Raw genomic sequence first — 57,671 nt, forward strand, 5'->3', positions numbered from 1 at the left:
GCCGGGTCGTGCTGACCGACTTCGGCATCGCCAGCGTGGAGGGCGACGCCTCGGTCACCTCCACCGGCATGCTGGTCGGCGCGCCCTCGTACATATCCCCGGAGCGGGCCCGCGGGCAGAAGCCGGGGCCGCCGGCCGACCTGTGGTCGCTGGGCGGCACGCTGTACGCGATGGTCGAGGGCCGCCCGCCGTACGACCGGGGCTCGGCGCTGGCCACCCTGACCGCGGTGATGACCGAGGACCTCGTCATGCCGGCGAACGCCGGGGCGCTGAAGCCGGTGATCGAGGGGCTGCTGGAGAAGGACCCGGCCGAGCGGCTGGACGCCTCGCAGACCCGGTCGATGCTCAAGCGGGTGGTCGCGGAGGTCACCGTGAAGGCCGAGTCGACCACCGAGCACGCGATGCCGGTGGAGACGGGGGCCGCCACGCCCGAGCCGTCGTCGAAGCCGCGGCCGACGTCCGAGCCCAAGCCGGTGGCCGAGCCCGAGCCCGAGGCCGTGGCCGAACCGACGCCTACGCCGACGCCGGAGCCCGGGCCGGAGAAGCCCGAGGCCGTCCGGAAGCGGACCGTGGGCGGGCTGCTGGGGACGGTCCGGGTGGGCAGCCGGGCCCGGGACGAGGAGCCGCCCGCGGCGGCCGTGGCGGAGCCCACCGCCGCGGCGACGGAGCCGGTGCCCGACCCGATCCGTCCGGTGACCAGCGAGTGGACGATGGGCGCGACGCAGGCCGCCGGGGCCGACCCGCGCACCGGCCGGCGGCGGCTGGCCATCGCCACCGTGGTCGTGGTGCTGCTGCTGATCGCGGGAGTGGTCGCGGTGCTCCAGGCCGTCGGCGGCGACGCGAAGGGCGCGTCCACCCACGGCGCGGGCGCCACCTCGCCGGTGGCGACGACCGCGGACACCCCGCCGAGCCAGGGCGCGGCGCCGTCCGCGACGGAGCCCGCGCCCGCACCGGCGGAGACCGGGACGCCGGGCGCCGACGCCACCACCCCCGCCGCTCCCGCTCCCGCGCAGCCCGCCGCCACCACGCCGACGGCCCCCGTGCAGACCCCGGCTCCCGTGCAGACCCCCGCCCCCGTGCAGACCCCGGCGCCGTCCGCGCCGGGTGGTGCGGTGCCGGCCGGGTACCACGAGTACAAGGACCCGAGCGGCTTCTCGGTCGTCCTGCCGGACTGGCTGCAGCCGGCCGGGTCCGACTCCAACCGGCGGATCTTCAAGAACCCGGCCGACGGCAGTCAGCTGCGGATCGAGTGGACCACCTCGCCGGGCGACAGCGCCGTCGCCGACTGGCAGCAGTCCGAGCCCAACGTGCGCGGCCAGGTCACCAACTACCAGCGGCTGAACCTGTCGGCGATCACCTACCGGCAGTGGACCAACGCGGCGGACTGGGAGTGGACCAACGGCACGCCCAAGACCCACTCGCTCAACCGCGGCTTCGTGACCGGGACCCCGGCCAAGTACGGCTACTCGATCTACTGGATCGTCCCGGACGCGCAGTGGGCCGCGCAGGCCCCGGTCCGGGACGTCGTCTTCGGCACCTTCCAGCCCGCGCCGTGACCGCGGGGACGGCTTCCGGGCGGCCAACCGCGCGGCCCGGCCGATGAGTTGCGAGCCGTCGCCGGGCGCCGTGGGATGACGGCGCCCGGAACCGGTACCGGCGGCTGCCCGTCCTAGGAGGGACAGCCGGCGGGTGACGCCCCCGCGGACGCGGCCGGGCGGCACCGGGCGACCGGCTCCTCGCCGTCGATGACGGCCCCTCGACGGTGCGGACGGCCTCCGCCCGGGCGGTCCGGTCGTCGTTCCCCGCCACCCGGAAGGCGGTGTCGACCGGTCAGGTCCGGTCCACCGGGCCGGGTGCGAAGGAGACGCTCAGTAGGCTGCTCGGTGAGCGAGAGGAACTGACATGCGAGGTGGCCCCGGGCAACTGCTGGCGGGACGGTACCGGCTGACGGACCGTCCCGAACCCTTCCGCGCCCACGCGGTGGACGAGCGGACCGGTGAATCGGTACTGCTGCGCGCCCTGGAACTGCCCGCGCTGCTGACCGCCGGTCAGGACCCGGAGGACGCGGTGCCCGCGCAGGCGGACCGGCTGGTGCGGCGGGTGGCGGCGGTCGGCTCGGCCGCGCCGGCCAAGCACCCGCGGCTGCTGCGCGGGGTCGGGGCCTTCGTCGAGGGCGAGCTGCTGTGGACGGCGGAGGAGCGCCCGGCCGGGCTGACGGCGGCCGAACTGCTGGTCGACGGGCCGGTGCAGCCCTACCGGGCGGCCGAGTTGGCGGCGGACCTGGCCGGCGCGCTGCGGGCGCTGCACGAGGCCGGCCTCACCCACGGCAATCTGACCGCCGATTCGGTACTGGTCTGCGAGGACGGCGCGGCGATGCTCGGCGGGCTGCTCGCCGGGGTGGCGCAGGAGGGGCTGGCCGAGGAGCTCGGCGGGCCGGGCGGGCGGCGCCGGTACGACGTACGGGCCACCCTGGTCGGCCCGGTGGCGGAGCGCTGGCCGCTCGACGGCGGCCCGGCGGGCGACTGCTGGGCGCTCGGGGTGCTGCTGCACCGGCTGGTCACCGGCCGCTCGCCGTACCCCGAGGGCGGTGTGCCGGAGCTGGTGACGGCCGTGCGGGACGGGCGGCGCGAGCACTCGGCGGCCTGCGGGCCGCTCGGGCCGCTGGTGGAGCGGTTGCTGCAGCCCGACCCGGTGCTGCGGCCGACCGCGGAGGCGGTGTGGCGGGAGCTGGCGGAGCTGCTGGCGGGCGCGCCGGAGCCGGTGGACGAGGAGCGGGTGGCGCGGGCGGTGACGCTGAAGCCGCAGGCGCCGTTGGTGGTGCGGCCGCGCCGGGGCGCCCGACGGGGCGCAGGATCCGGGAATTCCGGGAGTGCCGCGGCGGGCAACGGCCCCGATCAGGGGGCCGGCGGTGGCGGGAAACCGCCACGGATAGCCCCCGCCCTCCTGGGACCGCTGCTGGTGGGGGGAGTCCTTGTCCTGCTGGCGCTGGGAATTGCCGCCGTGGTGCTGTTCGCAGGCTGACGGCCCGGACGGACCGGGTGTCGCCGCTCCGGGAGGCGGGCGTGATTACCCGGGGCGGCACGGTGCGCCTAATGTGTGCGTGGGATTTGTTCGAACAGTGGTCTGCACCAGGCCCTCCGTCGCGGTGACGGCAGGCGGAATGTGTGGGGGAGCGGTCGCAGATGGGTGTGCAGGACGGGCCGGAAGCGGCCGAGGCGGAGCGGTTGCTGGCCGGGCGTTACGAGCTCGGCGAGCGGCTCGGCCGTGGCGGCATGGGCACCGTCTGGCGGGCCTGGGACCGGATGCTCGACCGCGAGGTCGCGGTCAAGGAGCTGACCGTCAACCACCTCCCCGAGGAGGACCTGCAGATCCTGCACGCCCGGATGAAGCGCGAGGCCAGCGCGGCCGCGCGGATCAAGCACCCCGGCGTGATCACCGTGCACGACGTGCTGGAGCAGGACGGCCGGCCGTGGATCGTGATGGAACTGGTCGACGGCCGCTCGCTGGCCGACGTGATCAGCCAGGACGGCACCCTGCAGCCGCGCGCCGCGGCCGAGGTCGGCAGTCAGGTGCTCGCCGCGCTGCACCGCGGCCACCAGCTGGGCGTGCTGCACCGGGACGTGAAACCCGCCAACGTGCTGCTGGAGCGCGGCACCGGGCGGGTGGTGCTGCTGGACTTCGGCATCGCGAAGTACGAGGGCTCCACCGAGCTGACCCGGCCGGGTGACCTGGTGGGCTCGCCGGACTACCTGGCACCGGAGCGCGCCCAGGGCGAGCGCCCCGGACCGGCCTCCGACCTGTGGGGCCTCGGGGCGACGCTGTACGCGGCGGTCGAGGGCCAGTCGCCGTTCCGCCGGGACTCGCCGATCAGCACGCTGGCCGCGGTCGTCGACGAGCCGCTGCCGGAGTCGCGCCGGGCCGGGCCGCTCGGTCCGGTGCTGGCCGCGCTGATGGCCAAGGACCCGGACGAGCGCCCGACCGCGGACGAGGTGGCCAGGATGCTGGCCGAGGTCCAGGCCGGGCACACCATGGGCTTCAAGGGCGTCGCGCCGCTGCGGGCGCCCACCCAGTCGGTACCGGTGGTGGACCGCAGTGAGCACCCGGCGGAGACCGCGGAGGCCCCGGACGGAGGTGCCGAGGGCGCCGAAGGGCCGACCGAGCAGCACGCGCCCGCCGGCACGCCCACGGCCACGCCCGCCGTTCACGAGACCTCGGGCGGCGGGGCGGACACCGCGCGGGCGCACACCGGGCCGGTCACGCCGGTGGCGCACGCCGTCACGCCCGCGCGTGGCCCGGCCAAGCGCCGCAACACCGCCAGGATCGTCGCCGTCGCGGTGGCGGTCGGCCTGCTGGCGGCCGCCGGCACCTTCCTCGTCACCCGGCACGTGGTGGGCGGCGGCTCCGAGGAACCGACGCCGACCGCGCCGGTCGAGTCCACCGGGCCGGAGCCCACCACCGGCGCCAGCCCCTCGGCGGCGGCGCCCAACGGCTACCGCTGGGTCGACGACCCGGCCGGCTTCCGCTTCCCACTGCCCTCGGGCACCCCGGCCTGGCAGCGCAGCACCACCTCCGACAACCAGATCTACTACAGCCCCGACAACAAGACGCACTACCTGCAGTTCGCCGTCACCGCCGGACAGTCGGTGAAGCCGCTGGAGCACATGCGGCAGATGGAGGGCTCCGTCTCCAAGTCGCTGAAGGACTACAAGCAGCACAAGATGACCAGCGTCGCGGTCAACGGCCACGAGGCGGCCGTCTGGGAGTTCAGCTACGCCGCCCAGGGCGGCGGCCGGCGCCGGGCGGTCGAGGCCGAGTTCATCGACGACGACGGCACCAGCTACGCGATCTACTCCTCCAGCCCGGAGCGGGGCAACGAGTGGACCGAGGCCGAACAGCGCTTCAACGCGGTGCTCCGCGACTTCACGCCGACCCGCTGAGCCGGGGCCGGCCGCGGGGAGGCTCCGGCGGCCGGGACGCCCGCTTTCGCCCGACTGTGGCAGATTCTTGTTACCCACGGGTACCGGACCGGCCGCCGAAGGCCTAGGCTGCGCCGTATGTCGGACCTCACAGCAGATGCAGTGGCCACCGAACACCCCGGCGCCGGCAACCCGGCGGCCCCCGGCGGGGCCCGGACCGTCGCGGCGGCCGTCCCGCCGTCCCTGGTCGACCGGCTGGCCGTCGGCGTCACCGCCACCGGCGAGCCCGACCTGGTGGAGACCGTCGCCCCGTTGACCGGCGAGCGGCTGGCCTGCCTGCCGCAGTCCACCCCGGCCGACGTCGAGGTCGCCTTCCAGCTGGCCCGCCGCGCCCAGACGGCCTGGGCCGCGCTGCCGGTGCGCCGACGCGCCGCCGTCCTGCTGCGCTTCCACGACCTGCTGCTCAAGCGGCAGGACGAGGTGCTCGACCTCATCCAGGCGGAGACCGGCAAGGCCCGGCTGCACGCCTTCGAGGAGGTGCTGGCCGTCGCCATGGCCGCCCGGCACTACGGGCGGACCGCCCACACGTACCTCAAGGACAAGCGGCGCGGCGGCGCGCTGCCGGTGCTCACCCACGCGGTCGAGGCCCGCCGCCCCAAGGGCGTGATCGGCCACATCTCGCCCTGGAACTACCCGCTGGAGCTGTCCGTCGGCGACGCCCTGCCCGCCTTCGCGGCCGGCAACGCGGTGGTCAACAAGCCCGACACCCAGACCGCGCTGACCGCCCTGTGGGCCCGCGAGCTGCTCGTCGAGGCCGGGCTGCCGGCCGACCTGTGGCAGGTCGTGATCGGTGACGGGCCGGTGATCGGCCCCGCCGTGGTGGAGCACGCCGACTACGTCTCGTTCACCGGCTCCACCCGTACCGGCCGCGACGTCGCCCAGCGCGCCGCCGCCCGGCTCGTCGGCGCCTCGCTCGAACTCGGCGGCAAGAACGCCATGCTGGTGCTCTCCGACGCCGACCTCGACGCCGCCGCCGCGGGTGCCGTCCGGGCCTGCTTCTCCTCCGCCGGGCAGCTGTGCATCTCGATCGAGCGGCTGCTGGTGCACCGCTCGGTGGCCGACGGGTTCCTGGAGCGCTTCGCCGCCCGCACCCGGGCGCTGCGCCTCGGCGGCGGCCTCGCGTACGGCGCGGACATGGGCTCGCTGGTCTCCGTCCGCCAGCTGGAGACCACCACCCGGCACGTGGAGGAAGCGGTCAAGGCGGGCGCCACCGTGGTGGCGGGCGGGCACGCCCGGCCGGACCTCGGCCCGTTCTTCTTCGAGCCGACCATCCTCGACGACGTCACCCCGGAGATGGCGGTCTGCTCCGAGGAGACCTTCGGCCCGGTCGTCTCCGTCTACCGCTTCGACACCGAGGAGGAGGCGGTGGCCGCCGCCAACTCCACGCCGTACGGCCTGAACTCCAGCGTCTGGACCAAGGACCTGCGGCGCGGCCGGACGGTCGCGGCCCGGCTGCGCACCGGAACGGTCAACGTCAACGAGGCCTACGCGGCCGCGTACGGCTCGGTCGCCTCCCCGATGGGCGGCATGGGCGACTCCGGGCTGGGCCGCCGGCACGGCGCCGAGGGCATCCTGCGCTTCACCGAGGCGCAGACCATCGCGACCCAGCGGCTGATGCCGATCGCGCCCTCGTTCGGCCTGGACGACAAGCAGTTCGCCGCCGTGATGACCGGCGGGCTGCGCGCGCTCAAGGCGCTGCGCTTCAGGTAGGCCCGAGCGGCACGCGGGCCCCGCCGTCGTGCGGGGCCCGACCCGCGTTTCCCACAGGCATGTTCATCCCGGCGAAGGAGCGGTGGCAGATGGTGGAGTCCGGCGGTGCGGCGGAGTTCGACTACGACGTGGTCGTGGTCGGGTCCGGCTTCGGCGGATCGGTCGCGGCACTGCGGCTGACCGAGAAGGGCTACCGCGTCGCGGTCCTGGAGGCCGGGCGGCGCTTCGACCGGGACGAACTGCCCAAGAACTCCTGGGACCTGCAGAACTACCTGTGGGCACCGCAGCTCGGTCTGTACGGCATCCAGCGGATCCACCTGCTGGCCAACGTGCTGATCCTGGCCGGCGCCGGGGTCGGCGGCGGGTCGCTGAACTACGCCAACACCCTGTACGTGCCGCCGAAGGCCTTCTTCGAGGACCGCCAGTGGCGCCACATCACCGACTGGCAGGAGGAGCTGGCGCCGTTCTACGACCAGGCGCAGCGGATGCTCGGGGTCCGGCTGAACCCGACCGTCACCCCCTCCGACGTCCACCTCAAGGCGGCCGCCGAGCAGATGGGAGTCGCCGACACCTTCCACATGGCGCCGGTCGGGGTGTTCTTCGGCGACGGCGAGGACGCCGGGGGCACCTCCGGGGCGGGGTCCGGCGGAGGGGCGGTGAAGGCGGCGCCCGGTGAGGAGGTCGCCGACCCGTACTTCGGCGGCGCCGGCCCGGCCCGCAAGGCCTGCGTGGAGTGCGGCGAGTGCATGACCGGCTGCCGGCACGGCGCCAAGAACATGCTCACCGAGAACTACCTGTACCTGGCGGAGCGGGGCGGTGCGGAGATCCACCCGCTCACCACGGTGGCCCGGATCCGGGAGATCGGCGGGGCCGACGGGAGCCGCGGCTACGCCGTGGACGTGCGCCGCACCGACTCGCGCTCGAAGACGGACCGGGTGAAGGCGGGCGCGCGGACCGTCACCGCCGCCCGGGTGGTCGTCGCGGCCGGCACCTACGGCACCCAGTCGCTGCTGCACCGGATGCGCGCCGCCGGGCACCTGCCCCGGATCTCCACCCGGCTCGGCGAGCTGACCCGCACCAACTCCGAGGCCCTGGTGGGCGCGCAGACCACCGACCGGCGCTACGGCGCCAAGGCGGACTTCACCAAGGGCGTCGCGATCACCTCCTCGATCCACCCGGACGCCAACACCCACATCGAGCCGGTCCGCTACGGCAAGGGCTCCAACGCGATGGGCGCGCTGTCGATCGCCCAGGTCAAGGGCGGCGGACGGGGCCCGCGCTGGCTGCGCTACCTGGGCAACTCGGTCCTTCACCCGGTGACCTTCGCCCGCTCGATGGACCAGCGCGGCTGGTCCGAGAAGACGATCATCGGTCTGGTGATGCAGTCGCTGGACAACTCGATCACCGTCTCGCTGAAGAAGGGCCCGCTCGGCAAGGACCGGCTCACCTCCAGCCAGGGCCACGGCGCCCCCAACCCGACCTGGATCCCGGCCGCCGAACGCGGCGCCCAAGCGCTGGCCGCCGAGATCAACGGCTTCGCGGGCAGCACCGTCGGCGAGATCTTCGACATCCCGATGACCGCGCACTTCCTCGGCGGCTGCCCGATCGGCGACGCTCCCGAGACCGGCGTGGTCGACCCGTACCACCGGCTGTACGGCTACCCCGGGATCAGCGTGGTGGACGGCGCGGCCGTCTCCGCCAACCTCGGCGTCAACCCCTCGCTCACCATCACCGCGCAGGCCGAGCGCGCCATGTCGATGTGGCCGAACAAGGGCGAGGCCGACCGGCGCCCGGCGCAGGACGAGGCGTACCGGCGGGTCACCCCGGTGGCGCCGCTGCGGCCGGCCGTGCCGGAGCGCGCGTTCGGCGCGCTGCGGCTGCCGCTGCTGCCCGTCCCGGAGGTCCCGAAGAAGCAGGGCTGAAGCCCCTGCGAAGGGCCAATTCGGGTGCCGGCGTTCCCGGTTGACATCCGTTCGGGTCCGATGGGATAAACGGGCTCCTTGGGGCAGCCCAGGGACTCGTCGAGCGGGGGGAACCGGTCCATGGCCAACTGCGCATCGTGCGGCGCGACTTCGGTGGAGGGGGCGTCGGCCTGCGGCTCGTGCGGGCGGCCGGTCGCGCCCCCGCCGCCGCCCGCAGCCCCGCCCGCAGCCCTGCCGGCCGCACCTCCGCCGGTGCCGCCCGCCGTGCCCCCGGCCGTACCCCCGCCGCGTGGTGCGCCCGGTTCGTCCGGTGCGCCCGGGAGCCCGCCGGGGTTCGCGGCGACGCCGCCGTACGGCCCCGGCGGGGGCCCGGCCGTGCCGCCCGCGGTGGGCAGTTGGGGCACCGGGACGCCGTACGCCCCTCAGTCACCCGTCCACCGCCTGCTCACCGGGGCGGACTGGCGCCCGGCTCTCAGGGCGGCCGTCGCGCCGACCCTCGTCCTGCTGATGGCCGCACTGATCGCGGCCATCCCGAGCGACTACCAGTACGAGTACCGGTTCCGGTCGCCGGACTTCGGCGACCGTTTCGGCGCGACGCTGTCGATGGCGCTGAACGCCCTCGGCGCGCCCTTCAGGATCGGCTACCAGAGCCCGCTGAGCCGGGGCCACACCGAACGGATGGACATCGTCCTCCGGGTGGCGCCGATGACCGTCACCGTCCTGTGGTGCCTGGCGCTCTGGCGCGGCCTGCGGGCCGGGCTGCGCCGCCACAAGGCGGTGGTGGGACAGCTGACCCGCGCCCAGGCCGCCGGGGAGGCGCTGCGCACCGCCTTGGTCCTGGCCGGGGTGACCACGGTGCTCTGGGCAGTCGGCGGTACGACCTGGCAGCCGCAGGACACCTTCGACGTGCCCGACTACACCGGCACCAGCGGCCAGGACCTGTCCCGGCCGGTGATCACCGCGGGCGCCGGCTGGCTGGAGGCGGTCGGCTGGACCCTGCTGCTGGCCGGACTGCTGGCCTTCGTCGTCCACGGCACCGACGCGCTGCGCTGGGCGGCCTGGCGCAGCCGGTCGGTGCGCGGCTGGGCGGTCGCCGCGCTGAGCGCGGGCCGGGCGATGGCGGTGTCGGTGGCGCTGTCCGCGGTGGCGGCCTTCGTCCTGGTCGCGGCGAACAGCACGAACGGCGGGCAGGTCGGGCTGGCGCTGGCCTTCCTGCCCAACCTCGGCCTGACCCTGCTGGGCTTCGGCTCGGGGGCGACCTTCCAGGCCCACAGCGGCCTGACCGGCGGTGAGACGTCCTGGGGCAAGCGCAGCGAGGACCTGAACCTGTCCTTCTTCGACCTGCACGACCAGGTGACCGCCGACTGGCGCTGGGCCGGCCTGCTGGCGCTCGTCGCGGCGGGGACGCTCGGCTGGACGGCGCACCGGCGGCAGCTGGACGCGGCCGACCGGCTGCGGCTGGCGGCCGTGCACGCCGCGGCGCTGACCGTGCTGATGGCGGTGGCCGGGGCGATGATGACCCGGACCTCGTCGATGGCGGGCTGGAGCCGGACCTCCGACCTGCAGGTGTCCCAGGAGAACGCGGTCGGGCTGACCTTCCTCACCGTCCTGGCGGCCAACGCGGTCTGGGCGCTGGCCGGTGCTCTGCTGGTGCCGCCGCTGCTGGCGGCGGTCCGCGGCGGCGGCGCGGGTGCCGGGTACGCCAAGGGCCCGTACGGCGGTGCGTCGTACGGCGGTGCGTCGTACGACGGTGCACCCGGGGGCGCGGCTCCGCATCCGTACACCCCGCTGCCGCCCGTGCCGTCGGGGGTGCCGCTCGTGCCGACGTCGCCGCACGGTGTTCCCGCGCACGGTGTTCCCGCGCACGGTGTTCCCGCGCAGGCCGGCCCGGGGCAGGACGTGCCGGGCGGGGGCGCTCCGGTGCATGACGTCCCGCTGCGGGCCGCCGCGCCGCAGGACGGGCCGCCCGCGCCCGGGAGCGGGGTGAGCGAGGTGCTCGGCTCGCACGAGGCGCCGCCCACCCCCGCGGCCGGGACCCCGGCCGGTGCGCCGACGGTCGCCGACGTGCCGTCGCCCCGGGGCGAGGAGCCGGTCGATCCGAGCGTCTGGCGCGAGCACCCCTGAGCCCGGCGGGCCCTGGAAAGGGCAAAGGGCCCCGCGGGGGAACGGGGCCCTTTGTCGCTCAGCACTCGGCGTCAGGGCCGCGCCGGTGCTGGGGTGACGGCGCCGGGGGAGGAGCGCCGTCGTGTCGGTTGGCTTCGGTCCGCGTCGCGGTTCCCGGTGCGGGTGGCCGTCGGTGCGGGGCACGCACGCGCGCGGAACGGCTCGCGGCGCGCGGGTCTGCGCCGGTTCCTCGCTCACGGAGCGTGAAGTGAAAACCGCTGTCGCCTGGCTGTGCGGAGGCTGCGGCACGTCGTCGGCCGGCCTCCTCGGCGAGCCGTCAGGTCGCCGGGAGAAAGGCTTACAACGAGCATCGTGCTGGACGAGGGGCTCGCTCTGCAACCGATTCGGCACAGTTCGATCCGGTGCATGTGTTGCCGGGACAGCCGCCGATGATCACGGTGCGTAGTGACCTGGGGTTGCGGCGCACCGGGACGCGCGTAGCGGCGCGGGACTGACGGAGAAGTGCGCCGGGTGTGCACCGGCTCGGGCCGGGGGTGCGACGGCCGGTCCCGGGCGTCCCCGGACTCCGGCCGTCCCACCTCTCGGCCCAGTCGCGGCCGGGGTCGCTGTCCCCTGCTGGCCGGCCGCGGCACCCGCGCACGGTCCCACGGAGCCGCGCTCCCGGCAGACCGGGTGGCGGCGCCACGTGCGCCGGTGGACTGGGGTGAAGCTCCACGCGTGGTCCTGCAGCCGTACGGCGGTGCCCCCGCGGGGGTCGGTCGGCGCGTCTGGCGGACGCGGCGCGGCCGTACGGTCGTCTGAAGCAACGAATCGCGGCCCCGCCCGGTCACGGCCCTTTGGACGTGCAGACGAGTGAAACCGGACAGCCCGGTAGAATCGGTGTCCAGACACCCCACACCCGTCGCCACCGCGTCCCCGCAGGGGGAGGCGGCTCCGCGTGACACCTCGATACCGCTGCCGGAAGGCCGTCTGTGTCCTCTGCAATTCCCGTCCAGTCCGTGCCGGAGAACGACACCGTCCTGGTGGTCGACTTCGGTGCCCAGTACGCCCAGCTCATCGCCCGTCGGGTGCGTGAGGCGCGGGTCTACAGCGAGATCGTGCCGAGCAGCATGCCGGTGGCCGAGATGCTCGCCAAGAACCCCAAGGCGATCATCCTCTCCGGTGGCCCGTCGTCGGTCTACGAAGAGGGCGCGCCGCAGATCGACCGCGCGATCTTCGAGGCCGGTGTCCCGGTCTTCGGGATGTGCTACGGCTTCCAGCTGATGGCCGTGACGCTCGGCGGCACCGTCGACAACACCGGCGCCCGCGAGTACGGCCGCACCCCGCTGGCCGTCTCCCGCGCCGGCTCCACCCTGTTCGAGGGTGTCCCCACGCAGCACTCGGTGTGGATGTCGCACGGCGACGCCTGCTCCGCCGCGCCGGAGGGCTTCACCGTCACCGCCTCCACCGACGTGGTCCCGGTCGCCGCCTTCGAGAACGACGAGGCCCGCCTGTACGGCGTCCAGTACCACCCCGAGGTGCTGCACTCCGACCACGGCCAGCAGATCCTGGAGCACTTCCTCTACCGCGGCGCCGGCATCGCCCCGACCTGGACCACCGGCAGCGTGGTCGAGGAGCAGATCGCCCTGATCCGCGAGCAGGTCGGCACCAAGCGCGCGATCTGCGGCCTGTCCGGCGGCGTGGACTCCGCGGTCGCGGCCGCCCTGGTCAACAAGGCCATCGGTGACCGGCTGACCTGCGTCTACGTCGACCACGGCCTGATGCGCAAGGGTGAGACCGAGCAGGTCGAGAAGGACTTCGTGGCCGCCACCGGCGTGCAGCTGAAGGTCGTCGACGCCGCCGAGCGGTTCCTGAACGCGCTGAAGGGGGTCACCGACCCCGAGGAGAAGCGCAAGATCATCGGCCGGGAGTTCATCCGGGTCTTCGAGCAGGCCCAGGCCGAGATCATCGCCGAGGCCGGCTCGCAGGGCGAGTCGGTCGACTTCCTGGTCCAGGGCACCCTGTACCCGGACGTGGTGGAGTCCGGCGGCGGCACCGGCACCGCCAACATCAAGTCCCACCACAACGTGGGCGGCCTGCCCGAGGACCTGCAGTTCCAGCTGGTCGAGCCGCTGCGCAAGCTGTTCAAGGACGAGGTCCGGATGGTCGGCCAGGAGCTGGGCCTGCCGGAGGAGATCGTCCAGCGCCAGCCGTTCCCGGGCCCCGGCCTGGGCATCCGGATCGTCGGCGAGGTCACCCAGGAGCGCCTGGACCTGCTCCGCGACGCCGACGCGATCGCCCGCGAGGAGCTGACCGCGGCCGGTCTGGACCGCGAGATCTGGCAGTGCCCGGTCGTGCTGCTCGCCGACGTCCGCAGCGTGGGCGTGCAGGGCGACGGCCGCACCTACGGTCACCCGATCGTGCTGCGCCCGGTCTCGTCCGAGGACGCCATGACCGCCGACTGGTCGCGCCTGCCCTATGACGTGCTGGCCCGGATCTCCACCCGGATCACCAACGAGGTCCGCGACGTGAACCGCGTCGTCGTCGACGTCACCAGCAAGCCGCCGGGCACCATCGAGTGGGAGTAGGCACTCCCGCCGGCCGCCGGCGCCCGTCCTCGACGGGGGCCTGAGGTCGGAGCCTGAACGGTCGCGCCGTCGTTCCCGTATGCAAGGGAGCGGCGGCGCGGCCGTTCGCGGTGCGGGAGCCGCTCCTCGGGTGGGACCTCCCACCGAAAATGGGCAGGAGCGGGCAGAATGCGGACCGGACCTGTCAGGGAGTGGCAGGCCGAGAAGGAAGGTGTGCGGGATGTCGGAGGCCAGCAACGCGGAGCCGACCGGCGGGGGAGCGGCCGGCCGGGCCGACCGGGCGGCACAGTGGCGGGCGCTCGCGTCCGGGTACGCGCTGCTCCCGCTCCGGCTCTTCCTCGGAGTCACCTTCGTCTACGCCGCCCTCGACAAGCTCTCCGACGCGCACTTCCTGGCCGGCGCGGGTGACCCGGCCTCCTTCGTCTCGCAGACCCAGGCCGCCAAGGCCGGCGGCAGCCCGATCTCCTTCCTGCTCGGCCCCGCCCTCGACCACCCGACCCTGTTCGCGCTCGCCGTCGCCTTCGGCGAGCTGGCGGTCGGCCTCGGCACCCTGCTCGGCCTCTGGGGCCGGGTCGCCGCACTCGGCGGCGCGCTCCTCAACCTCAGCCTCTGGCTGACCGTCAGCTGGAGCGTCTCGCCGTACTACCTCGGCAACGACCTCGCCTACCTGATGGCCTGGACCCCGCTGGTGCTCGCCGGCACCCCGTACCTCTCCCTGGACGGCTACTTCGCCCGCCGGGCCGAGCGCGACCGCGGGCGGGGGCTGGGCGAGGACCAGGTCAAGCGCCGGGCGCTGGTGGACGGCGGCATCGCGGCCGTCGCGGTCGGCGGCGCCGGACTGCTCACCGGTTCGCTGACCCGCACCTTCGGCCGGGGCAGGCAGGCCGTGGCCAAGCAGTCGGCCGCCCCCGTCCCCGGCGCCGCGGCCCCCGCCCCCACCGTGCCCGCCGCGAGCGTGCCGGTCGGCGGCTCGGCCCAGGTCAAGGACCCCGCCACCGGGGACGCCGTCTACATCGTGCAGCCCACGGCGGGCCAGTACTGCGGCCTCTCCTCGGTGTGCACCCACTCCGGCTGCGCGGTGGACGCCCCGAAGAACGGCCGGCTCTACTGCCCCTGCCACGGCTCCCGGTTCGACGCCGGCACCGGCGCGGTGGTCAACGGGCCGGCGGTCAAGCCGCTGCCGAAGTACACCGTCACCAAGGACGGCGACCAGCTGACCCTGGGCCCGCAGCAGAGCTGAGGACCGGGACGGCCCGTGCCGGGAGCCCCGGCGCGGGTCACTCCTCGCGGTCCGGGCGGCCGCGGCGGGCCACCGCCGCGACCGCGCCCGCCAGGCCGCCGACGCCGAGCACGATGAAGGTGACCGGGATGACGATCCGTCCGTTCACCGACTGGTCGTTGAGCGCGGCGACCAGGTAGAGCACGGCGAGCACGGTGAACAGCGCGCCCGCGATCAGCGAGAACAGGTCGAGCCGGTGCTTCCTCACTGCTGGACCACCTTGATGTTGCCGAGCCCGATGCCGAGTTCGAGGTTGAGCGTGCCCTTGGAGGCCCGGCCGTCGACCGGGCCGATCAGATAGGTGTGCCGTCCGGTGCTGTCGCTGCGGTCACCCGGGGTGTCGATGTTGCCGAGGCCCACGCGGGCGACCACGTTCACGGTCACGTCGTCCGGCACGGTGACGGTCATGTCGCCGGCGCCGAGGTCGACCTTGGTGGCGAGGGTGGCGCCGGCCGGGTCGAGCCCCGCCAGGTCCAGCCGGACCTGCCCGGCGCCGAGGTTGTAGCGGTCGTGCAGGTCGGAGGCCGTGGTGACCGTCCAGTCGCGCTCGCCGACGGCGTTCTTCATCGAGTCCGGTGAGTGCCCGACGAAGGCCAGCGCCAGGGTGAGCAGCAGACCGGTCGCCGCCAGCTTGCGGGCCCGGCCGAACTTCGCGCCGACCAGCAGGGTCAGGCCGACCACCAGCAGCGCGGTGGCCAGCGCGGTCGAGCCCAGCACGGTCGGGTCGTGGTGGTTCGTGGACGCGGACCAGACCGCGGCGGCCGCGCCGATCGCCAGCAGGAAGCCGAAGAAGCCGAGCGCCGAGCGCTCCCGGGGGCGCCGCACCACGGCGGGCTCGGAACGGCGCTTCGGGTCCTCCTTGCGCAGCGGGTCGCCCTCGGGCAGGTCGGCGCGCTGCCACCACGGCTGGGCCGGGCCGCCGGCCGGCGGCACCGGGGTGCCGAACGGCGGGGTGGGGGTCGCGGACGCGTTTCCGCCGTACGGGTTGCGCTCGGGGTGGCGCGGGTCCCACAGGTAGCCGCTCGCGCCCGGCGCCGGACCGTCGGCGGGGACCGTCCCGGCGGCCCGGTCGGCGGCGTGCCCGGCGCCGGCCGCCCCGTCCGGCTCCGGCCGCGGCCAGACGTAGCCCTCGGACCCGGGCGCGGGGAAGTGGCGGTCGTACGGGCCGCCGCGCCGGCGCCCGGGCCCCCGGCCGCGCCGGCGCTCCGGGTCGTAGCGCACCGCCAGGAAGACCAGGCCGGCGAGCAGCAGCAGCGGGAACATCTGGTCGCCGTCGCCCATCGAGGAGAAGAACACCCCGGTGCCGATCACGGTCAGCAGCACCGCGCCGACCGACTGGCCGTCCACCCGGCCGGTGAGCACCCGCTGGAGCTCCGTGCGCCCGCCGCGCCCCTTCGACTCCTCGTCGGTCGGGACGATCAGCCAGGCCAGGCCGTACAGGAACAGCCCGAGGCCGCCGGAGAGGCAGAGCACCACGACGACCACCCGGAAGACCACCGGGTCGATGTCCAGGTGCCGGCCGAGGCCGCCGCAGACGCCGGCCACCACGCGGTGGTGCTCGGCCCGGGTCAGTGGCGGTCGCGGTTCCGGCGGGGCGGCAGGCCCGGCCTCCTCGATGCGGTGGTCCTCGGTCATGGGCACCATCCTTCCGGCAGGTGCCGGTCCGGCCCAACCGGGAGTACCCCTGCCCGTACCCTGACTTGTCCCTGAGACGGGCTAGGGACACACCCTGATGCGCCCGCGGCGGCGCGCGTGGAACCATCGGTGGCGTGGCAGCCCCCGGTACCGATCCCCGAACCACCGCCCCCGACGCCGCGCCGTCGGCCGGCGCGGACCCCAACCCGACCGACGGCGGGAAGCCGCCGTACCGCCGGCTCTACCGCAGCCCGCAGGGCCGGATGCTCGGCGGCGTCGCGCACGGCCTGGCGGTGCACCTCGGGCTGCCGGTGCGCTGGGTGCGGCTCGCCTTCGTCCTGCTGTTCTTCGCGCAGGGGATCGGCGCCCTGCTGTACGCCGCGTTCTGGTTCGTGGTGCCGATCGGCATCGGCGAGCCCTCGGCGCGCGGCGGCGCCCAGTGGATGTACCTCAACGGCGTGTTCGTGCCGGCCACCCCCGGGCTGCAGGGCGGCCTGCTGAGCAAGGGCCCCACCGGCGGCTGGCTCGGCCGGCTGCGCCAGCTGCTCCAGCACACGCTGCAGGGCGAGCCGGTGGCGCCGCCCGCCGAGGGCGCGGCCGCGGCGCCGGCCACCAAGAACGGGCAGGGCGGCCTCGGCCAGCTCGCCGCCCTGGTCATGGTCGTGATCGGCCTGATCGCCCTGCTCAACGTGCTCGGCTGGCAGACCGCCAAGCCGTACACCTGGCCGCTGCTGGCGATCGGCGTCGGCGTCGCGCTGGTCTGGCGGCAGGCCGACGACTCGCGCTGGCAGCGCTGGTTCGGCATCGAGGAAGGCGAGAAGCGGCGCGGCGCCTACACCCGGGTCGGCGCCGGCGTGCTGCTCGCGGTGGCCGGCACCATCGCGCTGCTCGCCATGCAGGGCAGCGGCTCCACGCTCGGCTCGGTCGTCGAGGCCTCGCTCGCGGTGCTCGCCGGGGTGCTGGTGCTGCTCGGCCCGTACGGCCTGCGGCTGTGGCAGGACCTCGGCGCCGAGCGGACCGCCCGCATCCGCGCGCAGGAGCGGGCCGAGATCGCCGCCCACATCCACGACTCGGTGCTGCACACCCTGACCCTGATCCAGCGCCGGGCCGAGGACCCCAAGGAGGTCCTGCGGCTGGCCCGCTCGCAGGAGCGCGAACTGCGGCTGTGGCTGTACCGCCCGGAGGCCGCCGCCGAGGCCGCGCCGGACACCATGGCGGAGACCCTGCGCGCCGCCGTCGCCGAGGTCGAGGACCGGCACGGCGTCCAGGTCGAGCTCGTCATCGTCGGTGACTGCCCGATGGACGAGAGGATCGCGGCACAGATGCAGGCCGCGAGGGAGGCGACCGTCAACGCGGCCAAGTACGGTGGCGGGGGACCGGTCCAGGTCTACGCCGAGGTGGAGGGGAGGACGGTGTCGGTGTTCGTCCGCGACCACGGCCCCGGCTTCGACCCGGACACGGTGCCCGAGGACCGGATGGGCGTACGGGAGTCGATCATCGGCCGGATGAAGCGCAACGGCGGCACCGCTCGGGTGCGGCCGGCAGCGGGCGGCGGTACCGAGGTCGAGCTGGAGATGGAGAGAACGAATGACTGAGGCAGCGCCGATGGGGGCCTCCCCGGCCGAGGGCGGGGGGCGTACTGCGCGGGTCGTGCTGGTGGACGACCACCGGATGTTCCGGACGGGCGTCCGGGCCGAGATCGGCCGCACCGACGTGACCGGGATCGACGTGGTCGGCGAGGCCGACGACGTGGACTCCGCGGTCCGGGTGGTCGCCGAGACCAGGCCCGACGTGGTCCTGCTCGACGTCCACCTGCCCGGCGGCGGCGGCGTCGAGGTGCTGCGCCGCTCGGTCGGCGTGATGGGGGACGGCGGGGCGGCACGGAGCGCCTCGGACGAGGGCGGTGGCGGGCGACGGACGGGCGGCGTGAAGTTCCTGGCGCTGTCCGTGTCGGACGCCGCCGAGGACGTCATCGGCGTCATCCGCGGCGGCGCGCGCGGCTACGTCACCAAGACCATCACCGGCACCGACCTGGTGAACGCGATCTTCCGGATCGCCGACGGCGACGCGGTGTTCTCGCCCCGGCTGGCCGGTTTCGTCCTGGACGCCTTCGCGGCCACCGACACCCCGCCGGTCGACGAGGACCTGGACCGCCTCACCCAGCGCGAGCGCGAGGTCCTGCGCCTGATCGCCCGCGGCTACGCCTACAAGGAGATCGCCAAGCAGCTCTTCATCTCGGTGAAGACCGTCGAGAGCCACGTCTCCGCCGTGCTGCGCAAGCTCCAGCTCAGCAACCGCCACGAGCTGACCCGCTGGGCCACCGCCCGCCGCCTGGTCTGAGCCGCGTCCGCGGTCGAGCCCGCCCGGCCGGATTCCTCCGGTCGGGCGGGCTTGTCGGTGCGTGGCCATAGACTCGGAGTGCCATGACTAGCCTCTTTGAAGACCTCCCGCTCCCCGGCTTCGAGGCACCCGCCGCCGGGTCGAAGCAGCCCGCCGCGCCCATCGACGAGGAGCCCCCGCCGTACGAGGACGACGTGCCGTACGACGCGTACGAGGAGGCGATCCCGGACGGACTGTTCCAGACCACGGCCTTCGATCAGCCCGGGGGCGTCGCCGAGGCGGAGCGGGACGCCTGGTACCGCAACGGCGCCGCCCGTCCCGTGATCGACCCGGCGCAGCTGCTGGAGGGGATGAACGACCCGCAGCGCGAGGCCGTGCTGCACGCGGGCTCGCCGCTGCTGATCGTGGCCGGTGCCGGCTCGGGCAAGACCCGGGTGCTGACCCACCGGATCGCCCACCTGCTGGGCGCCCGCGGGGTGCAGCCGGGAGAGATCCTGGCGATCACCTTCACCAACAAGGCCGCCGGCGAGATGCGCGAGCGCGTCGAGGCGCTGGTCGGCCCGCGGGCCCGGGCGATGTGGGTGTCCACCTTCCACAGCGCCTGCGTGCGGATCCTGCGCCGCGAGTCCAAGCAGCTGGGCTTCACCTCCAGCTTCTCGATCTACGACTCCGCCGACTCGCAGCGGCTGATGTCGCTGGTCTGCCGCGACCTCGACCTGGACCCGAAGCAGTTCCCGCCGAAGTCCTTCACGGCGAAGGTCAGCAACCTCAAGAACGAGCTGATCGACGAGGAGACCTTCGCCGACCAGGCCGCCAACCCGATGGAGAAGAAGCTCGCCGAGGCGTACGCGCTGTACCAGCGGCGGCTGCGCGAGGCCAACGCGCTGGACTTCGACGACATCATCATGACGACGGTGAACCTGCTGCAGGCCTTCCCCGACGTCGCCGAGCACTACCGGCGCCGGTTCCGGCACATCCTGGTCGACGAGTACCAGGACACCAACCACGCCCAGTACATGCTGGTCCGGGAGCTGAGCGGGGGCTCCGTCACGGCCGCGCCCAAGCGCACCGCCGACGGGGACTTCGTGAACCCGGCGGCCGCGCACCTCGCCGAGGTGCCGCCGGCCGAGCTGTGCGTCGTCGGTGACGCGGACCAGTCGATCTACGCCTTCCGCGGCGCGACCATCCGCAACATCCTCCAGTTCGAGGAGGACTACCCGAACGCGACCACGATCCTGCTGGAGCAGAACTACCGCTCCACGCAGACCATCCTGAGCGCCGCCAACGCCGTCATCGAGCGCAACGGCAACCGCCGCGAGAAGAAGCTGTGGACGGCCGGCGACCACGGCGAGAAGGTCGTCGGCTACGTGGCGGACGACGAGCACGGCGAGGCGCAGTTCATCGCCGACGAGATCGACCGGCTCACCGACAAGGGCGAGGCCAAGCCCGGCGACGTCGCGATCTTCTACCGGACCAACGCCCAGTCCCGCGTCTTCGAGGAGGTGTTCATCCGGGTCGGCCTGCCGTACAAGGTGGTCGGCGGGGTGCGCTTCTACGAGCGCAAGGAGGTCCGGGACGTCCTGGCGTACCTGCGGGTGCTCTCCAACCCGGAGGACACCGTGCCGCTGCGCCGGATCCTCAACGTGCCCAAGCGCGGCATCGGTGAGCGGGCCGAGGCGATGATCGACGCGCTGGCCGCGCGGGAGCGGATCTCCTTCGCCCAGGCGCTGGCCCGGGTGGACGAGGCGTACGGGATGGCCGCGCGCTCGGCCAACGCCGTCAAGAAGTTCAACGTCCTGATGGCCGGGCTGCGCCAGGTGGTCGAGTCGGGCGCGGGCCCGGCGGCGGTCCTGGAGGCGGTCCTGGAGGAGACCGGCTACCTGGCCGAGCTCCAGTCCTCCACCGACCCGCAGGACGAGACCCGGGTGGAGAACCTGCAGGAACTCGCCTCCGTCGCCCTCGAGTACGAGCAGGACCCGGGCGAGCGGCCGGACGCCGGGGAGGACGGCACCCCGCCGGTCGGCTCGCTGGCCGACTTCCTGGAGCGGGTCGCGCTGGTCGCCGACTCCGACCAGATCCCGGACGAGGACGAGGAGGGGCGGGGCGTCATCACGATGATGACCCTGCACACCGCCAAGGGACTGGAGTTCCCGGTCGTCTTCCTGACCGGCATGGAGGACGGGATCTTCCCGCACATGCGGGCGCTCAACCAGGTCAAGGAGCTGGAGGAGGAGCGCCGGCTCGCGTACGTCGGGCTCACCCGGGCGCGCGAGCGGCTGTACCTGACCCGCTCGGTGCTGCGCAGTGCGTGGGGGCAGCCGGCGTACAACCCGGCCTCGCGGTTCCTGGAGGAGATCCCGGAGACGTTGGTGGAGTGGAAGCGCACCGGGGCGGTGCAGGCGCCGGCGCAGCGCGGCTTCTCCTCGGGCTCGTCCTGGGGCAAGTCCTCGTCCGGGGGCGGCGGTTCGCGTTCCTCGTCGAGGTCCTCGTCCTCGGCCTCCGCCTCGCCGAAGGCGGGCTGGGGGCAGTCCGCGCGGCGCGGCGGCCAGGCCGTGGAGCGCGACGCCGTCTCGCTGGCGGTCGGCGACCGGGTCACCCACGACAGCTTCGGACTGGGCACGGTGGTGGCCGTGACGGGCGTGGGCGACCGGGCGCAGGCCACCGTCGACTTCGGCACGGACGGGCGCAAGCAACTGCTGCTGCGCTACGCGCCGGTGGAGAAGCTGTAGTACCCGGGCCGGTCCGCGAACCGCCGTGGTCGGGGTTCGCGGCCCGGCCCTACCGGGGGTCCAGGCCGTTGGCCAGGAACCACGGCAGCGGGTCGACCGGCCCGCTGCCGGCCGGCCGGACCTCGAAGTGCAGGTGCGGCCCGGTGCTGTTGCCGCTGCTGCCGACGAAGGCGATGACGTCGCCCTGCTTCACCGGCCCCTTGCGGATCTTGTACGCGCGCAGGTGGCAGTACCAGACCTCGGTGCCGTCGGACATCTTGAGCATCGACATGTAGCCGTAGAACGGGTTCCACTGGGTGCGGATCGTGCCGTCGGCGACGGCCATCACCTGGGTGCCGCCGTCCACCGGGAAGTCGATGCCGGTGTGGCGGTTGGCCCAGTGGGTGCCCGCCTCGCCGAACAGCTCGCCGAGGCCGTGCTGCGCGACCGGCATGACCACCGTGGGCTTGACCGGTTCGGGCGCCGGCGCGGGGGTGGGCTGGGCGGTCGGGGCGTCGGCGGGCTGCGCACCGGCCAGCGGCCGACGGGCGTCGCCGCGCGAGGCCTGGGCCCGGTCACCGGCCGCGGTCACCTGCGCGGCCGCCGCGCCGCCGGGCGCGTTGTCCGGGGCGGCGTCCGCGGCGGTCTGCTGCGGCAGCCGTCCGGAGGCCTGGACGCGCTGCTGGTCGGCCTCCCCGTGGACCGTGATCGCCGCCGCGGCCGCGACCCCGAGCGCCGCCACCGACGGCAGCGCTACCCGCAGCAGCGCCGTTCGGGTGGCCGCCCTGGCGGCGCCGCGGCGCTGGGCGCGGGACTGCTCGCGGGCGGCGAGGCGCAGCTCCGCACGGGTCGGACGGGCGGCTGCTTCGGGAGCCATCGGGGGCTGCCTCCTCGGTGGGCCTCGGGCACGTCATCGGACGAGGTCGAACTGCCGTGACTGTAGCGGGAGGAGAGGCGCGCCGGAAAAACCTCCCGGTGTCAAGGGGTCGCCCGGGGGGTCTGTGGGGACGTTGCCGGAAGGACGGGTATACCCGCTGGTAGCAAGGCCTGGAGCTGTGACTTTGCCCTCCTCTTGGGAGGGGGCTCGGTCAAGCGGGCCGGGTGGCGCTAACCTCCCCTCAGGTTGGTTATTGACCGTTAACCGCGCCCGTGGCCCACAAGGCCCGGTGGGGTGGTGGACGACGAGGTCCAGGAGGCAGTGATGAGTGTGTCGGGGCCGATCCGTGTGGTGGTCGCCAAACCGGGGCTCGACGGTCACGACCGTGGCGCCAAGGTCATTGCGCGTGCCCTGCGCGACGCCGGTATGGAGGTCATCTACACCGGGCTGCACCAGACGCCCGAGCAGGTCGTCGACACCGCGATCCAGGAGGACGCGGACGGCATCGGGCTGTCGATCCTCTCCGGCGCCCACATGACGCTGTGCGCGCGGGTGCTGGAGTTGCTGAAGGAGCGCGACGCGGCGGACATCAAGGTCTTCTGCGGGGGGATCATCCCCGACGAGGACGTCGCCGAGCTGAAGGCGATGGGCGTCGCGGACATCTTCACCCCGGGCACACCCACCCGGGACGTGGTCGCCTGGGTCGAGGCCAACCTGCGGGCGAGCTGACCCGTCGGCGGGACGGCCTCGGGCCGGACGGGGCGGGCCGGGCCTTCGGGCGCGGCCCGCTGCGGCATTTCCGGGGCCGTGCCGCTGTGGCGTTCCGGGGCTGTGTCGCTGTGGCACTTCCGGGCGCAGCCCGCTGTGGCGTTCCCGGCGTCCGGCACACCCACGACCGGTCGACGGGCGTGCCGGACCCGCCGCCCGCCCGCCCGGCGTCAGCCCGCCAGCTCCGCGAGCATCGCGGCCCGGAAGCGCAGGGTGCCGGCCAGCCGGGCGAAGGTCTCGGACCAGGCGGAGTCCGGGGCCGCCGACGCGGCCAGCTCCTCCACCGCGTCGGCCTCCCCGGGCGCGAGCGCGCGCTCCGTCATCCCGAGCACCCCGCTGTGGCTCCACGGGTACGCGCCGGAGGCGGCGGCCCGGGCCAGGGCGCCCACCACGGCGGTGGACAGCGGCGGCGTCCACGGGGTGGCGCAGGCGCCGAGCAGCTGGAAGGCCTCGCCCAGCCCGTGCACCCCGATGAACGCGGCCGTCCAGGCGGCCCGCTCCTCGGGCGGCAGGACGGCCAGCAGCTTGGCCGGGGCACCGGTGGCGCGCGGGGCGCGGGCCCGGCCGGCGCCGCGCCCGGGCGGCACCGGGGCCGGGCCGAGCAGCGCCCGGGCCCAGTCGGCGTCGTGCTGGCGGACGGCGGCGCGCGCCCAGGCCTCCCGCAGGTCGTCGGCCCAGCTGCTGCTGGTCTCGTCGATGCTGTCGCCGACCCGCAGGGCGAGCAGCTGTTCGGGTGTCAGGCCGGTGCTCTCCGGCCAGACCGCGAGCGGGGCCGCGGCCACCACCTCGCCGAACCACCAGGCCCGTTCGCCGCGCCCGGTGGGGGACTTGGGCGTGATGCCGTCGCGCTGCATCCGCGCGTCGCACTCGGCGGGCGGGGTGACCAGCAGGTGCGTGCGGGCTTCGGCGAGGCGGACGGCGGCCCGCGCCCGCTCGGCCATCCGGCCCGCGAGGGCGGAGCCGGGCAGGGTGGAGAGCAGTTCGGCGGCGGTGGCGCGGACGTTCTTGCTGCGGTCGCCGAGGGCGGCCTCCAGGAACGGCTCGTCGGCGGGGGAGAGGCCGTCCTGGAGGGCGTCCAGGAAGAGCAGGCGGTCCTCGGCGCGCTCGGTGGACCAGGTGCTCCGCAGCAGCTCCAGTCCGGCGGCCGGGTCCCGGCGGCGCAGCAGCGTGAGGTGGGTGACGCGCTCGGCGAACAGGCCCTCGTGCCAGAGCTGGTGGTCGGCGGGGTCGGCCGGTCGGTGCGTCGGGTCCTCGGTGGTGGTGCGCAGCACGAACCGCCAGTCGGGGTTCCGCTCCGCCAGCCAGCGGCCCGGCGGACCGGCCAGCGCGACGGCGTCGGAGCGCAGTTCGCCGCGTGCGCGGGCGGCGTCGAGCAGGCCGGGTATCAGTGCGGCGGGCGGTCGCAGACCGCGGGCCCGGGCGGTGGCGAGCCACTGCGGCAGCAGCTCGGTCAGGTTGGCCAGGGTGCCGCCGCTGCCGCCGGTACGGCCGGCCAGCAGGGCGGCCAGCCGGCGGGCGGCCGGCTCGGGCAGCTCCGGGCGGGGGTCCTCGGGCGCCGGCGGCCCGGGCGGTCGGGTGGCCGCTACGGGCAGCGCGCCCGCGCGGCGGCGGACGGTGGCGAGGGCGGCCAGCTCCAGCAGGGCGGTGGCCGGGTCGGCCGGGTCGACGGCGTCGGCGAACGGCAGGGCGGTGGCCGGGAGCGGGCGGCGGTCGGTGCCGAGCAGGGCGCTGGTCTGCAGGATCTCCCACGGGTCCTGGGTGGTCGTCATTCGTGGTGCTCCTAGGGGTGGGTGAGGCCGACCGGGCGGTGCCCGGCGGGCCAGGCCGTGACCGGGACGAAGCCCTGGTGGCCGTACTCGCCGAAGACCGTCAGCGGACGACCGGTGGAGACCGCGGCCAGCCGCCACAGGGCCGGCTCCGGGACGGCCGCGGCGCGGACGGGCAGCGTGTGGTGGCCGTCCGTCAGGTACCAGCCGTCGGGCGTGCGGACCGGGACGACGCCGGTGAGGACGGTCGGCCAGCCCTCCAGCCACGGGTCGTCGGCGACGGCGGTGCCGTACCCGGCCACCGCCTCGGCCACGGAGAGCCCGGCGGGCGGCTCGGCCGGGCCCGCCCCGGGGGCGCCGTGCCGGGTGCCGAGGACGGCGCGCAGCGGGCGGGCGGCGGGGTGGTAGGCGAGTTCGGCCTCCAGGAGGTGGCCGGTGGGCAGGGCGAGGTCGGGGGCCTGGCCGGGGCGGCCGAAGGCCAGCAGGAGGGCGGGGCGGCCGGTCTTGGCGCCGCGCAGCCAGACCCGGCGGGTGGTCAGCCGGTCGTCGGAGCTCCCCTCCATCGGCATCGTGCGGCTGCCGAGCACCAGCCAGCGGTCGCGGACGGTGGGGCCGGCCAGCACCTCGGCGGCGTCCAGGGTGTACCCGACCCGGGCGCGGACCGTCGCGGCCAGGTCCGCGGGCAGCTCGTCGACCCGGGTGGCGGCCGTGGCGAGGAGGTGGAGCATCGCGTACTCCTCCAACAGCCGCTCCGGCGGCAGGGCGTCGAGTTCGCGGACCCGGGTGGCCAGGCCGGGGGCCTGCGCGTCGACCATCCGGGCGGCGACCTCCTCCCAGGGGCCGGCGCCGGACGGGTCGGCCAGTCCGTGCCGGATGCGGTCCGCCAGGCGCAGCCGCAGCTCGGCCGCGCCGGCCGTGACCCGGGCGCCGCGCCTCTCGGCCCGGCGGCGGGCGGCCTCCGGGTCGGCCGGGGCCGTGGGGCGCTTCCCGACGTGCTCCCGGCGGTCCCGGAGCCATGCGCGGACCCAGTCGGCGGGCTCGGCGGCGGGGACGGCCTCCGGGGAGCCGCTCCACAGCAGGAGGAGTCCGAGCGCGTGACTGCACGGGAGTTTCCGGCTCGGGCAGCTGCACCGGTAGGCGGGCGTGGCGAGTTCGACCGCGGTGCGGTACGGGGTGCGGCCGCTGCCCCTGCACTCGCCCCAGACCGCGACGCCGTCGGTGCCCGTGCCGGACCACGGCGCGGGCGAGGAGAGCCTGCCCGCCGTCTTCCGCGACGTGGCGTCAGGGGCCAGGGACAGGACGTGTCGGGTGCTCCAGCGTTCCTCCATGCGTCCGACCGTAGGCGGCGGCACTGACATCCGCTGACTGTCCGTCCGGAGCCGTCCCGCCGGCCCGGCGGACGATGTCAGTGGTCCGGTGCAGGGTGGTTCCCACAGGTCGGGACGCCGGCCTGGCTCCCCCCGATCATCCAGCCGCCGGGGCACCCGTGCCTCCGGCGGCCGACCCGAAGGAGCCCCTCGTGACCGATGTTCTGCGGCAGCACGCCGAGGACGCCTTCGCCGGCGAACTGGCCGCCCTGGCCGCGCAGGACGACCGTCCGCGCCCCGAGCGCTGGAAGCTGTCGCCCTGGGCCGTGGCGGCGTACCTGCTCGGTGGCGAACTGCCCGACGGCACCGCGATCACCCCCAAGTACGTCGGCCCGCGCCGGATCGTCGAGGTCGCCGTGACGACCCTGGCGACGGACCGCGCGCTGCTGCTCCTCGGGGTGCCCGGCACCGCGAAGACCTGGGTGTCGGAGCACCTGGCCGCCGCGATCAGCGGCGACTCCACGATGCTGGTGCAGGGCACGGCCGGCACCCCCGAGGAGGCCGTCCGGTACGGCTGGAACTACGCCCGGCTGCTGACCCACGGCCCCAGCCGGGACGCCCTGGTCCCCTCCCCGTTGATGCGGGCGATGGCGGGGGGCCGGATCGCCCGGGTCGAGGAGCTGACCCGCATCCCGGCCGACGTCCAGGACAGTCTGATCACCATCCTGTCCGAGAAGACGCTCCCGGTACCGGAGTTGGGCACCGAGACGCAGGCGGTGCGCGGCTTCAACGTGATCGCCACCGCCAACGACCGCGACCGCGGGGTCAACGAGCTCTCCGGCGCGCTGCGCCGCCGCTTCAACACCGTCGTGCTGCCGCTGCCGGGCTCGTTGGAGGAGGAGGTCGACATCGTCACCCGCCGGGTCAACCAGCTCGGCCGCTCCCTGGACCTGCCCGAACTGCCCGGCGGCGCCGAGGAGATCAGACGCGTGGTCACCGTCTTCCGCGAGCTGCGGGCCGGGATCACGGTGGACGGCCGGACGAAGGTCAAGACCCCGAGCGGCACCCTCTCCACCGCCGAGGCGATCTCGGTGGTGACCAACGGCCTCGCCCTGGCCGCCCACTTCGGCGACGGCGTGCTGCGCGCCGGCGACGTGACCACCGGCATCCTCGGCGCCGTCGTCCGCGACCCAGTGGCGGACCGGGCGGTCTGGCGGGAGTACGTCGAAGGCGTGGTGCGCGAGCGCGACGGCTGGAAGGACTTCTACCGCGCCGCCCGCGAGGTGACCGCGTGAGCGGGCGCAGCGGGTCGGGCGGGCGGGACGGGCGGCGCGGGGTGGGAGCATGACGTCCGAGGTCGCCCTGCTCGGCATCCGCCACCACGGCCCCGGCTCGGCCCGGGCGGTGGCCGCCGCGCTCGCCCGGTGGGAGCCGGACGCGGTGCTGATCGAGGGCCCGCCGGAGGCCGATGACATCGTCCACCTGGCCGCCGGGAAGGACCTGGTGCCGCCGGTCGCGCTGCTCGCCCACGCGGTGGACGACCCGGCGAAGGCCGCCTTCTGGCCGTACGCCGAGTTCTCCCCGGAGTGGGTGGCGATCCGGCACGCCGTGGACCACGACCTGCCGGTCCGCTTCATCGACCTGCCCGCCGGGTACGGCTTCGCGCCCGCTCCCTGGACCGCCCTCGATTCCGACGACGCCGGCGAACCGCCCGCCGACCCGGTGGCGCTGCTCGCCGCGGCGGCCGGGCACGACGACCCGGAGCGCTGGTGGGAGGACGTGGTCGAGCACCGCGCGCCCGGCGCCGACGTGCTCGCCCCGTTCGCCGCCGTCGCCGCGGCCATGGGCGCACTGCGCGCCGAGGGACTCGGCGAGTCCCGCCGGGACCTGCTGCGCGAGGCGTACATGCGCGGGCGGATCCGCGCCGCCCGCCGCGCCGGGCACCGGCGGATCGCGGTGGTCTGCGGCGCCTTCCACGTCCCCGCGCTGGAGACGATGCCGACCGTCGCGCACGACCGGGCGCTGCTCGCCGGGCTGCCCAAGAAGGTGCGCACGGACATCACCTGGGTGCCGTGGACGCACCGTCGGCTCTCCCGGTCCACCGGCTACGGCGCGGGCGTGCAGTCACCCGGCTGGTACCACCACCTGTTCAGCACCGACGGCGACCCGGTGCCGCGCTGGCTCGCCCGGGCCGCCGAACTCCTGCGCGCCGAGGACCACCCGGTCTCCTCCGCCCACGTCATCGAGGCGGTCCGGCTCGCCGAGACCCTGGCCGTCCTGCGCGGCCGCCCGCTCGCCGGGCTGACCGAGACCCTGGACGCCGCGCGCGCGGTGCTCTGCGAGGGGTCGGACGTCGCCCTGGAACTGGTCCGGGACCGCCTGGTGGTCGGCGACCGGCTCGGCGAGGTCCCGGCCGCCGCACCGGCGGTGCCGCTGCAGCGCGACCTCTCCCGGCTGCAGCGCTCGCTGCGGCTCAAGCCCGAGGCCGCGTCGAAGGACGTCGACCTCGACCTGCGCAAGGAGACCGACGCGGCCCGCTCCCGGCTGCTGCACCGGCTGCGGCTGCTGGGCGTGGAATGGGGGGTGCCGGTCCGCTCCCCGGTCAACTCGACCGGGACGTTCCGCGAGAGCTGGCGGCTGTGCTGGCAGCCGGAGCTGGCGGTCCGGATCGCCGAGGCCGCGCAGTGGGGCACCACGGTCGAGGAGGCGGCCGGCGCCAAGGCGGTCGGCACCGCCCGTGCCGCCGTCGACCTCGCCGAACTGACCGGCCTGGTGGAGACCTGCCTGCTGGCCGGGCTGTCCGGTGCGCTGCCCGCCGTGATGCGGGTGCTCGCCGACCGCGCGGCCCTGGACACCGATGTCGCGCACCTCGCGGGCGCGCTGCCCGCCCTGGTCCGCGCGCTGCGCTACGGCGACGTGCGCGGCACCGACCACGGCGCGCTCGCCGGGGCGGCGGTCGGCCTGGCCGAGCGGGTCTGCGTCGGGCTGCCGTCCGCCTGCGTCGGGCTGGACGCCGGGAGCGCGGCGGCCATGCGCGGCCTCCTCGACGAGGTGCACGGCGCGATCGGCCTGCTGACCTCGGTCGGGCCGCGGTTCGCCCCCGCCGCCCCCGTCGCCCCCGTCGCCCCCGCCGACACCGCCGCCGACAACGGCGCTGCCCCCGGAACGGACCACGCCGGCCCCGCCGGCCCCGCCGGCCTGGCCGACCGCTGGGCCGCCGCGCTGCGCTCGCTGGCCGCCCGCGAGCCGTCCGGCGGCCCGGCCACCGGCGCCCCGGGGCTGCTCCGCGGCCGGGCCGTCCGGCTCCTGTCGGACGACGGCTGGCTCGACTCGCTGGAGGCAGGCCGCCGGCTGCGGCTGGTCCTGTCGGCCGCCAACTCCGCGGCGGACGCGGCCGGGTGGGTCGAGGGCTTCCTCACCGGCGGCGGCGCCCTGCTGCTGCACGACCCGAGGCTGCTCGCCCTGCTGGACGAGTGGCTGACCGGGGTGAGCGCAGAGGCCTTCACCGACGTCCTGCCACTGCTGCGTCGCACCTTCGCCGGGCTGGAGGCGGGCGTGCGGACGACCATCGGCAGCCGGGTCGCGGCGGGCCCGCTCGACGTGGCCCCCGCGGACCGGGCGCCGGCGGGTGAGCTGGACCGGTCCCGCGCCGACGCCGCCGTCCCGGTGGTGGCCGTGCTGCTCGGCGTCCGCCCGCGGATCCCCCGGCAGGCCGCCGGCCGCAACACCTGACGCCCGCCGCGCCCGCGGCGACCCCGTCACCGCGGGACCCGCACGTCCCGCAGGACCCGCTGAAGGAGGAGGACGAGATGGCAGCGCCCACAACCGACGAACGGCTGCGCCGCTGGCGGCTGGTGCTCGGCGGCGAGGCCGACGGCACCGGTCGCACGCTGCGCGGCCGGGACGCCGCGATGGACGGCACCCTCACCGCGCTCTACCGCGGCGCGCCCGAGGAGGGCGGCCGGGCGGGCCGCGGCGGCGGCCGCCGCAGTGCCGGGCTGGGCGGCTCGGCCCCGCAGGTGGCCCGCTGGCTGGGCGACATCCGCACGTACTTCCCGTCCACCGTCGTCCAGCTGATGCAGCAGGACGCGATCACCCGGCTCGGCCTGGACCGGCTGCTGCTGGAGCCGGAGATGCTGGAGGCCGTCGAACCGGACGTCCACCTGGTCGGCACCCTGCTCTCGCTCAGGCAGGCGCTGCCCGAGACCACCCGGGAGACCGCCCGGGCCGTGGTCGGCAAGGTGGTCGCCGACCTGGAGCGCCGGCTCGCCGACCGCACCCGGGCCGCCCTGGGCGGCGCTCTCGACCGGAGCGCCAGGGTCAACCGCCCCCGGCACCGCGACATCGACTGGGACCGGACGATCCGGGCGAACCTGAAGAACCACCTGCCCGAGCACGGAACCGTCGTCCCCGAGCGGCTGGTCGGCCACGCCCGGGCCCGGCGCGCCGTGAGGAAGGACGTCATCCTCTGCGTCGACCAGTCCGGTTCGATGGCGTCCTCGGTCGTGCACTCGGCGGTGTTCGGGGCGGTACTCGCCTCGATGCGCACCCTGGACACCCGGCTGGTCGTCTTCGACACCTCGGTTGTCGACCTGACCGATCAGCTCAGCGACCCGGTGGACGTCCTGTTCGCCACCCGGCTCGGCGGCGGCACCGACATCAACCGCGCGCTCGCCTACTGCCAGTCGAAGATCACCCGCCCCTCGGAGACCGTCGTCGTCCTGGTCAGCGACCTGTACGAGGGCGGCGTCCGGGACGGCATGCTCAGGCGGATCGCCGCGATGAAGGCGGCCGGCGTCGGGTTCGTCGCCCTGCTCGCGCTCTCCGACGAGGGCGCGCCCGCCTACGACCACGCGCACGCCGCGGCCCTGGCCGGCCTCGGCGTGCCGGCCTTCGCCTGCACCCCGGACGCCTTCCCCGGGATCATGGCGGCGGCCGTCGAGAAGCGCCCGCTCCCGGTGCCTGACCAGGGGGTGTGACGGATTCACCCGGACGCGCGAATCCGTCCGATCGGTGGACGGGTCGGTCACCCGGACGCTCTAGGCTGTCTGTGACGGTTCTCACCCAAGACGGACAGGCCCCGGGCGGAACAGTCCCGTCCCACGGGGATAACCTGCCAGACGGACGTGACGCGCGTGTTGATTGACGTGTGCGCCCGTGGCTGTGTGGGCCGCAAGGCCGTACCTCTGCGTACCCGCACCGCCCCGACGACCCGCAGCGAAGATCCTGCCGTGGCACGCTCGTAGAGACACAATCCGCGACCACGAACAAGGACGAACACACGTGGACCTGTTCGAGTACCAGGCGAGGGACATCTTCGCCAAGCACGGTGTACCCGTGCTTGACGGTGATGTCATCGAGACCCCCGAAGCCGCTCGCGCCATCGCCGAGCGCTTCGGCGGACGCGCCGTCGTCAAGGCTCAGGTGAAGGTCGGCGGCCGTGGCAAGGCCGGTGGCGTCAAGCTCGCCGCCGACCCGGCCGACGCCGTCGCCAAGGCCGAGGCGATCCTCGGTATGGACATCAAGGGCCACACCGTTCACAAGGTGATGCTGGCCCAGACCGCGGACATCAAGGACGAGTACTACGTCTCGTTCCTGCTGGACCGCACCAACCGCACCTTCCTGGCCATGGCCAGCGTCGAGGGCGGCGTGGAGATCGAGGTCGTCGCCGAGCAGAACCCCGAGGCGCTCGCCAAGATCCCGGTCGACGCCAACGAGGGCTGCACCCCGGAGAAGGCCGCCGAGATCGTCGCCGCGGCGAAGTTCCCGGCCGAGGTCGCCGACCAGGTCGCCGAGGTCCTGCAGAAGCTGTGGACCGTCTTCATCAAGGAGGACGCCCTCCTCGTCGAGGTCAACCCGCTGATCAAGTCCGGTGACGGCAAGATCATCGCGCTCGACGGCAAGGTCTCCCTGGACGAGAACGCCGAGTTCCGTCAGCCCGAGCACGAGGCCCTGGAGGACAAGGCCGCGGCCAACCCGCTGGAGGCCGCCGCCAAGGCCAAGGGCCTGAACTACGTCAAGCTCGACGGCCAGGTCGGCATCATCGGCAACGGCGCGGGCCTCGTCATGAGCACCCTCGACGTGGTCGCCTACGCCGGTGAGAACCACGGCGGCGTCAAGCCCGCCAACTTCCTCGACATCGGTGGCGGCGCGTCCGCCGAGGTGATGGCGAACGGCCTGGAGATCATCCTGGGCGACCCCGACGTCAAGTCGGTCTTCGTCAACGTCTTCGGCGGCATCACCGCGTGCGACGCGGTCGCCAACGGCATCGTGCAGGCCCTCGCGCTCCTGGAGAGCAAGGGCGAGGACGTCACCAAGCCGCTGGTCGTCCGCCTGGACGGCAACAACGCGGAGCTGGGTCGCAAGATCCTCGACGACGCCAACCACCCGCTGGTCCAGCGCGTGGACACCATGGACGGCGCCGCTGACCGCGCCGCCGAGCTGGCCAACAAGTAAGGAAGGGGACTTTCACACCATGGCTATCTTCCTTACCAAGGACAGCAAGGTCATCGTTCAGGGCATGACCGGCTCCGAGGGCATGAAGCACACCCGCCGCATGCTCGCCTCCGGCACCCAGATCGTCGGCGGTGTCAACCCGCGCAAGGCCGGCACCACGGTCGACGTCGACGGCACCGAGGTGCCCGTCTTCGGCACCGTCGCCGAGGCCATGGAGAAGACCGGTGCCGACGTCACCGTCATCTTCGTGCCGCCGAAGTTCACCAAGGACGCCGTCGTCGAGGCCGTCGACGCCGAGATCGGCCTGGCCGTCGTCATCACCGAGGGCGTTCCGGTGCACGACACCGCCGCCTTCTGGGCGCACGCCGGTGCCAAGGGCAACAAGACCCGCATCATCGGCCCGAACTGCCCCGGCCTGATCAGCCCCGGACAGTCGAACGCCGGCATCATCCCGGCCGACATCACCACCGCCGGCAAGATCGGCCTGGTCTCGAAGTCCGGCACTCTGACCTACCAGCTCATGTACGAGCTGCGGGACATCGGCTTCACCTCGGCCGTCGGCATCGGTGGCGACCCGGTCATCGGCACCACCCACATCGACGCTCTCAAGGCCTTCCAGGAGGACCCGGAGACCGAGATCATCGTCATGATCGGTGAGATCGGTGGCGACGCCGAGGAGCGTGCCGCGGACTTCATCAAGGCGAACGTGACCAAGCCGGTCGTCGGCTACGTCGCGGGCTTCACCGCCCCCGAGGGCAAGACCATGGGCCACGCCGGCGCCATCGTCTCCGGCTCCTCGGGCACCGCCCAGGCGAAGAAGGAGGCCCTTGAGGCCGCCGGTGTCAAGGTCGGCAAGACGCCGTCCGAGACCGCCCGCCTGGCCCGCGAGATCATCGCCGCCCAGGCCTGATCACCCCTGCGCGCAACGAGCGCCCCCGCCCGGACCGGGCGGGGGCGCTCGTCGTTTCAGCGCGTCTTCGGCCCGGTCGTGCAGGGCCGCGGCGACCACAGCGGGCAGACCGCCGGACCCTGGGGCGGCGGGGCGTCCGCGCCCCGGGCCGCCGCCGGCAGCTCCCAGCGGGCGATCGCCTGGGGGTGCGGCTCCACCACCACGGCCTCCAAGCCCGGCGCCGGGCTGCACCACAGGCTGCTGATGCCGTTCGGCACCCCGCCGGGCTGCAGCGGCACGCCCGGATCCTCCGCTTCGGCGGCGGGCAGGCACAGCGCGGGCTCCGGTGCCTCCGGCGGACGGAACAGCACCGCCGGCCGTACCCCCGCCAGGGTCGCCAGCGTCGCCCCGCCGACCGCCACCGTCAGCAGCGCGGCCGCGCCCGTCCGGCTCGCCGTCCACAGCCGGTGCCGGGCCCGCAGCACCGGCACCGGCGACCGGTGCGGCTCCGGGCACCCGCGCACCGCCGCCCGGTGGAGCAGCAGGCTCAGCCCGTCCGCGAAGCCCGGCGTGGCCGGATCGGGCCCCACCAGGTCCGGCACCCACTGCGCCAGCGCCGCCCGGGCCGTCCACACCCGGCCCTCGGCGGCCGCCTGCGTCGACTCCACCTCCACCGCGATCGCCGCAGCCGGCAGCCCCAGCCCGTCGTGCAGCACCAGTGCCCGGCGCTGCGGCCGCGACAGGCGCTTGAGGGCCTTCAGCAGGGCGCGGTCCCGGTCGGTCAGCCGGTCGTGGTCCGGGAGCACCGCCTGCGACTCGTCCGCCGGGCGCACCTTGATCCGCCGGTGCGGCAGACCCCACACGTGCGCCCGGCGCGGCCCGCCCCGGTGCCACGGCGACAGCGCCAGCTCGCACGCCCGCACCCGCACCCACCCCTCCGGATCCCCGGATCCGGCCACCGCCGGCCATCCCCGCCGGGCCTCCCCGAACGCCCGCCGCACGCAGTGGACCGCGCGGTGGCGGCAGGCGGTCAGCAGGAACATCTGCTGCACCAGGCGCGTGTGGGCGGTCTCGTACAGCTCCTCGAAGCTCGGCACCAGGTGGTCGGTGGACGGGGGCGGTGCCGCGGCGGCCGGCGACGGGTCCCGGCGCTGCTCCGTGGGGCGGGCGGGCCCGCCCACCGCGCGGAGCAGCGCCTCCGCGCCCGCCTGTGCCGGCCCGGCTGTGACCGGGTCAGCCGTCGGCGGCTGACCCGGCGTCCCCGGCTGCGCGGGCCCGCCGGGGGGACGCTGCGGCCCCTTCGGCACGGTGGCGGCTCCGGCGTCCCGGACGGCGCCGTCACGCCTCGCCGGGCTGGTGGGGTCGTTCCGGTCCGGTCCGTCGGCCGCCGGGGCCGGGGCCGGGTGGGACCGTTCCGGGTCCGCGGGCGGGGTCTGCTGCCGCGTCGCCGTCGAGGAGGCCCGGGGGTCCGTCGGTGCGGTGCCGGGGTCCGCCGCGTTCGCGGGGCCCGCCCGGCCCGGCCCACCCGCGGCCGACGGGGCGGGGTCCGTCCGCGCCGTGTCGTGACGTTCTTCCCGGGGCGGCCGGGCCTGCTGCGGTCGGTCGGCGCCGGGGCGCTGCGGCCGTCCGGCGTCCGCGGCGGCCGCAGCCGGCACCGAGGCCGCTGCCGGTGACGGTGCCCGTACCGTTTCGCCGTGTTCACCGTGTTCGCCGGGCCGTTGGGCGGTACCGGTGCGGTCCTGCTGGGGCGGCTGTTCGGGGCGGGCGGACGGGCGTTTGCTCGGGGGCGTGTGCGCTGCCTCCCCGCGCTCCTGTCGGGCGCGCCGTGCGGTCCGGCCGCGTCGGGCGCCGGAGGCGGGGCGCGGGCTGTCGTTTGGCGGCGCTGCCGGCCCGGTCGTACCGCCCGCCGGCTGGTCCGTGGCGGGGTGGCGGGCGGCGTCGGCGGCGGCGTCGTGCGGGGGCGGCGGCGTCGGCTGTCCGGCCGGAGCCGGGGAGGCCGTACGGTCGTCTCCGCCCCCGCCCCGGCCGTCCGTCGAGGCCAGGGCCGTTCGTGCGGGTCCGTCCGTGCTCCCCGTGCGGAGGCCCGGATCCCCGAGATCCCGCACGGTGAACGTGGCGGGGCCGAGGGAGGAGGCGGTGAGGCCGGCGAAGTTCGCCGGTCCGGGGGGCACGACGGATGGCAGGGAGCCCGCGGCGAGGGTGATGGCCTCGGCCTGGGTGGTGGCGCCGAGCTTCCGCATGGCGCGCAGGAGGTAGCTACGGGCGGTGGTGGGGGTGACGCCGAGGACGGCGGCGGTGTGGGGAAGGTCGTGGCCGGTGGCGAGGTGGGCGAGGGTCTGGGCCTCACGCGGGGTCAGTTTCCGCAGTAGTCCGGTCGCGGCGCGGTCGGCGCGGGCGGTCTCGCGGTGGCGCTTGGGGGTGGGGGAGTCGGCGGTGGGCGGCGTGGTCATCAGACGCTCCGGGCCGGGACGCCGGCGTCGTGGGGACAGGGTCTGAAAATGCGCATAAGCCAATAATCTGGGACACGGCGGCGGTTTGCCGGTTCACGGAGCATGGCGAGTCGCCTTGGCACCATGTGGCCCATGACGCAGCTGATGGGCCGTCCGATCCTGGAGGCGCCGGGCGAATTGGGCGGACGGCCAGCGCTGGCCGACCTGTTGACGGGGGTGCGGACGGCGCTGGTCGGCCTGGCGGTGGTCGGAGTGCCGGTCCTGGGGCTGTGGGTGGTGACGCCGTCCGTGGACGACGGCCCGGCCGCTGCCACCCGGTTGGCGGGGGTGCTGTGGCTGATCGGGCACGGTGCGCCGGTGCTGCGCGGGGAGGCCGACGCCCCGCTGACCGTCACTCCGCTGCTGCTCGGCGCCCTGGCGGTGGTCCGGCTCCACCGGGCGGGTGCCGGGGTGGTGGCACGGCGCGGGCTGCGGTCGCGCTGGGGTGGCCCGGTGGCGTTGTGGGCCGGGTACTGCGCGGTGGCGGTCGCGGTGGCGCTGCACTGTGCGGGTGCCGGGCCGTTCCGCAGCGAGGTGCTGCCGGACATCCTGGTGGTGGCGCTGGTGGCGGCCCTGGCGACGGCCGCCGGAGTCCGCTCGGCGGAGGCCGCGGGCCGCCCGCTCGCCGACTCCCTGCTGGACCGTCTCCCGCCGCCGTACCGTCCGGTCGGCGGGGCGGCGCCGGTGCGGGCCGCGGCGCTGGCGGCCGGGGCCGGGCTGGTCGCGGCGGGCGGGCTGCTGGTGGCGGTGTCGGCGGTGCTGGATGCGGCGACCGGCGGCGGGCGCGGGATGGCGCTGCTCGGGCGCGGGCCGGCCGCGCTGCCGGCGCTGCTGCTGCTCGCGCTGGTGCTGCTGCCGAACGCGGTGCTGTGGGGCGCGGCGTACGCGCTGGGCCCCGGGTTCGTGGTGGGGGCCGGGTCGGTGGTGTCGCCGGGGGGCGCGGCGCTGGGGCCGGTGCCGGAGTTCCCGCTGTTCGCGCTGCTGCCGGCCGACGGGCCGGGCGGCTGGCGGTGGGCGGCGCTGGTGCTGCCGCTGTTGGCCGGGGTGGTGCCGGCGGTGCTGCTGGGCCGCGCGGCGGCGGGCCGGCGGGGTCCGGCCGCGGCGGCCGGGGGCGCCGGGGGGCGGCCGGTGCCGTGGCCGCCCGCCGCGACGGTGACGGCCGCGCTGGCGGCGGCGCTGCTGGTCGGGGTGGGGGCGGCGCTGCTGGGCCGGTTGTCCGGCGGCGGGTTGGCGGGTGGCCGGATGGCCTGGTTGGGGCCGGTGCCGTGGCGGGCGGGGCTCGCGGCGGCGGGCTGGTTGGCGCTGGTGGCCGTCCCGGGCGCGCTGCTCGTACGGCACCGGGTGCTCGGGGCGGAGGGGGAGCGGGGGAGCGCCCCGGTGGGAGACCGGAGCGCGTACGCCCGGCTCGCGTGGTGGACGCGCCGGGGCGCGCTGCGGCTGCGCGCCCGGGCCCACGCCCTCGTGCTGCGGCTGTCCGAGGCCGGCCGCGGGGCCCTGGGGCCGGACCCGGTGGACTGACGGGCGGCCGGGTGGGCTACTCGGTGTTCCCGGTGAAGTCGACGTACCACTGCGGCGCGTAGCGGTCGCAGCCCTGGACGCCGGCGGTGGTGAGCGAGTCCCGGACGCAGGTGACGTAGTCGCGGTAGTGGTAGTTGAGGCCGATCACCGAGGTGGCGACCACGACGGTCATCGCGCCGGTGAGGATCCCGGCGAGGGCGGCCGGGGTGAGCGGGTTCGGCGCCGCTCCCCGGGGGACCGGACCGACGGCGCCCGGGGCGCCGACTGCACCCGCGGCACCGGTGGCACCCGACGGAGCGCCGGCCGGGGCGCCCTTCGGGCTCCGCAGGGCGCCGATCCCCCAGACGATGCCGAGCACCCCGATCAGCAGGGCGATCCAGTGGAAGCCCGCGAACAGGCAGACCAGCGCGAACGGTCCGGCCAGCGCGGCGTTGCGGGCCCGGCGGTGGGCCGGGTCGGCCGGGTCGAGCCGGGGCGGCTGCGGGGCCGGGGGCCGCGGGCCGGGTCGGCCGTCGCCCTGACCCCACGGCGGCGGGAGCTGCGGGCGGCCGTCGCCCTGGCCGCCGGTGCCGTCCGGGCCCTCGCCGGTCCAGGGGCTGCGCGGCTGCCACGGCTGGTCCGGGGCGTCCGCCGGCGGCGGCGCGAAGGGGTTGCGCTCGTCGGTCTCGTCGCCGCTGCTCATGGGTTCAGCCAATCCTTGTCGGTCGGAGCTCGGTCGGGACCCGGCGGGCCGGGTCGGAGCCGGTCCGTGGGTCCCGCGGTCGTCGCGGTCTCGCGGTCGGCGCGGTCTCCCGCGCCACCCAATGATCCCGCAGCCGTTCGTCGGCCCACCGGCGGCCCGGGTTCCGGGCCCGGCCGGGTCGGTCCGGCCGAGGGCAACTCCGGTGCTGCGGGCCCGAGGAGATCCCCGTCTCAACTACGCGCGTAGCGCCGTCGGGAGGGTTCGGAGGCCGTCCGACCAGCCGTTATCGTGGTGACGGTCAGCAGCTCACATCGGTTCCCGGGGCCCGCGTCGCGGCAGGTTCTCCCGGTGTTCCCCCTCGCTCGACCTGCCGTTCGTAGTGGCCCCACCGCCGGTGGACGTACCAGCGCACGGCGCCCGACCTACGGAGAATCGCGCAGTGGCCGCCGCCCCCGCCCAGCACTTCCCGCCCCGCACGCCCGGACCGGCCCGCCTGGTGGTGCTGGTCTCCGGCTCCGGCACCAACCTGCAGGCGCTGCTCGACGCGGTCGCGGACCCGGCGTACGGCGCCGAGGTCATCGCCGTCGGTGCGGACCGGGACGGGATCGCCGGTCTGGAGCGCGCCGGGAAGGCGGGCCTGCCGACCTTCGTGCACCGGGTGAAGGACTTCCCCGACCGTGCCGCCTGGGACCGCGCGCTGACCGCCTCCGTCGCCGAGTACGAGCCGGACCTGGTCGTCACGGCCGGCTTCATGAAGATCCTCGGCCCCGAGTTCGTCGCCGCCTTCGCCGGGCGGACCGTCAACACCCACCCCGCACTGCTGCCCGCCTTCCCCGGCGCCCACGGCGTCACCGACGCGCTCGCGTACGGCGTGAAGGTCACCGGCTGCACCGTCCACCTGGTCGACGCCGGGGTGGACACCGGGCCGATCATCGCGCAGGGCGTCGTCGAGGTCGTCGACGCCGACCACGCCGATGGCGGCGACGCGCTGCACGAGCGCATCAAGACTGTCGAGCGCAAGCTGCTCGTCGACGTCGTGGGCCGGCTGGCCCGCGAAGGTCACCGCATCGAGGACCGAAAGGTATGGATTCCGGCATGAGTGCCAGCTCCACCACGCCCCCCGTTTCGGAGAACATCCGTCCGATCCGTCGCGCGCTGATCAGCGTGTACGACAAGACCGGTCTGGAGGAGCTGGCCCAGGGCCTGCACGCCGCCGGGGTCGCCATCGTCTCCACCGGCTCGACCGCCGGCCGGATCGCCGCCGCCGGCGTCCCGGTGACAGAGGTCTCCGAGCTGACCGGCTTCCCGGAGTGCCTGGACGGGCGCGTGAAGACGCTGCACCCCCGCGTGCACGCCGGCGTGCTGGCCGACCTGCGGCTGGAGTCGCACCGGGCGCAGCTGGCCGAGCTGGGCGTCGAGCCCTTCGACCTGGTCGTGGTGAACCTCTACCCGTTCAAGGCCACCGTCGCCTCCGGCGCCACCCCCGACGAGTGCGTCGAGCAGATCGACATCGGCGGTCCGAGCATGGTCCGAGCCGCCGCCAAGAACCACCCCTCGGTGGCCGTCGTGGTCGACCCGGCCCGCTACGGCGACGTGCTGAAGGCCGTTCAGGACGGTGGCTTCGACCTGGCGACCCGCAAGCGCCTGGCCGGTGCCGCGTTCGCCCACACCGCCGCCTACGACGTGGCCGTCGCCTCCTGGTTCGAGGCCGGCTACGCGCCGAGCGACGAGAGCTTCCCCGCCTTCCTGGGCTCGACCTGGGAGCGGCAGAACGTGCTGCGCTACGGCGAGAACCCGCACCAGGGCGCCGCGCTGTACAGCGACGGCACCGGCGGCCTGGCCGGCGCGCAGCAGCTGCACGGCAAGGAGATGTCGTACAACAACTACGTCGACACCGACGCCGCCCGCCGCGCCGCCTACGACCACGCCGAGCCGGCCGTGGCGATCATCAAGCACGCCAACCCGTGCGGCATCGCGACCGGCGCCGACGTCGCCGAGGCGCACCGCAAGGCGCACGAGTGCGACCCGGTCTCCGCGTACGGCGGTGTGATCGCGGTCAACCGCCCGGTCACCGTCGAGATGGCCGAGCAGATCGCCCCGATCTTCACCGAGGTCGTGGTGGCCCCCGGCTACGAGGACGGCGCCCTGGAGGTGCTGACCCGCAAGAAGAACCTGCGGGTGCTGCTCGCCCCCGAGGCCCCGGCCAACCGCCAGGAGGTGCGCCCGATCTCCGGCGGCGTGCTGCTGCAGGACGCCGACCGGGTGCACGCCGAGGGCGACGACCCGGCGAACTGGACGCTCGCCACCGGTGCGGCGCTCTCCGCCGACGAACTGGCCGAGCTGGCCTTCGCCTGGCGGGCCTGCCGGGCCGTCAAGTCCAACGCGATCCTGCTGGCCAAGGGTGGCGCCTCGGTCGGCGTCGGCATGGGCCAGGTCAACCGGGTCGACTCCTGCAAGCTCGCGGTGGAGCGGGCCGGCGAGCGGGCCTCGGGCGCGTACGCGGCTTCGGACGCCTTCTTCCCGTTCGCGGACGGTCCGGCGATCCTGATCGCGGCCGGCGTCAAGGCCATCGTCCAGCCCGGCGGTTCGATCCGTGACGAGGAGGTCGTCGCGGCGGCTGCCGAGGCCGGCGTGACCATGTACTTCACCGGTGCGCGGCACTTCTTCCACTGAGCCCGCCGACGGTGTGACGCAATGACAGAGCGGCCCGGCCCCCTCCGAGGGGGGCCGGGCCGCTCCGTCGCGTCGTGCGGGCCGGTCAGTAGCGCGGCCGGTTGAACCAGTTGACGCCGTCCCGGGTGCTCATGGCGACGATCCAGAGGATGCAGATCGCGATCCACAGCACGCCGATGACCGCGCCGAACCCGGAGCCCGCGGCCTGGGCCTGGGCGTTGGTGCTCCCGGTGATCGCGCTGATCAGCACGAGCACACCGAGCAGCAGGGCCACCGAGCCGTACACGATGGTGGTGATCCGGGTGGCCGGGCCGCCCTTGCCGAACTTCACCCCGAGCGTGATCGAGAGCACCGAGGCGAGCAGGTACAGGATCCCGAGGATCAGCAGGACGCCCGCCGCCGCGTTGCCGAAGATCGCGGTGTCGCTGCTGGTGCTGTGCTGGTTGGCGACGGTCTTGGCGCCCGCGGCCACGATCAGCAGGAACCCGGTGAGGAGGACCTGCACACCGCCCACGACGAACATCAGGACCCGGGCGGTGACCACCAGGCCGGGCATGGACTGCGGCGGGGCCACCGGCGGGTAGCCGTAAGCCGGGGCGGCCGCCTGCGGGTAGCCGTAGCCCGGGGCCGGCGGGGCCTGCTGCGGGTAGCCGTAGCCCGGCGAGGCGGGCGGCTGGCCGTACGGGTTGTTCGGGTCGGGCGGGTAACTCATCGATGCCTCCGGGCAGTTACGGGGACGCGGGGACGGGACGGCGGAGGCCCCGGTTGCGGTCGCGAGTCGGGTCGTCGACGGCACGGGACGGTGGCGGGGCGCAGTGACAACCCGGCGGCGGTGACGGGCGTGACCGGCTCAGCAGTGTGGTGAACGGGCGAGCGCGGGCCTGGACGGGCGCGGCGCGGCGGCGGCGCGGCGGCGGTCGGGCTGCTCGGTCTGCTGTGGTCGGATCACTGGCTCTTTCCCCCGGATACGCCCCGCCGCGGTGTCCGTCGGCCCGTCACCGGGCCTGGTCGCGGCAGGGGATGCGGGCATATCGTCATCCGGACGACGGGGCCCTGTCCAGCCGGTTCCGGCACCGGGTCAAGACTGTGGCGCAACCGCAATGCGGTACGGACGTTCCGTACCCGCCCGGTCGCGCGGGGCGGGCCCGCCGCAGACGCCGGCGGCGTGCCGTCCGGACGTCCCGCGCCGGGCCCCCGGGCGGGTCCTCGACGGGCCCCGCCGAGGGTCCTGTGCCGGTCCGGCGCCGGTCCTGCGCGGGCTTGTGCAGGGTCCGGACGCGGGCCCGGCCCGACCGTGGTACGGCGACCGGCCGGGATCCGGGAGAATGGGGTCATGACTGCCCAGATTCTCGATGGCAAGGCCACCGCCGCCGCGATCAAGTCCGAACTCGCCGCCCGCGTGGCGGCCCTCAAGGCGAAGGGCGTCACGCCCGGCCTCGGCACCGTCCTGGTCGGCGACGACCCGGGCAGCCGCTGGTACGTGAACGGGAAGCACAAGGACTGCGCCGAGGTCGGCATCGCCTCGATCCAGCGCGAGCTGCCCGCGACGGCGAGCCAGGAGGACGTCGAGAACGTCGTCCGCGAGCTCAACGCCGACCCGACCTGCACCGGCTACATCGTCCAGCTGCCGCTGCCCAAGGGCCTGGACCAGAACCCGGTCCTGGAGCTCATGGACCCGGACAAGGACGCGGACGGCCTGCACCCGACCTCGCTCGGCCGGCTCGCCCTGGGCATCGACGGCCCGCTGCCGTGCACCCCGCTGGGCATCGTCGAGCTGCTGCGCCGCCACGACGTCGAGATCAACGGTGCCGAGGTGGTCGTGGTCGGCCGCGGCATCACCGTCGGCCGCTCGATCGGCCTGCTGCTGACCCGCCGCAGCGAGAACGCCACGGTCACCCTGTGCCACACCGGCACCCGGGACCTGAGCGCCCACCTGCGCAAGGCCGACATCATCGTGGCCGCCGCCGGCGTGCCGCACCTGGTCAAGCCGGAGGACGTCAAGCCGGGCGCGGCGGTGCTGGACGTGGGCGTCAGCCGCAGCGAGGGCAAGATCGTCGGTGACGTCCACCCGGGCGTGGCCGAGGTGGCCGGCTGGATCTCCCCGAACCCCGGCGGCGTGGGCCCGATGACCCGCGCGATGCTGCTCAACAACATCGTCGAGGCGGCCGAGCGCCGCGCCGGCATCTGACACCCCAGGGACGGCGAGCATGACTGAACCGCGACCGGCGCGGACCCGGAGCAGGCCGGTCAAGACCACCGGCACCCTGCCGCCCGAGGGCTCGGCCGCGGCCCTCGGGCGCGAGCACGCCCTGCCGGTCCGGCAGTGGCCGATAACGCTGGTCCTCCTGGTGGTCGGGGCCGGCCTCGCGGTCACCTGGTTCGCCGACTTCAAGGACGGATTCAAGTACGGGCTGCTGATCCTCGGCTGCGGCGTGCTGCTCGGCGCGGCGCTGCGCCTGGTGCTGCCCGAGGTCGGGATGCTGGCGGTGCGCAGCCGCTTCACCGACGTGATCGTGCTGACTTTCCTGGGTGCCTCGATCGTGTTGCTGACCCTGGTCGCGCAGCCGAACCCGTGGCTGCAGATCCCGCTGCTCGACAACATCGGGCAGCTGATGGGCCGGCCCAAGCACTGACCGGCCCGCGCGCCGTCGAACGGCCCCCGCCCCGCCCCCGGATCCCGGGTGCCGGGCGGGGGCCGCGGTGTTCCTGTGACGCATCAGCCACGCCCGCACACGCGGCGTACGCTTCCCTTTGCGATAACCTGACGCCGGTCTCTCGATGTCGAGAGAACATCCTCGGCTCCAGTGCGCCGGTGTGCCTGGGGCACCTGGCGATTTGCTGGAGAAGGTAGAAATGACTCGCACCCCCGTCAACGTCACCATCACCGGAGCGGCCGGCCAGATCGGCTACGCGCTGCTCTTCCGCATCGCCTCGGGCCACCTGCTCGGTGCCGACGTGCCGGTGAACCTGCGCCTCCTGGAGATCCCGCAGGGCCTCAAGGCCGCCGAGGGCACCGCCATGGAGCTCGTCGACTGCGCCTTCCCGCTGCTGCGTGACATCACCATCACCGACCAGCCGAACGAGGCCTTCGACGGCGCCAACGTCGCCCTGCTGGTCGGCGCCCGCCCGCGCACCGCCGGCATGGAGCGCGGCGACCTGCTGCAGGCCAACGGCGGCATCTTCGGCCCGCAGGGCAAGGCCATCAACGCCCACGCCGCGGACGACATCAAGGTCCTGGTCGTCGGCAACCCGGCCAACACCAACGCCCTGATCGCCCAGCGCAACGCCCCGGACGTCCCGGCCGAGCGCTTCACCGCGATGACCCGCCTGGACCACAACCGCGCTGTCGGTCAGCTGTCCGCCAAGACCGGCGCCGTGGTCTCGGACATCAAGCGCGTCACCATCTGGGGCAACCACTCCGCGACCCAGTACCCGGACGTCTTCCAGGCCGAGATCGCCGGCAAGCCGGCCTTCGAGGCCGTCGGCAGCGACCTGGAGTGGCTGGAGAAGACCTTCATCCCGACCGTCGCCAAGCGCGGCGCCGCCATCATCGACGCCCGCGGCGCCTCCTCGGCCGCCTCGGCCGCCAACGCCGCCATCGACCACGTCCACACCTGGGTCAACGGCACCGCCGAGGGCGACTGGACCTCCATGGGTGTCGTCTCCGACGGCTCCTACGGCGTCCCGGCCGGCCTGATCTCCTCCTTCCCGGTCACCACCAAGGACGGCAAGTTCGAGATCGTCCAGGGCCTGGAGATCTCCGACTTCTCGCGCGCCCGCATCGACGCCTCGGTCAAGGAGCTGACCGAGGAGCGCGACGCGGTCCAGGAGCTGGGCCTCATCTGAGCCCGCCCCGCACGGTTCCACCGGCGGCCCGCCGACTTCCCCCTCGGAAGCGGCGGGCCGCCGCCGTGTCCGGCCCCGGCACCGGAGCGCCCGCCCGATCCCGCCCCGATCCCGCCGCCGCCCCGATCCCGCCGCCGGACCGCCCGCCGTGCGCGAACGGCCGTACACGAACCGCCGCCCGGGTACTCCCGTCCGCGGGACGACGCGAGCGCGGAGTCGGCCCCCGCCCACACCGGCCGTCCTACACTGGCCCGCTGTGAACGAAACCCTCGGGGACGCCGCGCTCGTCCTCGTCTTCATCCTGCTGGGCGGCCTGTTCAACGTCGCCGAGATCTCGCTGATCTCGCTGCGCGAGGGCCAGATCCGGACGCTGGAGGCGCTCGGCACGCGGCGCTCGGCCCGGGCCGCGCACCTGGCCGCCGACCCCAACCGGTTCCTGGCCGCCGTCCAGGTCGGGGTGACCTGCATGGGCTTCCTGTCCGCCGCCTTCGGCGCGGACACCCTGGCCGGCAAGGTCGCCCCGCTGTTCGTCCGGGCGGGCCTGAGCGAGGGCGTGGCCGACGCGGTCGCCCTGGTCGGCCTCACCCTGGTGATCAGCTACGCCTCGCTGGTGCTGGGTGAGCTGACCCCCAAGCGGATCGGCCTGCAGCGGGCCGAGTCCATCGCGGTGATCGCCGCCCCGGTGGTGGACGTGATGTCGGTCGTGCTGCGCCCGGCGATCTGGCTGCTCGGCCACTCCACCAACCTGATGGTCCGCCTGCTCGGCGGCGACCCGGCGGCCGGGCGCGGCTCGATGAGCTCCGAGGAACTGCGCGGCCTGGTCGCCGCCAACACCGAACTCGGCAGCGACGAACGGGCCCTGATCGCCGACGTGTTCGCCGCGGGGGAGCGCCAGCTGCGCGAGGTGATGGTCCCGCGCACCGAGGTGACCTTCCTGGACGCCGAGCGTCCGCTGGCCGCCGTACGGCACCAGGCCGACACCTCGCCGCACTCGCGCTACCCGGTGGTCGAGGGCAGCGCCGACGCGGTGGTCGGCTTCGTCCACGTCCGCGACCTGTACGGCGCCCGCGGCGAACAGGCCGTGAAGGTCCGCGACCTCGCCCGCCCGGTCAAGCTGCTGCCCGGCACCAAACGGGTGCTGGAGGCGATGGGCGAGATGCGCCGCGAGGGCCACCACCTGGCCATCGTGGTGGACGAGTACGGCGGCACCGCCGGGATCGTCACCCTGGAGGACCTGGTCGAGGAGGTGATCGGCGAGATCCGCGACGAGTACGACCGGCCGGAGGCCGCGCCCACCCGCAGGCTGGCCGGCGGCGGCATGGAACTGGACGGTCTGCTCAACCTCGGCGACTTCGCCGAGGAGACCGGGGTCACCCTGCCGGAGGGCCCCTACGAGACGGTGGCGGGCTGCCTGGTCGCCTCGCTCGGCCGGCTCCCCAGGGACGGCGACCAGGCGCGCGTCCGGCTGGAGGGCGACGGCGAGGTGCTGCTGACGGTGGCCAAGGTGGAGGGCCGGCGGATCGCCCGGGTGAGGGTGAGTGCCGTCACACTGGCCGAACCTCCGGGGACGGACGTTTCCTGAGCGACCGGTGGAACTGGAACAATGGCCCGCATGGTCAACGCAGCGGTCACCGGTCCGGCCAAGGACCGTCCCCGGGTGCTCTCCGGCATCCAGCCCACCTCCGGCTCGTTCCACCTCGGCAACTACCTGGGCGCCGTGCGCCAGTGGGTCGACCTGCAGAAGGAGAACGACGCCTTCTACATGGTCGTCGACCTGCACGCGATCACGGTGCCGCAGGACCCGGCGACGCTGCGCGAGAACACCCGGGTCTCCACCGCCCAGCTGCTCGGCGCGGGCCTGGACCCGGACCACTGCACGCTCTTCGTCCAGTCGCACGTGCCCGAACACGCACAGCTGGCCTGGGTGATGAACTGCCTCACCGGCTTCGGCGAGGCCTCCCGGATGACCCAGTTCAAGGACAAGTCCTCCCGGTACGGCTCCGAGAGCACCACGGTCGGCCTGTTCACCTACCCGATCCTCCAGATCGCGGACATCCTGCTCTACCAGGCGGACGCCGTCCCGGTCGGCGAGGACCAGCGCCAGCACGTCGAGATCACCCGCGACATCGCCGAGCGCTTCAACACCCGCTACAGCCCGACCTTCACCGTGCCGAAGCCGTACATCCTCAAGGAGACGGCGAAGATTCAGGACCTCCAGGACCCGGCCGTCAAGATGAGCAAGTCGGCCTCCTCGCCCAAGGGCCTGGTGAGCCTGCTGGACGACCCGAAGGTCAGCGCCAAGAAGTTCAAGAGCGCCGTCACCGACACCGGCACCGTCGTGTCCTACGACGAGGAGGAGAAGCCGGGCGTCTCCAACCTGCTGCGCGTCCACTCCGCGCTCAGCGGCCAGTCGGTCGAGCAGCTGGTCGCGCACTTCGAGGGCAAGATGTACGGCGCCCTGAAGACCGAGCTGGCCGAGCTGTTCACCGAGTGGGTCACCCCCTTCCAGGAGCGCACCCGTACCTTCCTGGACGACCCGGCCGAGCTGGACCGGGTGCTGGCGATCGGCGCCGAGAAGGCCCGCGAGGTGGCCTCGGTGACGCTGGAGACGGTGTACGACCGGATCGGCTTCCTGCCGGCCGCCAAGCGGTGACTCCCCTCACACGCCTGCCCGGTGGCGGCGACCTCCCGGAGGTCGTCACCATCGGCGTGTCCGTGAGCGTCCCGGATCCGCACGGCACGGCGATCCAGGACACCCGGGCCGGGCTCGGCGATCCGCTGGCCCGGTCGATACCGACGCACGTCACCCTGCTACCGCCGACCGAGGTGCCGGCCGAGGCGCTGCCGAAGATCGAGGAGCACCTGGCGGCGGTCGCGGCCGCGCACCGGCCGTTCCGGATGCTGCTGCGCGGCAGCGGGACCTTCCGCCCGGTCTCCCCGGTGGTGTACGTCCGGGTCGAGGAGGGCGCGCAGGAGTGCCGGCTGCTGGAGGCGGACGTCCGGTCCGGCCCGCTGGCCCGCGAGCTGGCCTTCCCGTACCACCCGCACGTGACGGTCGCCCACGGCCTGCCGGAGGACGTGCTGGACCAGGCGTACGAGCAGGCGCGCGGCTTCCGGGCCGCCTTCGCGGTGCCGGGCTTCGGCCTCTCCCGGTTCGACGCGGACGAGGTCTGGCGGCCCTGGCGGAGCTACTCCTTCTCCTGAAGCCGGGGCCACTGCCCGGCCCTCAGGCCCCCGCCGTCCGGCCCGCCCGCCGGACCCCCGCCCCTCGACCCGGTCGACCCGGTCGATCCGGTCCGAGCATCCGGTCGACCACCCGGCGGGCCGCGCCGCCGTCGTCCAGCGCGCAGTGCGCGGCCCGGAAGCGCCGGTAGCGTTCGGCATAGCCGGGCGGCAACGCGGCTCCGCTGTCGGCGAGTTCGCGCAACGCCCGGAGCAGCCCGGTGGAGGTCGGCACCAGCGGGCCCGGGGCGTTCGGCTCGAAGTCGAAGTAGAAGCCGCGCAGGGTGTCGCGGTAGTGCTCCAGGTCGTAGGTGAAGAAGTACATCGGGCGGCCGGTGATCGCGAAGTCGAACATGATCGACGAGTAGTCGGTCACCAGCACGTCCGCGACCAGCAGCAGTTCCTGCGGGTCGGGGTAGTCGCCGCAGTCGTACCGGAAGCCGTCGCCGGTGCCCGGCAGGGGCTCGCGCACGTGCGCGTGCGGGCGGACCAGCAGCACGTGGTCCCGGCCGAGCAGCCGCCGGGCGTGGTCGAGGTCCAGCCGCAGGTCGAGCCGGAACCCGTCGCCGTCGTCGCGCCGCTGGTCCTCGCGCCAGGTCGGCGCGTACAGCACGATCCGCTTGCCGTCGGGGACGCCGAGCCGGCGGCGCACGGCCGCGGCGGTCCGCGCGTCGGGCCGGGCGAGCACGTCGTTGCGCGGGTAGCCGGACTCCATCACCTCGCCGGCGTAGCGGAAGGCGCGCCGCAGGATCGGGGTGGCGAAGGGGCTGGGGGAGAGCAGCAGGCTCCACTGCGGGGTCTCCCGGTCGAGGGCCTCCAGGTAGCCGTGGTCGGCCAGCCAGGGGTTCTCGACGTCATGGGCGATCCGCTTCAGCAGCGAGCCGTGCCAGGTCTGCACGACGACCTGGCCGGGGCGGCGTTCCAGGAAGTCCGGGAAGTGCGTGTTGCCGACGAGGTACCGGCAGGTGGCGAGCGCCCGGTACCACTCCGGGCTCCAGATCCGCACCGGGGCGACCCCGGACGGCACGTCGGCCTGGGCGTCGTCGACCACCCACAGGTGCTCCAACCGCGCGCCCCGGCGGACGAGTTCGGCGTGCACCGCGCGCGGGGAGTCGGCGTAGCCCCGGCCGCCGAACACGTCGTAGAGCACCGCCTCGCGCAGCGGTTCGCGGCGGGCGGCCGGGTAGCGCTCGGCGCGCTGGCGGCCCTGCGTCCAGGCGCTGCGCTCGGCGGCGTCGAGCACGGGGGTGGAGTCGACCAGCAGGGTGTCGTGCCAGCGGCGCTGCAGCAGGATCCGTTTGCCGCCGGCCGTGGCCGCGGCGGGGACGGTGGCGGGGACGACGGGCAGCGCGGCGGGGGCGGCGAGCAGCGGGCGGACCGGGCCCGGGCCGTCGGCCGGTTCCAGCGCGGCCTCCCAGATGCCCTTGCGCAGTGGCAGCGCGGTGCCGTCCGAGCCGGTGCGGGTGGCGGGCACCCGGGCCAGGAAGCGGCCGTCCGGGCCGGTCTCGACCGGGGTGCGGACCTCGCTCGCGGTGCCGGAATGCCGCAGCACCAGCTCCAGCCGGTCCGCGGCCGGGGCCGGGCAGTGGCCGGACAGCTCGAAGCCGTCGGGCCGCACCGCGATCCGGTCGACCAGGCCGGCCGCGGGCTGGACGCAGAACTGGAGGCGGCCGTCGGCGAGGTGCTTGAGGTAGAGCACCCGGCCCGGCGCGCCGGGCAGCGGGTGCTGGCCGGCCACCGGGCCGGCGCGCTCGTCGAGGCAGAGCCGCTCGGTGCCGCCGTCGGGGCGCAGCAGTACGGCGTCCCAGTGCTCCAGTCCGCCGCCGCCGCGGCCGTCGGCGGTGAACGGCGGGTACGGCAGGTGGGTGGTGAAGGTGTCACCGCCACGGGTGAGGGGCCGCTCGACCACGGCGTCGCTCTGCCGATGGCACAGCCGCAGGACGGTGCCGGCGGGGCAGCGGTCGGCGACGCCGCTCAGGTCGAGGCCGGCCGGGGTGCGGGCGGCCCGGGTGACCCGGACGGCCGGGCGTTCCAGCCGCAGCCGCAGCCGGCCGTCCTCGAAGTACGGCTGGAGGCGGACGTCGTGGTCCACCCAGCGGGTCGGCGGGTACTCGCCGGAGCCGCACCAGTGCGGGGCGAGGGAGCCGTACTGGCGGCGCAGCCGGGTGGCGCGGGGGCGGGTGAAGAGGGTGGTCTCGATCCGCCAGTCGCCGAGCAGCCACCGGCCGTCGCGGCGCAGCCGGCTCGGTCGCAGCAGCACGGTGAAGCCGGACCAGTCGTGGTTGTGCTCGGGCTGGGCGCTGTCGTCGGTGACCTCGGGCATCCTGCGGGGTCTGGAGCGCAGGTGCAGCGGGGGTTCGGCGTCGTCCTCGTGGCGCAGCGTCAGCCAGGTCCAGGCGGAGCCGGGGCGGCCGGTGTCCAGGCCCTGCGGGCGGGCGAAGCCGGTGAGCTCCAGGCCGCGGCCGTGCCAGCGGGCGCGCAGCAGTCCGAACACCACGTCCAGGTCCGCCGCGGGGAGGCGCGCGGGCACCCGGGGGGCGGCGTGCGGCAGGACGAACCGTGTGAGCACAGGCATGGCGACAGGAGCCCTTCGGAATGGAAATTCACATCCCATCCAGAAATTACCGCCGGGGTCAACTGCACGCTTTTTCGAATTCGCCTGGGAATTCATTTTCCGGAACGCCGGTTCGGAAATTGTTCTGGTGTTCGAGAATTTCCGTCCCGGGGCGCCCGGAAAGGCGAAGGCGCCCGACACCGGTGGTGTCGGGCGCCTCCCGGGCCGTTCGCGGCGGTTACTCCGTGCGGAGCATCGCGTCGACCACCCGGGCCGCCGCCTTGCCGTCGTCCAGGTCGCAGTACTTCTCGCGGAACGCGGCGGCCTTGTCCGCGTACTCGGCCGCGACCTCGTCCACCCGGCCGAGCGCGCTGACCAGCTCCTCGGAGGTGGCCAGCAGCGGGCCGGGCACCTCCGCCTCGAAGTCCAGGCTGAAACCGCGCAGGTTGTCGCGGTAGTGCTCCAGGTCGTGGGTGAAGAAGAGCATCGGCTTGCCCGTCGACGCGAAGTCGAACGCGCTCGACGAGTAGTCGGTCACCAGCACGTCGGCGATCAGCAGCAGCTCAGCCATGTCGGGGTAGCTGCCGACGTCCCAGATGTAGCCGTTGCCGGCGCCCGGGATCTGGCCGCACATCATGGTGTGCCGACGCACCAGCAGCACCTGGTCGTCGCCGAGCGCGGCCTTGGCCGCCGCGGTGTCGATCCGCAGGTCGATCTGGTAGCCGCCCTGCGGCCGGCGCCGGTCCTCACGCCAGGTCGGCGCGTAGAGCACGACCTTCTTGCCCTCGGGCAGGCCGAGCCGCTCCCGGACCCGCTCGGCGGTCTTCTCCCGGTCGGCCGCGAACAGCAGGTCGTTGCGGGGCGAACCGCTCTCCAGGATCTCGCCCTTGAAGTCGAAGGCGCGCCGCAGCACCGGGGCCGACCAGCTGTTGCCGGCCACCAGCAGGCTCCAGTTCGGGACCTCCCGGGCCAGGCCCTTGAGGTAGTTGGAGTCGGTGAACCAGACCTTCTCGAAGTCGAAGCCGACCTGCTTCAGCGGGCTGCCGCGCCAGGTCTGCACCACCACCTGGCCGGGACGGCGGACGAAGAAGTCGGGCAGGTGGGTGCTGGTCACGATGTACTTGGCGGTGGCCAGCGCCTCGAACCACTCCGGGCTCCAGAGCCGGACCGCCGTCGCGCTCTGCGGCAGCTCGACCTGCATGTCGTCGCTGCCCCACAGGTGCTCCAGGGACAGGCCGCGGCGGACCAGCTCCTCGTGGACGGCCCGCGGCGAGTCGGCGTACATGCTGCCGTTGCCGGCGTTGTACAGCACCGTGTCGCGCACCGGCAGGCGGCGGGCGGCCGGGTAGTCGACGCTGCGCAGCTGGCGCTGGCGGTAGCCGGAGCGCTCCTCGGGCAGCAGCGCCGCGTGCGACTCCAGCGACAGGCCGTCGTGGTAGCGGCGCTCCAGCACGATGCGCTTGCCGCGGGACTCCACCTCCAGCGGCAGCGCGTCGAAGCAGCCCGGGGTGACCTGCGCGGAGGCGTCGGACAGCTTCTCGACCGGCGCGCCGACCTGGCGGAAGTAGACGTCCCAGGTGCCCTTGGCGAACGGCACCCGGCCGGCGAAGGAGGCCGTCGGCACGGCGGGCAGCGCGGTGCGGAACCGGCCGTCCGAGATCTCCACCGGGTAGACGTGCTCCTCCTCGCGCCAGTGGTGACGGACCACCAGCTCCCAGAGGTGCGCGCCGGGCAGCGGGAACGAGCCGCTGAGCAGGAAGCCGTCGGCGCCGCGCGCCGACACCTCGTCCACCAGCGGCTGCAGCAGCTGGTCGGAGAACTGCAGGTAGCCGCCGGGGGAGGGCTTGGAGTAGAGCGCCCGGCGCAGGCCGGCCGGGGCCTGCGGGTTCAGCGGCAGGTGCAGCTGCTCGGGCGCGTTGCGCTCGTCCCAGGCCACCGGGACGACGCTGCCGTCGGCCAGCAGCAGCGCGGTGTCCCAGCGGTCGCGGGCGCGCTCGGCGGCCACCGGGTCCAGCTCGGACCAGGCCTCGCGGACGGCGGTCAGCTCGTCGACCGCGAAGGAGGCGGTGAAGGGCTGCAGCGAGCCGACCGGCGCACCCAGCTCCACCGGGACGGTGACCTCGCGGTCCGACTCGGCGTGGGTGAGCTGCAGCCGGGCCCCGGCGAAGCTCGCGCCGGAGCGGGCCGCGCCCGAGACCTCCACCCGGCCGGCGTGCGCGGCCAGGCCGGTCACCCGGGCCTTGACCGTCTCCACCCGCAGGTAGACGAAGTTGTCGCGGACCCACGGCACGATCCGCACGTCCGGCTCGACCCAGTGCGACGGGACGTACTGCGCGGTGTCGCTCCAGCCGGCCGAGATCCGGCCCTTGTACACCCCGCCCTTGCCCGCGCCGGCCACCAGGAAGCGCCAGTGCCCGTCCTTCCACTGACCGCGGTGCTTGAGCTTCTTCGGGTCGAGCGAGACGGTGAAGCCGGACCAGTCGCAGCTGTACAGGTCGTGGTTGCAGCTGGCCGTGGCCTCGGGGCTGTACGTGGTCTTCATCGGAACCGCGATCACCCGGCGGCCCTTGGTCTCGCGCAGCACCAGCGTGCGGACCATGTCGTGCTTGTTGGCCGCGCCCAGCTGCTCCGGGTACGCGTGCCCGGTCAGCTGCAGCTTGCCGCCCACCCAGGCGCTCTCGTACAGCCGGCTGCGCATGACCAGCGAGTTGTCCAGCTTGAGCACGCCGGCCGGCACGCTCTTGCGCCCGCCGCGCAGGAACGGGTAGTCGGCGTACGGGCGCAGCAGACCGCGGGCCTGGACACCGCCGCCGCTCTCGCCCTCGTACTTGATCTGGTCGACCAGCTCGTCCACCCGGCCCGCCAGGGTCAGGTGGTACTTCAGCCGCAGCGGCGCGCGCAGCTTGCGGACCTGCTCGGGGCCGATCGACCGGAGCAGCCGGCTGACGTGCTGGACGTAGGCGGCCCGGTACTCCTTGTCGCCGTCCACGACGGACCAGAAGAACATCGGGATCTCCTCGACGAGGGTGTTCTCGTCGTAGGAGCGCAGGTACTGGGCGAAGCGCGGCTCGGTCTGCTTCTTCAGCCAGCCGCGGACCAGCTCGACCGAGGCGACGCGGTCGATCAGGCCCTTCGGGTTGGTGCGCATCTGCGTGATCGACATCTCGCCGACCTCGCGCTCGCGCCAGTGGTAGATCGGCTCGGAGAGCACGTCCACGCTCGTGGCCAGGTAGTGGTGCGGCACGCTGACCGGCGCGTCCTCGTACAGGATGCCCTCGGGGTAGAGCAGGTCGGCCGCGTCGAAGAAGGACCGGCGGTACACCTTGTTCCACGCGGTGCGGTCGGTGACCAGCGCCGGGATCTCGGTGATGTGGGTCTTGAGCCTGGTCTCCTTGAACGGCTTCACGTGGCCGCCCGACTGGTAGTAGCCCACGGCGCGGAAGCGCAGCACGTTGCCGGTGCAGAAGTCCGAGCCGGTCTCGTCCAGCGTGTTGATCATCAGCTCGTACGCGCTCGGCGGCATCGAGTCGTCGCTGTCCACGAAGCACAGGAACTCGGCGTCCGGGTCGATGTGCCGGATCCCGGTGTTGCGGGCCGCGCCGAGGCCCTTGTTCACCTGGCGGACCAGCCGGAAGCGCGAGTCCTTGGCCGCGTACGCCTCGGCGAGCGCCGCGCTGTCGTCCTTCGAACCGTCGTCGACCATGACGCACTCGAAGTCCGTGAAGGTCTGGGCCGCGATCGAGTCGAGGCACTCGACGAGATAACGCTCGACGTTGTAGATCGGAACGACGATGGAGAGGCGGGGAGCCATCGGCTACGCAGGCCTTTCTGGGAAGGAGCGAGGCAGCCCGCTGGGGGCCTGACCGCATTTCGAACGGTGCGTACGTGCGACCCGATCCTACCTCCGGGACCGGGGCCGCCCCCGGGGCCACTACGCTGGGGCGCGTGCCCCGCTTCAGCCTCATCGTCCCCGTGTACAAGGTCCAGGACTACCTCACCGAGTGCCTCGACTCGGTCCTCGGCCAGGACGGCCCGGACCTCGAACTGATCGCGGTGGACGACCGCTCCCCGGACGGCTGCGGCGCCCTGCTGGACGAGGCGGCCGCCGCCGACCCCCGGGTCCGGGTGCTGCACCTGCCGGAGAACGTCGGCCTCGGCCGGGCCCGCAACGCCGGCCTGGACGTCGCCACCGGGGACTACGTCCTCTTCCTCGACAGCGACGACACCCTCACCCCCGGCCTGCTCAAGGCGATCGACGAGCGGCTCGCCGCCACCGGCGACCCCGACGTCCTGGTCTACGACTACGCCCGCACCTACGCCGACGGCCGGATCACCCGGGCCGCCTCCGCGCACGTCTTCGGCGCCGCCTCCCCGGACGTCTTCGACCTCGACGCCCGCCCCGACCTCCTCGACCTGCTCCAGGTCGTCTGGAACAAGGCCTACCGCCGCGACTTCGTCACCGAGCAGCGGCTGGTCTTCCCGGCCGGCTACTACGAGGACACCCCCTGGACCTACCCGGCGCTGCTCGCCGCGGGCCGGATCACCCTGCTCGACCGGGTCGGCGTGCACTACCGCCAGCGCCAGGAGGGCGGCAACATCCTGGCCACCGCCAGCCGCAAGCACTTCGACGTCTTCGCCCAGTACGACCTGGTCTTCGACTTCCTCGACCGCCGCCCCGACCTCGACCGCTGGCGCCCGGTCGTCTACGGCCGGATGCTGCACCACCTCAACACCGTGGTCTCCAAGCCCGGCCGGGTCCTCTCCGGCGACCGGCGCGAGTACTTTCGCCGCGCCGCCGCGCACTGCGCCCGACTGCGCCCGGCCGGCTACCGCCCGCCCGCCGGCGTCGACGGCATGCGCACCGAACTGCTCGGCCACGGCCGCTACGGCGCCTACCAAGCCGTCCGCGCCCTCGCGAAGGCCCGCCGGATCGTCAAGCGGTAGGGCCCCCGGTCTTCCGCTCCGGGTACCGCGCCTGACGGCCATTCGGGGGACGGCCCGGTATAACCGGTCGGGTGGACTTCCTGACCCGCCTTCCGGTCATCGGCCCGCTCGTCACCCGGGCGCTGCGCAGCCGCCCGTACCGGGTGTACGAGTACTTCTCCGCCGCCCGCGGCAACCGGCTGGCCGGAGCCGTCACCTTCTTCGGCTTCCTGGCCCTGTTCCCGCTGCTCACGGTCGGCCTGGCGATCGCCGTCGCGACACTCAGCGACAGCCGGGTGCACGACCTGCAGGAGCGCATCTCCGAACAGCTGCCGGGCATCTCGGACGCGCTGGACCTGCCGTCGCTGGTGGCCAGCGCGGGCACGGTCGGACTGGTCAGCGGGGCGCTGCTGCTGCTCTCCGGCCTCGGCTGGGTGGACACCATGCGCACCTCGATCCGGGACGTGTGGCAGCTGCCCGACGAGGAGGGCAACCCGGTGCTGCGCAAGGTCTGGGACGTCGTGGTGCTGGGCGGGCTCGGCCTGGTGTCGCTGCTGTCGCTCGCCGCCTCCGCGGCCGGGACGACCCTGGCCGGGCGGATCGCCGACGCGATCGGCCTCGGCAGCGGCTACCTGCTCACCGGGGTCGGCGTGCTGATCGCCATAGGGTGCGACATGCTGCTGTTCGCCTACCTGCTGGCGCCCTTCCCCGGGATCATCGGCCAGCGCCGCCGGGACGTCCTGGTCGGCGCGCTGATCGGCGCGGTCGGCTTCGAAATGCTGAAGGTCCTGCTCGCCTCCTACCTCGGCTCCGTCGCCGGGCGGAGCCTGTACGGGGCGTTCGCCACACCGGTCGCGCTGCTGCTGTGGATCAACGTCGTCTGCCGGCTGCTGATGTACTGCGTGGCCTGGACCGCCACGGCCGACCCGGCGGCCGCCCGGGAACGGACCAGGGCGCACGGTCGGGCCCTGCTGGAGGCGGCCGACCAGGCCGAGGCCCGGGCCGAGGACGAGGCCGGGACGGAGCCCCGGGAGTCCGCGGCGGGCCCGGAGCGGAGCGCGGCGAAGGCCGCCGAGAACGGCGAGGCCCGGCCCCGCGACTGAGGCCGGGCCCACCCGTCGGGCGGTCGGTCAGCCCGCCGAGCGGCGCCGCCGCAGGACCAGTGCGCCGTACCCGGCCCCGGCCCCGGCCAGCACGACGACCGACCAGCCGACGAGGCCGAAGCCGTCGTTCCCGGCGGGCGCGGGCGCCGCGGCCGGCCCGGTGACGGCCGGGGAGGGGTGCGGCGGCGGCGCGGGCATGCCCGCCGTGCCGCCGGCCTGGCCGGTCGGCTCGGCCCCGGCCGCCGGGAGCTCGTCGACCAGCTTGCCGACCGGCTGGACCTTGCCCGCCGCGGCGAAGCCCCAGTCGAGCAGGGCGGCCGTCTCGTCGTACACCTTCTGGTAGCTCGCCGGGTGCATCACCGTCACCAGCAGGGTGCGCCCGTCGCGCTCGGCGGCCCCGACGAACGTCGAACCGGCGTTGGTCGTGGTGCCGTTCTTCACCCCGATCAGCCCGGGGTACTTGCCCAGCAGCCGGTCGGTGTTGGCGATCCCGAAGCTGCCGCGCTGACCGGTGTTCTTGTCGACCGCGCCCGGGAACATCGCGTCCCGGGTCGCGCAGTAGCTCCGGAAGTCCGCGTTGCGCAGGCCGGCCCGGGCGAACAGCGACAGGTCGTAGGCCGAGGAGACCTGGCCGTCCATGTCGTAGCCGTCCGGGGAGACCACCCGGGTGTCCCTCGCCTGCAGGGCCTCGGCGCGCGCCTGCATCTCGGCGACAGTCTGCTGGACGCCGCCGTTCATGTGCGACAGGACGTGCACGGCGTCGTTGCCCGAGCTCAGGAACACCCCGCGCCACAGGTCCTCGACCCGGTACTCCAGGTTCTCCTTGATGCCGACCAGACTGCTGCCGGCTCCGATCCCCTGGATCTCCTCGTCGGCGACCTTGTGCACCGCGTTGCGGTCGAACTTCGGCAGCACGGTGTCCGCGAAGAGGATCTTCAGCGTGCTCGCCGGCGGCAGTTTGAGGTGCGGGTTGTAGGACGCCAGCACCTCGCCCGACACCGCGTCGGACACTATCCAGGACTGGCCGGTGAGATCGCCCGGCAGCGCCGGGGCCCCCGGCAACGGGGCGAACTGGACCCCCGGGCTCCCGAGCCGGTCACCACCGACCGCGGACGGGGGCGGCTGCTGCGGGGCCGCGACCGCCACCGGGGCGACGAGCAGGACCGGGAGGGCCGCGGTGACCGCGGCGCACAGGCGCGCGAACGTGTGACGGGGAGTGGGCACCAGCAGACCGTACCCATTCCGGGCCCCCCGCGTCCGCCGCGCCGGGCCCGTCCTCCGCAGGAGGGGCCCGCCGTACGCCGATCGGCGGCCCGCGCATACTGGGGACGCACACC

At 74.6% G+C, this 57,671-nt stretch carries 39 protein-coding genes and 1 pseudogene (1 of these 40 only partly in view); 29 read left to right on the top strand and 11 right to left on the bottom strand.

Going from position 1 to position 57,671, the window contains the following annotated elements; translation table 11 throughout:
* The 9 genes and pseudogenes from AB0D10_RS12520 to AB0D10_RS12560 all read left to right on the top strand — a co-directional run.
* Nucleotides 1-1,556 carry the 3' portion of a protein kinase gene (locus AB0D10_RS12520; RefSeq protein WP_360254719.1) on the top strand. The gene continues 463 nt to the left of window position 1, outside the view, so the window shows 1,556 of its 2,019 coding nt (coding positions 464-2,019); its start codon lies off the left edge, out of view; it ends in the stop codon at nucleotides 1,554-1,556.
* A 346-nt stretch (nucleotides 1,557-1,902) separates the two neighbouring features.
* Entirely contained in the window at nucleotides 1,903-3,021 is a 1,119-nt protein-coding gene (locus AB0D10_RS12525) for a protein kinase (protein ID WP_360254721.1), read from the top strand.
* Nucleotides 3,022-3,182: 161 nt separating this feature from the next.
* The gene (locus tag AB0D10_RS12530) at nucleotides 3,183-4,937 is read left to right on the top strand and encodes a protein kinase (RefSeq protein ID WP_360254723.1); all 1,755 of its coding nucleotides are present in this window, start codon (nucleotides 3,183-3,185) and stop codon (nucleotides 4,935-4,937) included.
* 117 nt (nucleotides 4,938-5,054) lie between these two features.
* Nucleotides 5,055-6,686, top strand: a complete 1,632-nt coding sequence (locus AB0D10_RS12535) for a succinic semialdehyde dehydrogenase (RefSeq protein WP_360254725.1) — start codon at nucleotides 5,055-5,057, stop codon at nucleotides 6,684-6,686.
* Nucleotides 6,687-6,745: 59 nt separating this feature from the next.
* Entirely contained in the window at nucleotides 6,746-8,608 is a 1,863-nt protein-coding gene (locus AB0D10_RS12540; RefSeq protein WP_360254727.1) for a GMC family oxidoreductase, read from the top strand.
* A gap of 375 nt (nucleotides 8,609-8,983) precedes the next feature.
* A complete protein-coding gene (locus tag AB0D10_RS12545) occupies nucleotides 8,984-10,732 on the top strand; it encodes a proline-rich domain-containing protein (protein ID WP_360254729.1) in 1,749 nt (582 codons plus the stop codon).
* Between the two features lie 971 nt (nucleotides 10,733-11,703).
* Entirely contained in the window at nucleotides 11,704-13,299 is a 1,596-nt protein-coding gene (gene guaA, locus AB0D10_RS12550) for a glutamine-hydrolyzing GMP synthase (protein WP_360254731.1), read from the top strand.
* A 220-nt stretch (nucleotides 13,300-13,519) separates the two neighbouring features.
* A pseudogene (locus AB0D10_RS12555) lies at nucleotides 13,520-14,035 on the top strand (DoxX family membrane protein); the annotation flags it as partial.
* A gap of 219 nt (nucleotides 14,036-14,254) precedes the next feature.
* Nucleotides 14,255-14,539 (top strand): Rieske (2Fe-2S) protein, encoded by a 285-nt coding sequence (locus AB0D10_RS12560; protein ID WP_360254839.1) that lies wholly within the window; start codon nucleotides 14,255-14,257, stop codon nucleotides 14,537-14,539.
* A gap of 37 nt (nucleotides 14,540-14,576) precedes the next feature.
* On the opposite strand, the gene AB0D10_RS12565 is transcribed toward AB0D10_RS12560, so the two are convergent.
* Entirely contained in the window at nucleotides 14,577-14,786 is a 210-nt protein-coding gene (locus AB0D10_RS12565) for a hypothetical protein (RefSeq protein ID WP_359911252.1), read from the bottom strand.
* Entirely contained in the window at nucleotides 14,783-16,213 is a 1,431-nt protein-coding gene (locus tag AB0D10_RS12570) for a PspC domain-containing protein (protein ID WP_360254733.1), read from the bottom strand. Before AB0D10_RS12570 ends, AB0D10_RS12565 begins: the two co-directional genes overlap by 4 nt.
* Nucleotides 16,214-16,347: 134 nt before the next feature.
* Here AB0D10_RS12570 and AB0D10_RS12575 point away from each other — a divergent pair, with 134 nt between their 5' ends.
* The 3 genes from AB0D10_RS12575 (at nucleotide 16,348) to pcrA (ending at nucleotide 21,282) form a co-directional block, all read left to right on the top strand.
* Nucleotides 16,348-17,808 carry a PspC domain-containing protein gene (locus AB0D10_RS12575; protein ID WP_360254735.1) on the top strand — a complete coding sequence of 487 codons (1,461 nt, stop codon included), beginning with the start codon at nucleotides 16,348-16,350 and terminating at the stop codon, nucleotides 17,806-17,808.
* Nucleotides 17,801-18,553: a response regulator transcription factor gene (locus AB0D10_RS12580; RefSeq protein ID WP_360254737.1), complete on the top strand. Its 753-nt coding sequence runs from the start codon at nucleotides 17,801-17,803 to the stop codon at nucleotides 18,551-18,553. Before AB0D10_RS12575 ends, AB0D10_RS12580 begins: the two co-directional genes overlap by 8 nt.
* Nucleotides 18,554-18,636: 83 nt before the next feature.
* On the top strand, nucleotides 18,637-21,282 hold the full coding sequence (pcrA, locus tag AB0D10_RS12585) for a DNA helicase PcrA (protein WP_360254739.1): 2,646 nt from the start codon (nucleotides 18,637-18,639) through the stop codon (nucleotides 21,280-21,282).
* 49 nt (nucleotides 21,283-21,331) lie between these two features.
* Here the strand turns inward: pcrA and AB0D10_RS12590 are convergent, their stop codons facing one another.
* Nucleotides 21,332-22,138, bottom strand: a complete 807-nt coding sequence (locus AB0D10_RS12590; RefSeq protein ID WP_360254741.1) for a M23 family metallopeptidase — start codon at nucleotides 22,136-22,138, stop codon at nucleotides 21,332-21,334.
* A 324-nt stretch (nucleotides 22,139-22,462) separates the two neighbouring features.
* On the opposite strand from AB0D10_RS12590, the gene AB0D10_RS12595 reads away from it, so the two are divergent.
* The gene (locus AB0D10_RS12595) at nucleotides 22,463-22,867 is read left to right on the top strand and encodes a cobalamin B12-binding domain-containing protein (protein ID WP_360254743.1); all 405 of its coding nucleotides are present in this window, start codon (nucleotides 22,463-22,465) and stop codon (nucleotides 22,865-22,867) included.
* A gap of 209 nt (nucleotides 22,868-23,076) precedes the next feature.
* Here AB0D10_RS12595 and AB0D10_RS12600 read toward each other — a convergent pair whose 3' ends face one another.
* Together AB0D10_RS12600 and AB0D10_RS12605 are read right to left on the bottom strand one after the other, a co-directional pair.
* On the bottom strand, nucleotides 23,077-24,675 hold the full coding sequence (locus AB0D10_RS12600) for a DUF5691 domain-containing protein (protein ID WP_360254745.1): 1,599 nt from the start codon (nucleotides 24,673-24,675) through the stop codon (nucleotides 23,077-23,079).
* A gap of 11 nt (nucleotides 24,676-24,686) precedes the next feature.
* On the bottom strand, nucleotides 24,687-26,000 hold the full coding sequence (locus AB0D10_RS12605; protein WP_360254747.1) for an SWIM zinc finger family protein: 1,314 nt from the start codon (nucleotides 25,998-26,000) through the stop codon (nucleotides 24,687-24,689).
* A gap of 191 nt (nucleotides 26,001-26,191) precedes the next feature.
* Here AB0D10_RS12605 and AB0D10_RS12610 point away from each other — a divergent pair, with 191 nt between their 5' ends.
* From AB0D10_RS12610 to sucD, 5 genes are all read left to right on the top strand, one after another.
* Nucleotides 26,192-27,274 (top strand): AAA family ATPase, encoded by a 1,083-nt coding sequence (locus tag AB0D10_RS12610; RefSeq protein WP_360254749.1) that lies wholly within the window; start codon nucleotides 26,192-26,194, stop codon nucleotides 27,272-27,274.
* Between the two features lie 49 nt (nucleotides 27,275-27,323).
* Nucleotides 27,324-29,711, top strand: a complete 2,388-nt coding sequence (locus AB0D10_RS12615) for a DUF5682 family protein (RefSeq protein ID WP_360254751.1) — start codon at nucleotides 27,324-27,326, stop codon at nucleotides 29,709-29,711.
* A gap of 77 nt (nucleotides 29,712-29,788) precedes the next feature.
* The gene (locus tag AB0D10_RS12620; RefSeq protein ID WP_360254753.1) at nucleotides 29,789-30,958 is read left to right on the top strand and encodes a VWA domain-containing protein; all 1,170 of its coding nucleotides are present in this window, start codon (nucleotides 29,789-29,791) and stop codon (nucleotides 30,956-30,958) included.
* 304 nt (nucleotides 30,959-31,262) lie between these two features.
* A complete protein-coding gene (gene sucC, locus AB0D10_RS12625) occupies nucleotides 31,263-32,435 on the top strand; it encodes an ADP-forming succinate--CoA ligase subunit beta (protein ID WP_360254755.1) in 1,173 nt (390 codons plus the stop codon).
* Between the two features lie 19 nt (nucleotides 32,436-32,454).
* Nucleotides 32,455-33,345, top strand: coding sequence for a succinate--CoA ligase subunit alpha (sucD, locus tag AB0D10_RS12630; RefSeq protein ID WP_360254757.1), 891 nt, complete (start codon nucleotides 32,455-32,457; stop codon nucleotides 33,343-33,345).
* A gap of 56 nt (nucleotides 33,346-33,401) precedes the next feature.
* On the opposite strand, the gene AB0D10_RS12635 is transcribed toward sucD, so the two are convergent.
* Nucleotides 33,402-35,774 (bottom strand): LuxR C-terminal-related transcriptional regulator, encoded by a 2,373-nt coding sequence (locus AB0D10_RS12635; RefSeq protein ID WP_360254759.1) that lies wholly within the window; start codon nucleotides 35,772-35,774, stop codon nucleotides 33,402-33,404.
* Between the two features lie 132 nt (nucleotides 35,775-35,906).
* Here AB0D10_RS12635 and AB0D10_RS12640 point away from each other — a divergent pair, with 132 nt between their 5' ends.
* On the top strand, nucleotides 35,907-37,331 hold the full coding sequence (locus AB0D10_RS12640) for a DUF6350 family protein (RefSeq protein WP_360254761.1): 1,425 nt from the start codon (nucleotides 35,907-35,909) through the stop codon (nucleotides 37,329-37,331).
* A gap of 16 nt (nucleotides 37,332-37,347) precedes the next feature.
* Here AB0D10_RS12640 and AB0D10_RS12645 read toward each other — a convergent pair whose 3' ends face one another.
* On the bottom strand, nucleotides 37,348-38,013 hold the full coding sequence (locus AB0D10_RS12645; RefSeq protein ID WP_360254763.1) for a hypothetical protein: 666 nt from the start codon (nucleotides 38,011-38,013) through the stop codon (nucleotides 37,348-37,350).
* Nucleotides 38,014-38,452: 439 nt separating this feature from the next.
* Between AB0D10_RS12645 and purN the strand changes: the two genes are divergently transcribed.
* Together purN and purH are read left to right on the top strand one after the other, a co-directional pair.
* Nucleotides 38,453-39,112 (top strand): phosphoribosylglycinamide formyltransferase, encoded by a 660-nt coding sequence (gene purN, locus AB0D10_RS12650; RefSeq protein WP_360254765.1) that lies wholly within the window; start codon nucleotides 38,453-38,455, stop codon nucleotides 39,110-39,112.
* Nucleotides 39,109-40,686 (top strand): bifunctional phosphoribosylaminoimidazolecarboxamide formyltransferase/IMP cyclohydrolase, encoded by a 1,578-nt coding sequence (purH, locus tag AB0D10_RS12655; protein WP_360254767.1) that lies wholly within the window; start codon nucleotides 39,109-39,111, stop codon nucleotides 40,684-40,686. The genes purN and purH overlap by 4 nt, the downstream gene beginning before the upstream one ends.
* A gap of 85 nt (nucleotides 40,687-40,771) precedes the next feature.
* Here the strand turns inward: purH and AB0D10_RS12660 are convergent, their stop codons facing one another.
* Nucleotides 40,772-41,398 carry a hypothetical protein gene (locus AB0D10_RS12660; protein WP_360254769.1) on the bottom strand — a complete coding sequence of 209 codons (627 nt, stop codon included), beginning with the start codon at nucleotides 41,396-41,398 and terminating at the stop codon, nucleotides 40,772-40,774.
* 621 nt (nucleotides 41,399-42,019) lie between these two features.
* Here AB0D10_RS12660 and AB0D10_RS12665 point away from each other — a divergent pair.
* The 6 genes from AB0D10_RS12665 (at nucleotide 42,020) to AB0D10_RS12690 (ending at nucleotide 47,736) form a co-directional block, all read left to right on the top strand.
* Nucleotides 42,020-42,874, top strand: coding sequence for a bifunctional methylenetetrahydrofolate dehydrogenase/methenyltetrahydrofolate cyclohydrolase (locus AB0D10_RS12665; protein WP_360254771.1), 855 nt, complete (start codon nucleotides 42,020-42,022; stop codon nucleotides 42,872-42,874).
* 19 nt (nucleotides 42,875-42,893) lie between these two features.
* Entirely contained in the window at nucleotides 42,894-43,319 is a 426-nt protein-coding gene (locus tag AB0D10_RS12670) for a DUF3017 domain-containing protein (RefSeq protein WP_360254773.1), read from the top strand.
* 220 nt (nucleotides 43,320-43,539) lie between these two features.
* Nucleotides 43,540-44,532 (top strand): malate dehydrogenase, encoded by a 993-nt coding sequence (locus AB0D10_RS12675; RefSeq protein WP_360254775.1) that lies wholly within the window; start codon nucleotides 43,540-43,542, stop codon nucleotides 44,530-44,532.
* A gap of 256 nt (nucleotides 44,533-44,788) precedes the next feature.
* Nucleotides 44,789-46,114 carry a hemolysin family protein gene (locus tag AB0D10_RS12680; RefSeq protein ID WP_360254777.1) on the top strand — a complete coding sequence of 442 codons (1,326 nt, stop codon included), beginning with the start codon at nucleotides 44,789-44,791 and terminating at the stop codon, nucleotides 46,112-46,114.
* A 30-nt stretch (nucleotides 46,115-46,144) separates the two neighbouring features.
* Nucleotides 46,145-47,185, top strand: a complete 1,041-nt coding sequence (gene trpS, locus AB0D10_RS12685) for a tryptophan--tRNA ligase (protein WP_360254779.1) — start codon at nucleotides 46,145-46,147, stop codon at nucleotides 47,183-47,185.
* Nucleotides 47,186-47,247: 62 nt separating this feature from the next.
* Nucleotides 47,248-47,736 (top strand): 2'-5' RNA ligase family protein, encoded by a 489-nt coding sequence (locus tag AB0D10_RS12690; protein WP_360254781.1) that lies wholly within the window; start codon nucleotides 47,248-47,250, stop codon nucleotides 47,734-47,736.
* A 22-nt stretch (nucleotides 47,737-47,758) separates the two neighbouring features.
* On the opposite strand, the gene AB0D10_RS12695 is transcribed toward AB0D10_RS12690, so the two are convergent.
* Nucleotides 47,759-50,329 (bottom strand): CDP-glycerol glycerophosphotransferase family protein, encoded by a 2,571-nt coding sequence (locus AB0D10_RS12695; RefSeq protein WP_360254783.1) that lies wholly within the window; start codon nucleotides 50,327-50,329, stop codon nucleotides 47,759-47,761.
* 217 nt (nucleotides 50,330-50,546) lie between these two features.
* A complete protein-coding gene (locus AB0D10_RS12700; protein WP_360254785.1) occupies nucleotides 50,547-54,119 on the bottom strand; it encodes a CDP-glycerol glycerophosphotransferase family protein in 3,573 nt (1,190 codons plus the stop codon).
* 134 nt (nucleotides 54,120-54,253) lie between these two features.
* On the opposite strand from AB0D10_RS12700, the gene AB0D10_RS12705 reads away from it, so the two are divergent.
* Nucleotides 54,254-55,252, top strand: a complete 999-nt coding sequence (locus tag AB0D10_RS12705) for a glycosyltransferase (protein ID WP_360254787.1) — start codon at nucleotides 54,254-54,256, stop codon at nucleotides 55,250-55,252.
* 71 nt (nucleotides 55,253-55,323) lie between these two features.
* Nucleotides 55,324-56,334: a YhjD/YihY/BrkB family envelope integrity protein gene (locus AB0D10_RS12710; protein ID WP_360254789.1), complete on the top strand. Its 1,011-nt coding sequence runs from the start codon at nucleotides 55,324-55,326 to the stop codon at nucleotides 56,332-56,334.
* Between the two features lie 27 nt (nucleotides 56,335-56,361).
* Here the strand turns inward: AB0D10_RS12710 and AB0D10_RS12715 are convergent, their stop codons facing one another.
* On the bottom strand, nucleotides 56,362-57,495 hold the full coding sequence (locus tag AB0D10_RS12715; protein WP_360254841.1) for a serine hydrolase: 1,134 nt from the start codon (nucleotides 57,493-57,495) through the stop codon (nucleotides 56,362-56,364).
* Between the last annotated feature and the right edge of the window lie 176 nt (nucleotides 57,496-57,671).

The organism is Kitasatospora sp. NPDC048545, assembly GCF_040651155.1.
In the GTDB taxonomy this organism is placed as follows: domain Bacteria; phylum Actinomycetota; class Actinomycetes; order Streptomycetales; family Streptomycetaceae; genus Kitasatospora.

Coding starts and splice junctions, on each gene's coding strand:
- AB0D10_RS12525 (WP_360254721.1), top strand. CDS start 1,903: ATGCGAGGTGGCCCCGGGCAACTGCTGGCGGGACGGTACCGGCTGACG.
- AB0D10_RS12530 (WP_360254723.1), top strand. CDS start 3,183: ATGGGTGTGCAGGACGGGCCGGAAGCGGCCGAGGCGGAGCGGTTGCTG.
- AB0D10_RS12535 (WP_360254725.1), top strand. CDS start 5,055: ATGTCGGACCTCACAGCAGATGCAGTGGCCACCGAACACCCCGGCGCC.
- AB0D10_RS12540 (WP_360254727.1), top strand. CDS start 6,746: ATGTTCATCCCGGCGAAGGAGCGGTGGCAGATGGTGGAGTCCGGCGGT.
- AB0D10_RS12570 (WP_360254733.1), bottom strand. CDS start 16,213: ATGACCGAGGACCACCGCATCGAGGAGGCCGGGCCTGCCGCCCCGCCG.
- AB0D10_RS12580 (WP_360254737.1), top strand. CDS start 17,801: ATGACTGAGGCAGCGCCGATGGGGGCCTCCCCGGCCGAGGGCGGGGGG.
- pcrA (WP_360254739.1), top strand. CDS start 18,637: ATGACTAGCCTCTTTGAAGACCTCCCGCTCCCCGGCTTCGAGGCACCC.
- AB0D10_RS12590 (WP_360254741.1), bottom strand. CDS start 22,138: ATGGCTCCCGAAGCAGCCGCCCGTCCGACCCGTGCGGAGCTGCGCCTC.
- AB0D10_RS12595 (WP_360254743.1), top strand. CDS start 22,463: ATGAGTGTGTCGGGGCCGATCCGTGTGGTGGTCGCCAAACCGGGGCTC.
- AB0D10_RS12600 (WP_360254745.1), bottom strand. CDS start 24,675: ATGACGACCACCCAGGACCCGTGGGAGATCCTGCAGACCAGCGCCCTG.
- AB0D10_RS12605 (WP_360254747.1), bottom strand. CDS start 26,000: ATGGAGGAACGCTGGAGCACCCGACACGTCCTGTCCCTGGCCCCTGAC.
- AB0D10_RS12615 (WP_360254751.1), top strand. CDS start 27,324: ATGACGTCCGAGGTCGCCCTGCTCGGCATCCGCCACCACGGCCCCGGC.
- AB0D10_RS12620 (WP_360254753.1), top strand. CDS start 29,789: ATGGCAGCGCCCACAACCGACGAACGGCTGCGCCGCTGGCGGCTGGTG.
- sucD (WP_360254757.1), top strand. CDS start 32,455: ATGGCTATCTTCCTTACCAAGGACAGCAAGGTCATCGTTCAGGGCATG.
- AB0D10_RS12635 (WP_360254759.1), bottom strand. CDS start 35,774: ATGACCACGCCGCCCACCGCCGACTCCCCCACCCCCAAGCGCCACCGC.
- AB0D10_RS12640 (WP_360254761.1), top strand. CDS start 35,907: ATGACGCAGCTGATGGGCCGTCCGATCCTGGAGGCGCCGGGCGAATTG.
- AB0D10_RS12645 (WP_360254763.1), bottom strand. CDS start 38,013: ATGAGCAGCGGCGACGAGACCGACGAGCGCAACCCCTTCGCGCCGCCG.
- purH (WP_360254767.1), top strand. CDS start 39,109: ATGAGTGCCAGCTCCACCACGCCCCCCGTTTCGGAGAACATCCGTCCG.
- AB0D10_RS12660 (WP_360254769.1), bottom strand. CDS start 41,398: ATGAGTTACCCGCCCGACCCGAACAACCCGTACGGCCAGCCGCCCGCC.
- AB0D10_RS12665 (WP_360254771.1), top strand. CDS start 42,020: ATGACTGCCCAGATTCTCGATGGCAAGGCCACCGCCGCCGCGATCAAG.
- AB0D10_RS12670 (WP_360254773.1), top strand. CDS start 42,894: ATGACTGAACCGCGACCGGCGCGGACCCGGAGCAGGCCGGTCAAGACC.
- AB0D10_RS12675 (WP_360254775.1), top strand. CDS start 43,540: ATGACTCGCACCCCCGTCAACGTCACCATCACCGGAGCGGCCGGCCAG.
- trpS (WP_360254779.1), top strand. CDS start 46,145: ATGGTCAACGCAGCGGTCACCGGTCCGGCCAAGGACCGTCCCCGGGTG.
- AB0D10_RS12695 (WP_360254783.1), bottom strand. CDS start 50,329: ATGCCTGTGCTCACACGGTTCGTCCTGCCGCACGCCGCCCCCCGGGTG.
- AB0D10_RS12700 (WP_360254785.1), bottom strand. CDS start 54,119: ATGGCTCCCCGCCTCTCCATCGTCGTTCCGATCTACAACGTCGAGCGT.